Origin of the sequence: Foliimonas ilicis, from assembly GCF_039939195.1 — a bacterium.
Lineage (GTDB): Bacteria > Pseudomonadota > Alphaproteobacteria > Rhizobiales > Rhizobiaceae > Foliimonas > Foliimonas ilicis.
The window spans coordinates 57,672-113,388 of record NZ_JBDUUH010000010.1; the positions used below are offsets into that span (position 1 = coordinate 57,672).

The window sequence follows — 55,717 nt, forward strand, 5'->3', positions numbered from 1 at the left end:
GCTTTCAACCGAACGCCATTCCGGTCAGCTTGGCAACGTGATTTCTGACCAATAAATTCGCCCCAAGCGACTCTGCTCCTAACTTTTTCGTCATTAACGCTCGTGCTTTCTTGGAATTCGACAGGAAGCTTCCTATCTGGAGATGATAACGCATCATCTCTCAAGAGAGCATATCGAGAAAGCTGTTTCATAACTGGAGGAGACACCATGCTATCAGGCACTGAGCCGACGCTCGATGACTTATTGAACGAGCCCATCATCCGCCAGGTCATGGCCAGCGATGGCCACACCTCTGAAGAAATCCGCACTTTGTTTAAAACAGTCCGCCAACGCAATTTGTCGACCGTTTCCATCAGCAAGCAGGAAGGCGACATGGTAACGCCGCCCGCTCACATGTGCGAAGCCGCCTTGCGTGCAGCCAAGGCCTGCTGCCTTAGATAAGCAATATGCCGCTACAGGCGTTCAGCGCTCGGTCTTTGCCTGCCATGCGGCATAGTCATTCTGCGCCTTCTCGGTCGTGGCCGGATAAAGCCCGATAATCGCAGATCCGGCCTGAACCTGTTCGAGAACGAAATCCTCAAACGTCTCCATACTGGCGCATTCAACGGCGATCTCGTCGGCGAGATGTGCCGGGATCACCATCACGCCATCACCGTCGCCCACAAGCACATCGCCGGGAAAGACCGGCGCGTCTCCGCAGGAGATCGGCACGTTGATGTCGAGCGCCTCGTGTAAGGTCAGATTGGTCGGAGCGGAGGGGCGCTGGTGATAAGCTGGCATGTCGAGCTTGCCGATGCCTTCCGCATCCCTAAACCCTCCGTCGGAGACGACGCCCGCGCAATTGCGCATCGCCAGGCGGGTGACAAGTATCGAACCTGCCGACGCAGCGCGCGCATCCTTGCGGCTGTCCATGACCAGCACGAAGCCCGGCGGGCAGGTATCGACCGCAACACGCTGCGGGTGATCGGCATTGCGGAAGACGGTGATCGGATTGCGATCCTCACGCGCGGGAATATAGCGCAAGGTGAATGCCTGGCCGACCATGTTGCGGCCCTTCCAGTTCACCGGCGTCACGCCCTGAATGAACTGGTTGCGCAGTCCTCTTTTATAGAGCGCAGTTGCCACCGAAGCGGTGGAAACCTTCATTAGCTTGGCTCGGATTTCGTCAGACAAAATGTAATCGGTCATTTGGGTCTCACATAAGCTGGAGGTGACAGCGCGGGGCAGCCTTAGTGGATGGCGGGTTCCTCGACCGGCCGGCCGAATTCCGCACGCAGGAAGTCGAAGTCACAGCCCTTGTCGGCCTGCTCGATATGTTTGGTGAATATGTATCCATAACCGCGCTCATACCGGGGCTGCGGAGCAATCCAAGCCGCACGGCGTTGCGCCAGCTCATCCTCACCGACAAGCATGTCGAGGCGGCGCGCCGGAATGTCGAGTTCGACAATATCGCCGGTGCGCAAAAGCGCTAGCGGTCCCCCGACATAAGCCTCCGGTGCTGCATGAAGCACGCATGCGCCAAAAGACGTGCCCGACATGCGCGCATCGGAGATGCGAACCATATCGCGCAGCCCAAGCTTGAGCAGGGCCTTCGGCATCGGAATCATGCCCCATTCGGGCATTCCCGGTCCGCCCTGCGGCCCGGCATTGCGCAGCACCAGCACGGTATCCGGCGTCATCGGATAATCGGGATCGTCGATGATCTTCTTCAGTTCCGGGTAGCTGTCGGCAACAAGTGCGGGGCCTGTGTGGCGATGGAATTTCGGATCGCAGGCCGCGGGCTTGATCACAGCCCCATCCGGACAGAGATTGCCCTTGAGAACGGCAAGCGAGCCCTCGTGGTAGACGGGGTTGGACAGAGGACGAATAACGTCGTCGTTCCAGATTTTCACCCGATCGAGGCCGTCCGTCAGCGGTCGACCGGTAATTGTGATAGCCGACGAATCGAGCTTGTCGCCAAGCTGTTTCATCAGCGCCAGAAGGCCGCCTGCATAAAAGAAATCCTCCATGAGATAGGTCGTGCCGGAAGGACGAATATTGGCGATGACCGGCGTGGTGCGCCCGATACGGTCAAGATCGTCGAGTTCCAGCGGGACGCCTGCGCGTCGCGCCATTGCAATCAGGTGGATGATCGCGTTGGTCGAGCAGCCGGTCGCCATCGCGACCGTGACGGCATTCTGGACGGCTATCGGCGTGATGATTTTTTCCGGCGTCAAATCTTCCCAGACCATATCGACGATGCGTCGTCCGCACTGGGTCGACATCCGCTGGTGGCCTGCATCTGCGGCAGGAATAGAGGTGGCCCCGGGCAGCGTAACACCCATCGCTTCGGCGATTGCCGTCATGGTGCTTGCCGTGCCCATCGTCATGCAATGACCGTAGGAACGGGCGATACCGCCCTCGATGCCTTGCCATTCTTCCTTGGAAATGGTCCCGGCGCGGCGCTCATCCCAATATTTGAACCCGTCCGTGCCGGAGCCCAGATGCTTGCCTGCATAATTGCCGCGCAGCATCGGCCCGGCAGGCAGAAAGATGAAGGGCAAGCCCATCGTGGTCGCGCCCATGATCAAGCCGGGCGTGGTCTTGTCGCAGCCACCCATAAGCACCGCGCCATCGATCGGATGACTGCGCAGAAGCTCCTCCGTTTCCAGCGCCAGCAGGTTGCGATAGAGCATCGTCGTCGGCTTGACGAAATTCTCAGACAGCGAAAGTGCGGGGAGTTCCATAGGGAACCCGCCAGCCTGAAGAATTCCGCGCTTCACCCACTCGACACGGTCCTTGAAATGCATGTGGCAAGGCTGCGCATCGGACCACGTATTGATGATCGCGATGATCGGCTTGCCCTCCCAATCGACCGCATCGTAACCCATCTGCATGCTGCGCGAGCGATGGCCGAAGGATCGCTGGTCGTCGGGCACCATCCAACGCGCCGAGCGGAGCTGATCGTAAGTCTTGCGGGTCATGGCGATACCTCAAAGTTTGAATGCTGCATGGCGCGCAGCGTCATCGACCCTGCAAGCGCCTGACCGGGTTCGAGAATGTCCATACCCGCACCGAGTTGGCTACGGTTGATCGCGTCGGGCGCATGACTGACGGGTTCTGCACAAACGACGTCACGATCATTCGGCACGTAGACATGGAGATGACGCATTGCGCCGTCGGCTTCGATGGAAAGTGCCGCCCCTAGTTCGGGCCAGGTGAGTTGCGCGCGACGCTCGCGCCAGCCCGTGAAGCAACCGTCGAACCACGGAAGATCGCCGAGCGCAGCCGGGCCGGCCGGATCGAAAGCGGAAACGTTGTGAATTGGAAGGGTCGGCAGACCGCGCGCGTCGCGCTCGAAAGTACCGTCAGCTTTGAACGTCAATGTGCACATTCGCGTCTTCACGAACCACGGATGAAGACCCATGCCGAAGGGCATTGCCGTCGAACCATCGTTGCGGATCGACAGGTCGATGCGGATGCCGTCTTCCGACAGGCTCAACTTCTGCTGTGCGGCATAGCGATAGGGATTGCCGTCCCGTTCGAATTCCTGCGCCAGAATAAGCCCGTCCGCTTCTTCACTCACCACCGCCCACGGATTGTCGCGCGAGAACCCGTGGATCGCCATCTCCTCGGCGGGCAGATTGATGGGAAGTGCGAATTCCTGATTGCCGAAGGTGAAGCAACCTTTATCGATCCGGTTGGCGAAGGGCAGCATCGCAAAGCACCCCGCCTTGAAATCATTCGCGGACTCATCGAGCGGCGCAAGCAACCGAACAACTGAGCCGTCCGGTCGCGTCCACTCCATAGACAGGATCGCCCCGCCATGTGCCGGATCGACCCGAACGCGGTAACCGCCGCCAGTCAGCTCAACAGTCATTGGCCGCTATCGTCCCGGCTATAGCCGTCCGCAGCGAATGTGCCGCCTTGAAAGCGGCGCGTGACGGCATCGCCCGTCTCAGGCAGCGGCGCAAATCGACTGGCATCATCCCGTGCCGCATAGCCAATTCGCTCGGCATCGTCATTCTTCCACCAGGACCCGCCGTTTGCCGAGACACCCCAGACGACAGCATGTCCCGTCTCCGGCGCTTCGATCGCCGCGATCACCAAGCGTTCGAGATCATCATGCGACAGCCAAGTGGCAAGATGGCGTTCCTCCGTTGGCACAGGCAGGCACGAGCCAATTCGCATATGCACGCTTTCGAGCCCATGCTTGTCGAACATCATCCTGCCGAGAAGTTCGCCATAGGCTTTGGACAGGCCGTAATAGCCATCGGGCCGCATGGGATCGCGCGGGTCGATAAGCTCGCCGCGCTTGTAGTAGCCAATGGCGTGATTTGAGCTGGCGAAAACGATGCGCTGCCTGCTTTCGCGGGCTGCTTCGAACAGATGCGTCAATCCAAGAATATTGGCGTCGATGATCGTGCGAAAAGGTTGCTCGTTGCTAATTCCACCAAGATGCACGATCGCATCGGTTCCTGCGACCAACGCCCTGACCGCGGGCTCGTCGACGAGGTCAGCCTGAACGAAATGCGCGCCTTCCGGAACGGCATCGGGAAAGGGCTGGATGTCGGAAAGCCTGACCTCATACCCTGCCTTCACGAGACGCGGCGCAAGAAGGCGTCCAAGCGTGCCGGAAGCACCCGTGAGAAGAATGAGGCGTGCCATCGTCAGATACCCCGCATACGGTGGACCGGCACACCGCGAACCGGCGCCTCAGCCAGAAAGACACCGCCTGACTGCCCGGTATCATCGGAAGCGTTCATACGATGGGATGTGACGGCAAGCAGCCGCAAATCCGGACCGCAAAAACACGGCATGGTGGGCGCAGGCACCGGAAACACATGCTTTTCACGAAGCTCGCCATTGGCAGCAAAGCGATTAAGCACACCAGCCGAGACGCCAGCGCTCCAATAGTCGCCAGTCATGTCGCAGGCTCCCCCATCAGGACGCCCGGTCTTCTCGTCAAGATCGCGCATGCGGCTACGGTTCGAGATCGCTCCTGAAGCCGCAGCGAAATCATAGCGGTCGATCCATGGCCCGCGTGAATCCGAATGGTACATGACTGTTCCATCGGGCGACCAGGCGAGACCATTGGATATGGCAAAGCCTTCGGAAACGGTCATCGCGCCGCCATCCGCGTCAACTCTGTACAAGCGGCTGATCGGCTGGCGCTCGGCGCGCCCATCCATGCTGCCGACCCAGAAGGCACCGTCCGGCCCGACCTTGCCGTCGTTGAGACGCGACGTGTCCGGCTCGTCATAGCCAGTCCACAAATCCCGCTTTTCATCCGTCTCCGGGTCAAAAACGATCACTTTGCGGGCCAAAGCGACAACCAGCGCACCGCTTTCGCCAAGTCCGAGCGCCGTCACCTCCGTTCCGAACGACCAGCGCCGGCGAACGCCATCGGCAAGGTTGATCTCGATCACTTCGCCGCCTGGAATGTCGCAAACAAAAAGCGTGCCGCGCCGCTCGTCCCAGAGCGGGCTTTCCAGAAGGCCAGCGCGCAGATCAGCGATGCAGCGGAATGGACCCATCAGGATATTCCTGTCGTCCGGCGGATCACATCGGGATGGTCGAGTACGAAGTCGGAAAGTTCGAGGCCGAGACCGGCACCTTCGAATGGATAAATCTCGCCTTTTTCGATGCGCGGCATAACGGTGACGAGATCGCGATACCAGGAGGTGTAGTAAGCGCGCACCGACTCCTGGAACACGGCATTCGGAAGGTTGAGCGAGAGATGGATCGAGGCCGCGAATACGACGGGACCGGTACAATCATGCGGCGCAACCGGGCGCTGGAACGTTTCCGCCATCGTGGCAATCTTCTTTGCCTCCGACAGTCCACCGCACCAGGAGATGTCGAGCATGACATAATCCGTCGCATCGGCCTTGAGAACGTCGAGAAACTGCGAGCGTGTCGCCAGCGTCTCGCTGGCACAGACTGGAATTCCCGCCTGGCGCGCATAGATGGCAAGGGATTGCGGGTTCACCATCTTGATCGGGTCTTCCGCCCAGAACGGGTTGAATTCGCGCAACGCCCTGGCAATCGATAGCGCGGAGGTCAGATCCCACATGGAGTGGAGTTCGACCATAACCTCCATCTGATTGCCCACGGCATCACGGATCTGGCGGAACGGTATCAGCGCCTTGTCGAGATCGCGCGCATGAATGAAATTGCCGCCGCTTGCCACGGCGAAGGGATCGAAAGGCCAGATTTTCATGGCCGTGATGCCTTCGGACAAAAGGCTTTCTGCGAGCGCCCCGGCATCGCGATGAAAGGCCAATTGATCCTCGTAAGGACCTTCTTTCCCTTCATCGGCGTCGCCGATGTAACGGCGCGTCCCGGACTTGTTATACGTGTAGCCAGCACAAGTGTTGTAGGTGCGGATCGACGGGCGCGACAGGCCGCCCAGAAGCTGGTGGATCGGCTGGTTCACGACCTTGCCGAAGATGTCCCAAAGCGCCACGTCAATGGCCGATGCAGCGCGAATTTCTACACCCGACGAGCGGAAGCCCACATAGGGGGAAAGCAGCAGGCTGGAGATACGATCGATCTCCAGCGGGTTCTTGCCAACGATCTGAGGAGCAATGTCGCTGTGAATATATGCAGCGACAGCGTTCGCACCGCGAAAAGTCTCGCCCAAACCGACAATCCCCTCGTCGGTATGCACCCGCACCCAAAGTATATTGTTGAGGTGCGGGAGTTGGATCGTCTCGATTGCTTCGATTTTCATGCAATTTTCCGTGCGAAGAGTGGTGGCAGATTCCACCGAGTTCAGTGAGCCGAGGCCGGACGGCCGCGTGCAACGATCTGCGTTGGATTGACGAAGCGCAGCGCGATCAGCAGCCACACCAGAGACGTGATCATGTAGATGACGGCCATCGCATCGATGGACTGGACCGAGCGCACTCCGGCAGCGAACACCGAATAATAGAGCGCGACGACAAGCGTCTGGCTGGTCGGCCCCGCCGTCAGGAATGTCAGCTCGAACATGGCAACGGTACGCACCAGAACCAGAAGCATCGCGGCAAGCACACCGGGCAGGAGCATGGGCAGCAGAACGTGGCGGAAGAGCTGGAACGTACCCGCACCGAAGACGCGCGCCGCAGCCTCCACCTTCGGATCGATTTGCTCGATGAAGGGGATCATGACGAGGATCACGAAGGGAATTGTGGGCACCAGATTGGCGAGCACCACCCCCCAGAAAGTGCCACCTACGCCAGCCATATAGAGAACCGTGGCAAGCGGAATGCCGAATGTGATCGGCGGCACGAGAAGCGGCAGAAGAAAGATAAGAAGTACGAACTTCTTGCCCGGAAAATCACGCCGCGCCATGGCGTAGGCTGCAGTCACGCCAAGAATGCCGGAAAGCAGTACCACCGTAAACACAATCTGGAAGGTGACGAGCAGCACTTGATCCAACTGGAATTCGCGCCACGCGGCAGCATACCATCGCGTCGTGAACGCGATGGGAAGCCAGGTTCCAAGCCAACGCGTGCCGAAGGACGATACGACCACGGCTGCGATAACCGCGACAACGTTGAGGATAAAAAAGCCGGTGATCACCCAGACGGCGGTGATCCAAAGCTTGGAGAGTGCGGACGTGTCCCGGATCATCTTTCAGCCTTTCCCGCCGGCCGTCGAACCGCGGTAGAAGAGAGAGCGTACACCAAGGAGCGAGCCCACGACGATAAGCTGCACGGCAGCCATGATCATCGCGATGGCTGAGGCCATGGAGTAGTCATATTGTTCGAATGCCGCCTGTGCGGCTGCGATCGAAATCACGCGGGTCGGTCCCGATGGCGCGCCCAGCAGCACCGCTGAAGGAAAGACCGCGAAAGCCTGCACGAAGGTAAGACAGGCCGCGACCACAAGGCCGGGGACGAGAAGCGGCAGCATCACATAACGGAAGCGCTGCCAGCTATTCGCCCCATGCGTGGCCGCCGCCCGCTCAAGTGCAGGGTCGATGCCCGTGACATAGGAGAGCGTCAGCAAGAATGTGAAGGGGAAGACCGTGATCACCAACGACACGAAGACGCCCCAGTAATTGTTGACGAGCCGCAATGGGGCGTCGATCAGCCCAATTGTGATCAGGGTGCGGTTGAACCAGCCTTGCGGTCCCAGATAATTGAGGAGGCCTTCAGCCACCAGAACCGTACCGAGCGTGACCGGCAGCACGAGAATGGTCGTGAGCAGTCGCTGCCGCTCCATCAGCCGCACGCGCATGGCAATCGGCACTGCCAGCAGCGCGCTGATAATCGTGACTGGCACTGCGAGCCACAACGTCGCGCCGATCGTCCGGTAGAGATATGGATCGGAGAAGAAGCGGGTATAGTTCGCCAGCGCACCGCCCCCGTCGAGCGGATTGAACGACAGGACCAGCCCGTAGAAGAACGGGTAAACGAACACGCACAGCACGAAGAGAAGCGCTGGCAAGATCATCAGCGTCACGCCGTCGAGCCCTCGATTGGCAAGCCGTTGACGCAAACCCGGCGTGACGGGTATACTCTTAACGTCGCGCCTTGTTTCGATTGCTTCGGCGGCCATGATCAGCTCTGCCCTGCGAAAACAAGCGCACGTTCAGCCTCGATTTCGAGGGTGACGCGGCTGCCGAGTTCCGCATTGCGCGGTCCGTGAAACACAAGCTCCATACCGGTATCGGTAAGCGCGGTGCCCACATATTCGCGACCGCGATATTCGATTGTTTCGACATTGGCCTGAATCGCGTTTTTTCCAGATATGCCCTCGATGACATCATCTCCGCGAGCCGCAAGCACCGCATCGTCACCGACCTTGAGTGCGTCCATCGCGCGGCCAGTCAGTTCTGTGCCGGCGACGACAATAGTGGCGATGTCTCCGGAAATGCGAACGACCTTGCCGACCAATTTGTTGCGGAAGCCCATGAACTCCGCAATATCGAGATAGAGCGGGCTTTCGTAGAGTTCGCGCGGCGTGCCGACCTGCCGTATCGAGCCGTCGCGCAGAACCACGATCCGGTCGGCGAGCGACAGTGCTTCGTCCTGATCATGCGTCACGTAAATAGTTGTCGCCCCAAGCTGATTGTGAATGCGCCGGATTTCGGCGCGCATTTCCAGACGTAGTTTGGCGTCGAGATTGGAGAGCGGCTCATCCATCAAAACGAGCGGCGGCTCGATGACGATAGCGCGCGCAATAGCAACGCGCTGTTGCTGCCCGCCTGAAAGCTGACCGGGAAGCTTGTCCGCCTGCCCCTGCAGACGCACCAGCGCGAGTGCAGCCTGTGCGCGGCTTTCAATTTCAGCTCGCGGCAGGCCGCGCATACGCAGACCGAAGCCGACATTCTGAAGCACCGTCATATGCGGAAACAGCGCATAATTCTGGAAAACCATGCCGAAGCCGCGATCTTCCGGCTTGAGCTGGTCGATGCGCTCACCATCCATATAGATGCCGCCGCCGGTTGTTCCGAGAAGCCCGGCAATACAATTGAGCGCCGTGGACTTGCCACAGCCGGAAGGTCCCAGAAGCGCAACGAATTCGCCCTTGCGAATTGCGAGATCGATCTGATTCAGCGCGTTGAAGCTGCCGAAGGCGCGGCTTACGGCGTCGAGCCGAAGTTCATTGAACGATCTTGAGGCGAGCGGCATGCCGAAGTTCCACCTGGAGCTTGAACGCTGGGATTTGTCGCTGCGGGCCGATAAGACCCGCAGCATGAAAATATGGGAAGGACGGCCGGGGTCAGGCCCCCGCGACTTCCTCGTCCCACCGCCGGAACGCGACAACCAGCGCTTCAGGCTCCAGCGGAAGCTCGATGGGATTGTTCGCAATCCAGTCTTCATATTCGGGACGGCCATATTCGGCGATGATATCCTGGCTCTCCTGCGGCGCCATCTCCAGCGTTACGTCTTTGACCGCCGGGCCGGGATAGAAGTAGCCTGCATCATAAGAATAGGCCTGCTGCGCGGGCTGAAGCGCGAACTTGATGAGCTCCATCATTACCGCGATCTTCTCTTCCGAAACGCCTTTTGGAATTGCGAAGTAGTGAGCATCGCAAACCCAATGGAAGCCTTCCAGCTTGCCTACGGCAGCTTCGGCCGGCACGACGCCGAGCGCGCGCGGGTTGATATCCCACCCGGTCGTCGTCACCGTAATGTCGCGCGTGCCTTCGCCGAATTCCTTCATCAACGCGCCGGTGCCTGCCGGGTAGTATTCGATGTTCTTGTGGAGCTCTTTCAGGTACTCCCAGGTCTTCTCCCAGCCACCGGTCGGATCCTTCGGATCGGAGTCGCCAAGCAGATAAGGCAGGCCCATCAGGAAGGTGCGGCCGGGGCCGGAGTTGGCCGGACGTGCGTAGATGAACTTGTTCTGGTTCTGGCGCGTCCAGTCCAGCAGTTCCTCGGCTGTCTTCGGCACGTTCGGAACACGCTCCGGCATGTATTCAAGCAGCGGGCCGGATGGATAATAGGAGACGACGACGCCCTTGCCCTGTCCCTGCTCCTGCATGCGCCAGGCCGGGTCGAGATAGATGTCCTGCAGATTGGGCAGGCCGTTTTCAGGCAGCGCGATGATGTCTGTCCAGATGTCGTCGGCCAGCCCCGCCGAAAGCGCGTCAGGCCCGATAATAACCATGTCGATATCGACGCGGTTGGCGCGCTGCTGAGCGCGGATCTTGCCCGGCAGTTCAGGTGCCGGTGCCTTGTTGAAGGTAAAGCGCGAAACGAGATTGCTATGTTCGGATGCGAAATTGTCGAAGATCGGCTGCGTTAGCGCTAGGTTACCAGCGGCATCGATGACATTCAGTGTGACAGGCGATGACGGAAGCTTTGCAGCCTGGGCAAATGCCCCACGCGGCAGAACTAACCCGGCTCCGGCAGCGAGACTCGCCCCGGCAAGAAAACGGCGACGTGAAATATCGTAAGTCATGACTTTTCCTCCCGTTGTTATCATGATCGCCGACGCCCTCTCCTCAGGGTGGCCGGCGACAGTTATTAGGCCGTCACGGCCTCCTTCCAATCGTTGAGCACTGCGCCCAGCGCTCGCCGGTCGGCTTCGTCAAGCTCCGGCAAGCCCGGCAGACGCACTGCGCCCACCTCCGCACCGCGCAGCCGCAACGCTTCCTTCACGACGGTAACATTTGCCCCGTTGCGATATTTTGTACGCATGATCTCGAAGGGCGCGATGCGGTCAACATAGGCGCGCGCGGTCACATAATCGCCGGCCTCAAGAGCGCGCCATACCGCCAGCGAAAGTTCCGGCGCAACATTCACGAGCCCGGATGTGAAGCCCTTGCCACCCAGCGCGTAAAATGGCGGAGCCCAGCTTTCCGCAAGGCCGCAAATCCACGTTGCGTCCGAGCCCTTGGTCGCACGAACACAATCGGCAAACAGCATCGTGTTCGTCGATGCGAACTTGACCCCTGCCACAGCCGGATGGGTCGCCAGTCGAACCATCTCGTCGATCGGGATAAGGTCCGAACGCACATAGGCAACCAGCGGCAAATCCACCGCTTCGGCAATTGCCAGGAAGTAATCGACCTGCGAATGCGGCGCGGCAAACGGGTCGAGAGGATGATGAACCATGACGCCATCCGCACCTTCGGCCTTGGCGGCGCGGGTAACGGCGATTGCTTCGCGAACGGAACGCCCGGCGGCAGCCGTAACCGCTGCCCGGCCATCGACGGCAGCGATCGCAATTGCCTGAAGCCGCATCACCTCGTCGGCGGTCATGCTGTAGAACTCGCCGGTATTGCCGCCCGACACGACATTATGGACACCTGCCCCAGCGATGTCCGAAACGATCTGCCCGGTCAGTTTCGGTTCGATTTCGCCCCGGTCATCGTACGCGGTGACGTGCACGCCCGAAATGCCATGCAGAACGCGGCGATATTCCTCGAATTCCATCATTTTTCTCCCTGGAGCTGGCTAGAAAACCAACTCGATATGCGTCTTGCCCGCGTCAGACTGGCACTGCACAGCAGCCGATTTATAAATCATATGAACAATATCCCGGCCAACAGTCAAGCAAAGATGAAAAGATAATTGACAACTTGAAAAGGCGTGGCTAGCCTCGATTTGCTACCAGGGAGGATCGTGTGGCATGAAAATTGTTAGATTGCGCAGCTTTATGACGCGCGATGCCAACCGGCCGCGCGTCGTCGTCGCGATCGACACGGATGCCGGAATTACAGGTTGGGGCGAGTGCTACAATCACGGTCCCGACAGGGGACTGATCCCGATCCTCGACTATTTCTTCGAGCAGATTAAAGGCGAAGACCCCCGCCGCATCGAATATCTGATGCTGAAGCTTCAGCAACAGGCTCGGTTCCCCGGCGGCGCGATGCATCTTTCCGCCTTTTCGGCCATCGACCATTGCCTGTGGGACATTTCCGCCAAGGCGCTCGATGTGCCGGTCTACCGGCTTTTAGGCGGCGAAGTGCGCGACCGTGTTCGCGTCTATCTTGGCGTCTACACAGCGCCAGACCCGGCAATAGCGATCGATACTGTCCAGGCTCAGAACGAGAAATACGGCCTGACCGCTTTCAAGCTCAGCCCTTACCGCGTTGATTTTCATGCCGAGCGCTGGGGCGAAGTGGTACGCACCAGCGCCGACTATTTTCGCCGACTGCGCGAAATGGCGCCAACGAATTTCGAGTTTGCCTTCGACGCACATGCCAAGCTTTTTGAGCCCTGGCAGGCGATTCAGCTCGGCGATGCGCTGGCCCCCTACGATCCGCTGTTTTTCGAAGAGCCTATCAGGCCGGAGAATTTCGAGGCTTGGGGCGCAATCCGTTCAAAGATCCAATGTCCGCTCGCCACCGGCGAAAGCCTCTACAGCCGCTACGAGTTCCTCAAGCTGTTTCAGGCGCGCGGCTGTGACATTGCGCAGCCGGACATCTGCGTCGTCGGCGGTCTGCTCGAAATGAGGAAAATCGCCGCAATCGCCGAGGCTCATTTTGTGCCGATCGCCCCTCACAACCCGATGGGACCGCTGGCCACCGCGGTCAACCTGCACTTTGCTGCAGCGACATCGAACTTCAAGATTCTCGAGTACCGGCTGCCGACTGAGGTGGCCTATGTGAAGGACCCGTATCTGCCAAAGGACGGCCATCTCGAACTGCGGCCGGACCGCGCCGGATGGGGTGTCGAGATCGATGAAAAATATCTCGAGAAAGACCACTACGTTCACTGGCAGCGGACGCTGCCCGTGAAACCGGACGGTTCGTTCGGCTATCCATGAAAATTTTCAGCGATTTAGCCGGTTCGTAATCTCGGACCGGACCTAATGGGAGGAAGATGCACGATGAGACATATGATAGCCGCCGCGCTTCTTGCGTCAGTCGCAGTTTTTGCAAGCGCCGACGCATTCGCCAAATCACCTCCGAACATGCTGGTGATTGGCACCAATATCGGCGGCATCCGCACACTGGACCCGGCGGCCAACAATGCCCGCACAGTCTCCGAGTTGATGTCCAACGCCTATGACAATCTCGTGCAGACGAAGCCTTCAAGCATCGACAAGCTTGAGCCAATGCTTGCAACAGAGTGGTCCGTATCCGACGACAAGAAGACGATCACCATGAAGTTGCGTGAGGACGCAACCTTCTCCAGCGGAAACCCGCTGACCGCCGAGGACGCCGCCTGGTCCATCCAACGCATTATCAAGATGGGGCAGGTAGGGTCCACCGATCTGGCGCTGTGGGGCTTCACGAAGGATAATGTCGACCAACTGGTTCGCGTGCAGGATGCGCATACGCTCATCATCGAATTGCCGACAGAAGTGAACACCGATCTGGTGCTCGCCTCGCTGGCCGGTTCCTCCGTCGGCATCATCGACAAGAAGACGGCGCTTGAGCATGAGGCGAATGGTGACTTCGGTTCCGGCTGGCTTGCCGCCAACACCGCTGGCAGCGGGCCATTCGTGCTGAGCCGCCTTCGCCCGAACAACCTCGCCATGTTCGACGCACGCGAGGATTATTGGGGCGGAGCGCCCGCGATGAAGCGCGTTGCCGTCATGCACATTCCCGAATCCGGCAATCTGCGCCTGCAGATGGAGAAGGGTGACGTTGACGTCGGGCATTACATGTCCAGCGGCGACCTCGAGGCAATGTCCAACAATCCGGATATGGTAATCGACAAGGTACCGGGGCTCGGCTTCTACTACATTGCCCTGAACACGAATGACCCGGATCTCAAAAAGCCGGAAGTGCGCCGCGCCTTCCAGCACGCCTTCGATTGGAAGGCGATACAGGACAATATCATGAGGTATCTGGGCACGCCCTGGCAGTCGATGGTGCCGAAGGGCATGATAGGTGCGCCTGCGGACCCGCTTGACCGTAACACCTATGACCCGGAACTGGCCAAGAAGCTGCTGGCAGATGCAGGTTATCCCAACGGATTGAAGAAGACGCTCAACCCGTCCAGCGACGCGGTTCGTCCGATCACCGAGGCACTGCAGGCCAGCGCTCGCAAAGCGGGCATCGACCTCAACCTCGTTCCCGGCGAGTTCACCCCGGCCTTTCGCGAACGCAAATTCGAGGTGCTGGTCGGCAATTCCGGCGCGCGCCTGCCCGATCCGTTCGCGGTCGCTACCCAATACGCCTACAATCCCGACAACCGCGACGAAGCTCGGCTTGGCAGCTATTATCTGTGGCGCGTCGGCCAGCAGAACGAAGAGCTCAACAAACTGGTGGACGAGTCGATGCGCGAAGGCGATGCCGCCAAGCGGGCCGACATCTTCAAGCAGATGGACGACATCTACAGCAAGATGGATCCGGGCCTGGTGATCTTCTTCCAGCGCAGCGACCCTTACGTGATGCGCGCGAACGTCGAGGGCTATGCCGGTCATACGACCTGGTCGACCCGCTGGCATGACGTAACCAAAAAATGATCGCCACCAGCACAGACCAGCGGGACGCGCCGCTGAACATCGACGACGATTTCGAAGGCACAGAGCCGTCGCGCGGGTCTCAATTGGCGCGCCGGTTTGCCGGCCGCGCCATCGCCATTGCAACGACCCTGCTTGGTCTTTTGGGGCTGACATTTGCAATGGGCCGCCTGCTGCCCAATGACCCGGTGATCGCCATTACCGGGCCAGAGGTGAGCCGGGAAGTCTACGATCGGGTATTTGTGGAACTCGGTCTGGACCGCCCTGTCTGGGAGCAATTTCTGACCTATGTCGGCAAGGCGCTGCGCGGCGACCTCGGCGTATCGACCACCACCGGCCAAAAAGTCGTCACCGACCTTTTGATGGTCTTTCCGGCAACATTCGAACTTGCAGTCGTGGCGCTTCTGGTCGGAGTTGGCCTCGGCGTGCCGCTCGGCATAATCGCGGCGGTCAAGCGCGGGACCGTAATTGACCTTCTCGCGCGCCTTATTGGTCTGGCTGGACATTCGATACCGAGCTTCTGGCTGGCATTGATGGCGCTGCTTTTCTTCTACGCCAAGCTTGACTGGTTCGCCGCATCCGGTCGTGTCGACGTCTTCTATGAAGGCCTCGTTACACCGGTGACTGGCTTCCTGCTCATCGACGCCGCACTCAGCCGCGACTGGGACGTCTTCTGGAATGCGCTCAACCATATCGTCCTGCCCGGAACGATCCTCGGCTATTATTCGGTCGCCTATATCAGCCGAATGACCCGCAGCTTCATGCTGGAACAGCTTTCGCAGGAATACATCATTACGGCCCAAGCCAAGGGCCTGCTGCCGAGACAGGTGATCTGGCGCCACGCATTCAAGAATATCCGCGTGCAGTTGCTCACCATCATCGCGCTCACCTTCGGCGGATTGCTCGACGGGGCCGTCCTCATCGAAACCGTCTTCGCCTGGCCGGGAGTGGGCCAGTATCTCACACGCGGTATCCAGATGAACGACATCAATATCGTGATGGGCTCGGTTTTGATGATTGGCGTGCTCTTTTTGATCATCAATCTGGCCTCCGATGCGCTCTATCGCATCCTCGACCCAAGAACACGGTAAGGTCATGAACGAACAGGTTTTGGAACGACAGACCGGCATGCGCGGATGGCTCTTGCAGCCCAACCCCCGCGGCCGAACCCAGGCTACCGCTCAGCAACTCTATGTGAGTTGGCAGCGCTTTTGCGAACATCCGCTTGGACTGGTCGGCCTCGCCGTCATCGTCCTGCTGATCGTCGTCGCCATTTGTGCGCCGCTTCTGACCGGCTACGATCCGATCGTGCAGAACATGGCGAACCGCCTTACCCCACCCTCTTGGGAACATCTTCTGGGTACCGACGAATTCGGACGCGACGTCTATTCACGCATCGTCTACGGCGCGCGCACTACGCTCTACATCATCATATTGGTCGCCGTAATCGTGGCGCCCATCGGTTTGCTGATCGGTACCTGCGCCGGTTATTTCGGCGGCTGGGTGGACGAGGTTTTGATGCGTATCACCGATGTCTTCCTGTCGTTCCCCGGACTGGTGCTGGCACTTGGCTTTGCCGCAGCACTTGGGCCCGGCATCACCAATGCGATTATCGCCATTTCACTGACTGCGTGGCCGCCGATCGCGCGTCTGGCCCGCGCCGAAACGCTTAGTCTGCGCAAGGCGGACTTCATTGCCGCCATCCGGCTGCAGGGCGCGTCGGCATGGTCCATCATCTTGCGGCATATCCTGCCGATGTGCGTGCCTTCGGTGATCGTGCGCGTCACACTCAACATGGCGAGCGTCATCCTGACCGCGGCCGGTCTCGGCTTCCTCGGCCTGGGTGCTGTTCCACCGTCGCCTGAATGGGGCGCGATGGCATCCAGCGGCCGCGAGTTCATGATCGAAAGCCCGTGGGTCATTGCCGCCCCCGGCATTGCCATCGCTCTCGTCAGCCTCGCTTTCAACCTGTTCGGCGACGCCCTTCGTGATGTGCTCGATGCGCGAGGTGGCGAATGACCGCGCCCCTGATTGAGGCCGCCAACCTCGAAGTAGGCTTCGGCGGCGGCAAGATAAAAGCCGTTCGCGGCGTAAGCTTCACGCTCGGTCGTGAAAAGCTTGGCATCGTCGGTGAATCCGGTTCGGGCAAATCGACGGTCGGGCGCGCCATCATGCGCCTGCTGCCGCCGACCGCGCGCGTCGTTGCAGACCGCTTGCGTTTTCAGGAAATCGATCTGTTGAGCGCCAGCAACAAGGACATGGTGCATGTGCGCGGCCGCCGCATTGGCCTGATCCTGCAAGATCCGAAATATTCGCTCAATCCCGTCATGCACGTCGGCGAACAGATCGCCGAAACTTACCTCCAGCATTATCCTGGCGCAGGCGGCAAGGCTGCAGCGCGGGCGCGGGTTCTGGAAATGCTCAACGCCGTCAAGATCCGCGACCCCGAACGCGTCGCCGGGCTCTATCCGCACGAAATCTCCGGCGGCATGGGTCAGCGCATCATGATCGCGATGATGCTGATTGCCGAGCCCGAAGTCATGATCGCCGACGAGCCTACCTCCGCCCTCGACGTGACCGTTCGCCTCGAGGTGCTGAGCCTGCTGGACGAGCTGGTGACGCGCCGCAATCTCGGCCTGATCCTGATCAGTCACGACCTCAATCTGGTCCGCCGTTTCTGCGACCGTGTCATCATCATGTATGCCGGGCGCATCGTCGAGACCCTGGCGGCATCGCAACTTGGCGAGGCCAAACACCCCTACACGCAAGGGCTGTTGGCGTCCCTGCCTTCCATCGACCGTAAGGTGTCGCGCCTGCCGACACTGAAGCGGGATCCCTCCTGGACAGAAGCGGCGGAGACGACGTCATGATCGATCTCCGCGATGTTGTTGTCCGCCTCGGCTCGCCACCGCAAACGGTGGTTAAACGCATAAGCTTTTCGGTCAAGGCGGGCATGAGCTACGGCTTGGTCGGCGAGTCCGGGTGCGGCAAATCCACAGTCCTGCGCGCCATCTCCGGCCTCAACCCGGACTACCGCGGTGAAATCGAGATCGACGGCAAGCTCTTGAGCCCCGTCCGCCCCAAGGAATTCTACCGTTTGGTACAGATGGTGTTCCAGGATCCTTATGGATCGCTGCATCCGCGCAAGACAATCGGCGCGCAATTGCTCGAACCCTTGCGCAATCAGGGTCTGCCGCGTTCGCGTGAAGCGGTTTTCGAGGCGTTGACATCGGTCGGCCTCAATCCCGAATTGCGTTACCGTTTCCCTCATCAGCTCTCCGGCGGCCAGCGCCAGCGCGTCGCCATTGCGCGGGCGCTCATTCTGGAACCGCAAGTGCTGTTGCTCGACGAACCGACATCGGCCCTCGACGTTTCGGTTCAGGCGGAAATCCTCAACCTGCTCAACGAACTGCGCGAAAAGCGGGGACTGACCTATCTGCTGGTCAGTCATGACCTCGCGGTGATCGCGCATATGTGCGACCGCGTGGGCGTGATGCAGGCAGGCCGGATCGTCGAAGAGGTCGAAACCGACAGGCTGCGCGCCGGTACGCTTGAGCACCCCTATTCCAAATTGCTTCTTGCAGCGAGCCAGCAATATGGAGACTCGACGGATGAACCGCGCATGATGGATGGAGCCGCTTAAATGAAAATCACAGCCATCGAGACCTACCTTATGCAGGTTGGCGGGCCGGGCGAGGCCAAAAGCAAGGCATCGACCGGACAGTACGAGGGCGGAAATTTCGGCGGTTCGCGCAACTGGCTGTTCGTGCGCATACTCACCGATGAGGGCATCCACGGCGTAGGCGAATGCTCCGGCTGGCCGCGCGTCATCGAGACGGCTATCAAGGACCTGGCACCGATGCTCATCGGCGAAGACCCGGCGCATATCGACCGCCTCTGGCACAAGCTGCTGGCTTCCATGATGGGGCACGGCATGCTGGGAACGGTCGGCGGCGGCGCACTCACCGGCATCGAGATGGCGCTCTGGGACATCAAGGGCAAGGCGCTTGGACAGCCGGTCTGGAACCTGCTCGGCGGCAAGTTCCGCGACCGTATTCGCGTCTATGGCCACGCCCACGACACGGCCAAGGCGGATCGCTTGCTGGCACTCGGCTACACCGGCATCAAGGTCGGCTTCACCGGCATGGTCGATCTGGACCTCGTCGCTTCCATCCGCGACCACATCGGGCCAAAAGTCGATCTGATGGTCGATGCGCATGGCCCCTCCTGGATGACGACGCAGGATGCGATTGCCGTCGGGCGCGAACTGGAGAGCCTCGATCTCCTGTTCTATGAGGATCCTGTGGCGCCGGAGGATCTCGATGCGCTGGCCCGCGTCAGGGACGCCGTCAACGTTCCGCTTGCGGCTGGCGAACGCGTCAGCACCGTCTGGGGCATTCAGCCCTACATTGAGCGCGGTCTCGTCGATGTTATCCAGCCCGACACCGGCCGCGCTGGCGGTATTACCCAGATGCGCAAAATGGCGGCGATGGCCGAAGGCCACTACATCACACTCGCCCCCCATTCGGGATCGCTAGGACCGGTCGCGGAGTTTGCAGCGCTCCATGTGATGGCCACGATCCCCAATGCGTTGATGCTTGAGCGCCTGGAGTTCGACTGGGAAGGCCGCAACGATGTCATCACACCCGTACCGCAAGTCGTGGACGGGCATATGAAGGTACCCGACGCGCCGGGACTTGGCGTCGATATCATCGTCGACGAAATTCTCAAATATCCCAGCCGACGCAATGTGCGCGAGATCAGCTCTGACGACGGTAAGGCCTACGCCCTTGGCACCGCGCATGAGTTGCCATACTTCCAGACCCGCTTCGAACGCCGGCTGAATCTGCGGATCAATCGCTAGAGTAGGGTTATGCTGCTTGGTTCAATGATATGCATGATAGTAGATTAGGCGAGACGCCAACTTAGAGATGATTCCGATGGTTTTCGAGACAAGGCCGTCAAGTTTCGCCGATCAGGTCTATGGGCGGATTCTGGACGAAATTCTGAGTGGCGCGTTTGCTCCAAACAGCCGCCTGCCCGGCGAAAACGACCTGAGTGAACTCTTTGGCGTATCGCGCCCAGTGGTGCGCCAGGCGCTGGCGCGGCTTCGCGTCGATGGCCTGGTGGAAGCACGCCGAGGCAGCGGCACCTATGTTTTGAGCCGCCCGTCGGACAATCTGACCGATGTCACGAGCCTGACAGATGTATCGCGCTTTCTCCGCTATCAGGAATTGCGGCTGTCCATCGAAGGCGAGGCTGCCGCGCTGGCTGCCGAGCGCCGAACCGAAAAGAATCTGTCCGATATTGCGCGTGCGCATGAACGGTTCGCGCAGCAGATCGGGCATGGCACTTTCGACCCGGAAAGCGACCGGGCCTTCCACCTCGCCATACTCGACGCCACCGGAAACGAGTTCTTTCGTGGCGCACTGGAGGGCAATGGCGTCGTCCTCAGCGACTTCATGGGAATTTCCCTATCGATCACCCGCTCGGGATCGACCGATCGCGCGCGTAAGGTCATCTCCGAACACACCGACATCGTTGAGGCGATCCGCAAGCGTGATGCAGTATGGGCAAGAGCCGCAATGGAGCTGCATATCATTCACGCACGGCGGCGCCTGACGGACAGAACCCTCGATCCGTAGTCACCACGCCTGTTAAGGAAAACTCAGGCGCATTTGCGTCCCCAGCGCTCGGCTATCGCGATGCAAGAACGCCAGTTCTCCACGCCGTCCGTCGTTCCCGCCGTGCGCAGCGAGCAAGCCGCGGCGGCATGGCCGAGCCAAAGTCCGTCTTCCAGCGGCCAGTCTTCATGCAGGCCATACAGAAAACCGGCAGCGAACGCGTCGCCTGCTCCGTTAGGCCCGACGATTGCATCCGGCGGCACCTTGACCGAGGGAACGAAGGTCGTTGTTCCATCACGGGTCATCGCGAATGCGCCGTCCGGGAAATGCACCGCAACCAGCCACATCGATCCGCGCAATAGCACTTCGCGCGCTGCTCGCCTCGCCTGCTCCAGATCGGTACGCCCGCCGCTTACGGTCTTCATTTCCGCCAGCGCACCGATTTCACTGTCGTTCACGATCAGCGTGTCGAGATGCGGGAGGCAGGGCGTGATAAGTTCGCGAAGACGCTGCGGCGAAAGCGTGCAGAGTTCGAGATTGGTTTTCATGCCCGCAGCACGCGCTTTTTTCAGCACCGTCACCCAGCCATTCGGATCGTCATCCCAAGGCACATCCATCTTAGGGTGAATGCCAGGCAGGCCGAGATGCAGGTAACGCCCGCTCGTCGCCTCCAGATCGAAATGGTCTGGGGTCAGCAGCGCGCTCGAACCGAACTCGGAAATATGCGTTCGCAGGCCGCTCGCTTGTGAAATGAACGCGTCAGTGACATGGGTCGGTGCATCCCGCGTCACCTGCATCTGGGTATAATCGAGCCCCGCTTCCTTCGCCTCGCCGATCAAGTGACGGCCTGCCTGATCGTCACCCACCAGCGTAATCGTTTCCACCGGGACGGACGGATCGAGCTTGCGCATATCGATGCCGAGATTGCAGGCTGAACCGCCGCCGCGTTCTTCCAGGCCCCACGTTATCCCGACGCTGTCTTCGGCTGGCCATGCGTCGATCTTGCGATTGCGGTCGAGACACCATGTCCCGGCCGTGACGAAGCCGCGCTTTCGCTTTGCCATGTCTTACCTCCCGAACGGATGGATGCTTCAAGCGGTTTTGAGCACGCTTTCGGTGATCATCGAATCGTCGGCAAGCAAACGCAGCGGCTTCTGGCCGAGCTTCTGCAACTCACCATGATAGGCCTTCACGGCTTCCTCAGGTCTGATGTCGCCATCGGCAACAGCGCGCATCAGCCTGACCATAGCGCGCGGGTCTTCTGCGAGGTTGATCTTGCGCCCGAACAAAGCGAGCCGTGCGCCGTATTTTTCTGCCTGATAGAGCAGCTCGAACGTATCGCGCGCAGTGCCCGCGCCACCGCCCAGAACGCCGACGACGATGCCCGGATCGTAGGAGGCGAGTTCTTCAAGCGCCTTCGGCCCATTGTAAGCGATCTTCAGGAACTGCGGGCGTTGCGCGCGCGTCAGACCAGCAATGCTGCGGATGATGCAGTCATTGATGTAATGCGGCAGCACATCCGGCGCTATTCCGGTTTCGACATTGGGATTGAACACTTCGAGGAAGTACTTGAAGCCCTCGTCGTCCGCATCGTCAACGAAATCGAGGAAGGCCGAGAGTGAATCATGATCGGCGTCGAGATCATTATTGAAGGTCATGGAATAGAGGCCGAGATCGGTATGTCTGCGTGTTACCCGCAGCGAGGCAGTGCGATGCGGCCGCGACGGCTTTTTTGAATAAGTTGCCCCGCGCCCGACCCAAATGTCGGTCGTGTCATTGGCGCGGATCGCCGGTTTCACCTGGCTTCGCGCGAACACGCCCTCTTCGACCAGCACCTCCAGATTGGACGCCGATACGAGCATGATGTCGACGATGTCCTGATCGACGACATCCTTGATCTGGTCGAGGAATTCGCGTCGCGTACGAAAGCGCGTGAAGGAGCAATCCTTTTCGAGCTTCGGACCAGCAGACGGAATGCTCGGCCCCATATCGCCATCCTTCGCGTCGGCGATCATGAAGTCGGAACGCTTGTAGGCGCCCGAACGAATGTTTGAAAGTTTGGCGTCGAAACGGGTCATGCTTTGGTCCTTGAGTAAATTGCAGTTGCGTCAGGCAACCATAAAGCCGCCATCCACCGGCATCGAAAGCCCATTGAGCATTGCGGCTTTGTCTGAAAGAAGGAAAAGGATCACTTCCCCTATATCTTTTGGGTCAGCGAAGCGCCCGGCAGGAATGCGCGCGAGCATATTGGCGGCCTTTTCCGGGTCGCTCCATGCTTTCACGGCCATCGGCGTCAGCGTGACGGTCGGGTTTATGCAATTGACTCGAATACCCACGCGTCCGAGTTCGTTGGCCATCACCCGCGACATGGCGTCAAGCGCGCCCTTCGATGCGCAATAGGCTGCATGGTCGGGAAACCCGATAAAGGCCGAAAGGCTGGAGACATTGACGATCGCGCCGCCTTCCCCATGCTTTACCCGGTCGCGCGCATATTCCTGCGCCATAATCATCGGCGCACGGGCATTGACTGCATAAAGCAGGTCGAAATTCTCGACCGTCAGGTCAAGAAACGATTCAAGCTCGGTAGTGCCTGCACAATTGATCAGGAAATCGGCCGGAAAAACCTTTAGCGCCGCCGCGCGCGTTGACTCTGCATCTGCCAGATCGACCGCCACTGTTTCGCAGCCGATCTCGCTTGCAAGCGCTTCCAGATCACTGGCGGATCGCGAAACTGCGGTCACGCGTGCGCCGCGCTCGGACAGCATCAAAGCGGTCGCCCGGCCAATTCCTTTTCCTGCACCGGTTATGACGACGTGTTTGCCGGAAAGCTCCATAGCGTCGCCCTACCAACAGGTGAAGCCGGCATCGGCTTTCACGGTTGCGCCAGTGATGAGGCTCGATGCATCGCAAGCCAGAAAATGCACGACAGACGCGATCTCATGCGGCTGTCCCATGCGACCCATCGGCGTATCGCGCAACCAGGTTTCGACGACGCTCTTGTCGAGATTCACCGCCTTGGTCATCTCGCTTTCGATATAGGTCGGCGCTACCGCGTTGACGCGAACACCGCGGTCCGCCCACTCGGCGGCAAGCGAAGCGGTCAGATGATGCACAGCAGCTTTCGAGGCGTTGTAATAGGTCTGCTTCTGCGGACGGTTCACGATGTAACCCGACATGGAGCCGATATTTACGATCGCGCCGCTGCCGTTCTTCAGCATGTGCCGCCCGAAGGCGCGATTGCACCAGAACACGCCATTGTAGTTGACGTCGTTGACGTTCAGCCAAAGCTCGTCGGGTGTGTCCTCCGCTGCCGTACCGGTGCGCGCGATGCCGGCATTTGCGACTAGCACATCGACGCTTCCATGTTGTTCTACGATTTTGTCGGCGGCCTCCGTTACCGCTTTCGGGTCGGTCACATCGACCACGAAATCCTCGACTGCGTACCTTTTCGCCTTCAGCGCTGCGCGCCCGGATGCCAACAGTTCCGCATCGCGATCGATGATGATCAATTTCGCGCCCGCCTCGCCAAGCGCTTCCGCGCAAGCCAGACCGATACCGCGCCCGCCGCCAGTGATGACGGCGACCTTGCCGTCGAGCCTGAATTTTTCGAAAAACATCTCTCCTGCCCTTTCAGATATTCAGAGGCGTTGGCCGCCTGCCCTGTCGAATATGTGCGCTCTGGCTTCGTTGATCTTCAGCGGAACGCTGTCGCCAGGCCGCTGATCGATCCGGTCTTTCACGATGGCGTTGATTGGATCGTCGCCGATGCGCGCGAAAATCTGGCTCTCCGAGCCGGTCGGCTCAAGGACCGAAATGATTGCCTGCTGGCCACCAGCGGCGATTTCGATATGCTCAGGACGTATCCCATACGTCACCTGCTGGCCCTCTTTCGCCGACGAAACAGGTGCCGAAAACACGCCCCCTTTGTCGCTGACGAAGACCTGTTTTCCCTCGCGCGTCTCGATGCGCCCGTCGATGAAATTCATCGATGGAGAGCCGATAAACCCGGCAACGAATGTGTTGGCCGGATGGTCGTAAAGCTCCAGCGGTCGCCCTACCTGCTCGACGCGGCCATCGCGCATGACGACGATCTTGTCGGCCATCGTCATCGCCTCGATCTGGTCGTGCGTCACATAAATGGTCGTCGTCTGAAGCCGCTGATGCAGTTCCTTGATCTCGACGCGCATCGCCACGCGAAGCTTCGCGTCGAGATTGGACAGCGGCTCGTCAAACAGGAACACCTGCGGATCGCGAACGATGGCGCGGCCCATCGCGACGCGCTGGCGCTGGCCGCCGGAAAGCTGTTTGGGAAACCGGTCGAGTAGTTTGCCAAGGTCGAGAATTTCGGCGGCCTCGCGCACTTTTCGTTCGATTTCCTCCTTCGGCCTGCCCTTCAGCCGCAGCGAAAAGCTCATATTGTCCCTAACCTTCATATGCGGGTAGAGCGCGTAGTTCTGGAACACCATTGCGATGTCGCGGTCTTTCGGCGGCTTCTTATTGACCACTTTTCCGCCGATCATCACCTCGCCGCCTGAAATCTCCTCCAGCCCCGCCACCATGCGCAGCAATGTCGATTTTCCGCAGCCGGAAGGGCCTACCAGCACCACGAACTCGCCATCGGATATGTCCACATCGACGCCGTGTATGATCTGCAGCGCACCGTATTTCTTGATGACCTTGCTTATTCTGACATCGGCCATTGCGCTCTCCTAATCCGGCATCGCGATTTGCATCTTCACCTGACCGCTGGGCGACGTCGCCGCGATCTCGAATGCCTCGACGCTGTCGTCGAAGTCGAATGTCCGCGTGATCAGCGGGTCGACATTGATCGCGCCTGACGAAAGCATCGCGACGCAGCGCGGGAAGACATGCGCGTAGCGAAACACATGCTCGACACGTGCTTCGCGCACCATCGCCTTGCCGAGACTGTAGGGTATGACGTCGCCCGATGCGCCGATATAGACGACGCAGCCGCCGGGGCAGAGCGCGTCGAAAATCCCCGATGCCGCCTTCTCGTTGCCCGAACATTCGAAGATGCAATCGGCACCCCAACCATCGGTTTCTGCCATCACCGCTTCCACGAGATTTTTCGACCTCACATTGACGGGCGTGATCGCGCCGAGACTGGCTGCAATGTTCAGCTTGGTGTCGTCGACATCTGCGATGATGACCCGCGCGCAACCGCCACCCAGTGCGGCAAGTGCTGTCACAAGACCTATCGGTCCCGCTCCGATGACGAGCCCGACATCACCCGGTTTGATACGCGCCTTGGTCGCGCCATGAACGCCAACCGCCAACGGCTCGACCATTGCGGCGGCAGCGAAGGACACATTGTCGGGCAGTTTGAAGGTGAAAGATTCCGGGTGCACGACCGTTGGCCGCAAAATGCCGTGGATCGGCGGTGTCGCCCAGAAGCGCACGGCCGGATCGACATTATACATGCCGAGCCGTGTCGCCTTGCTGTTGGGGTCTGGAATGCCGGGCTCCATGCACACGCGGTCGCCGACTTTCAGGCTTGTCACATCAGAACCTGTTTCGATGACGGTTCCCGACGCCTCATGGCCAAGGATCATCGGCGCCTTGACCTGAAATATGCCGCTTCCGCCATGCGTGTAATAATGAACGTCGGAGCCGCATATGCCGACCGTGTGCAGCTTGATGCGCACATCGAGACTGCCGAGATTTTCCTCTATCGGAAAATCACGCAGCGACAGCCGCTCTTTTTCTTCCAGTACCAACGCTTTCACTTGTTTGCTCCTTCGATGATTTTCAGCCGCGCGCGACGATGAATACGGCGAGCAGCAGCGAGAGTACCGTGGCGCACACCAGCGGCAGCCATTGTTCCAGAAACCGAAGCCAGAAGAGGTGGATCGCGATGAACAGAACCACGCCGATGAATCCACGGTCGAAACCGTTCGTGTGGATCGGCAGAAAGCCCACGCGCTCCGGCTTTATCGCCTGCGCTTCCTCGTCCGATGCTTCGAGATCGATCAAAGGTGCCATCTTCGCTACTCCTTCACCGCGCCGAAGGTGAGACCGGCGACGATGTGGCGCTGAACGACGCCAAGCACGATCAGCGCCGGCAGAAGCGTCAGGATTGAGGTCGCGGCCAATTGTCCCCAATTGGTGCCCGTCACCGTCACGAACTCGGCCAGAACGGTGGTGATCGTGCGTGCGTGAATACTGGTCAGCGTGGCGGCGAACAGATATTCGTTCCACGCGAAAATCCACGTCAGAATGAACGTCACCGCCAGCCCCGGACTAGCTAAAGGCAAGATCACTTTGGTGATCACCTGAAATGTGCTGGCCCCATCGACGGATGCCGCATCGTCCAGCTCGATCGGTATCGCATCGATGATCGAGCGCAGCGTCCAGATCGCGAATGGCAGGTTGAAAACGCAATACAGCAGGATCAGCCCGATACGCGTATCGAACATGCGCCAGCCGCCGAAGGCAAAGACCTGCGTGTAGAGCAAAAACAGCGGCAGGAGGAAAACCGCAGGCGGGGCCATGCGGTTGGTGATCGTCCAGAAGAAGACGTTTTCCTTCCCCACCAGCTTGTAACGCGACAGCGCATATGTCGCCAGAAAGCCCAGCGTCGTCACGATAAAAGCGTTCGAAGACGCGATGATGATCGAGTTCATCATGAACTTCTGGAAACTCGGATTGGAAAGCGAGTTCGTGTAGTTCTGCGAATAGAAAGAGTTGATCAGAAGGCTCGGTACACTGAACAATTCAGCCCGGCTTTTGGCCGAAATCAGAAACATCCAGTAGATGGGAAACAGCGTTATCACACTGGCTCCCAGCCAGAAAAGAACGCTGAGGAACGGGCGTTGCCTGTACATTATTCGGGCCTCCGAAGATCGCGTCTTGCAACCAGACCGGCGTAAAGCAGCCAGCACATGACGATGGTGAGGTAGAGCACGATCACCGACATCGCGCCGCCATAGCCGTAATCCGTCTTGGGAAAGACGACCCTCCATATGTGCAGGCCGATATAGCGCGTGGCCGCGCCCGGCCCGCCGCCGGTCAGCATCCAGACTTCGTCAACGGTGCGTAGCGCGTCCATCAGACGAATGAAGACGGTCGCCAGGATTGCAGGTTTCAGCATCGGCAAAGTGACGTGCCAGAACACCTGGAATTTGTTCGCGCCGTCGATCTGTGCTTGCTCGAACGGCTCTTTCGGCAGCGACGAAAGTGCCGCCAGCATCGTCAGCGTGACCAGCGGCGTCCAGTGCCATATGTCCATGACGACGGTTGTGTAGAATGCATGATCGGCATAACGGCCGATATTGAAATCGATGCCGAACCAGTTTCGCAGAAGATAGGGAAGCGGGCCAAGACCGGGCGTCACCAGCAGACGCCATGTCGCGCCGACGGCGATCGGTGCGACGACCAGCGGCAGCGTGTGTATCGTGCGGAAAAGACCTTTTCCCGGAAAATCACGCATGAAAAGCTGCGCCAGGAAATAGCCGAGGATAATCTGGCTCGTTACCGCGAAGACCGCGAATTTCAGCGTTACCCAGAGGGACTTCAGAAACTGCGCGTCGAATACGAGGCGGCGGAAATTCTCCACGCCGTTGAACTGCATGGTCGGATCGGCGGCAAAGCTGTTCCACTGAGTAAACGCGACGACCATCACATAGATGAATGGCAGAACGCCGAAGACGAACAATATGAAAAGGGTCGGCGCCAAAAGCAGCCAGCCTATTGTCGAAGATCGCATTGCCACTCCTCCACCATGCGTATTCCTTCGGGACCTTCCCGCCGCCGCGCGTGGGTCGCGCGGCGGCGGTCGGCATCAAGCGTCTTGGGAGACTACTTGCGGTATCCGAGGGTTTTCAGCTCCGCATCGGTCGCGGCGGCTGCCTGGTCGAGTGCATCTTCAGGTGTGATTTCACCCATGATCGCCTGATAGATGAAGGGTGCTGCGACTTCGCGAACCTGATTGTGGAACGGGAATGGCGGGGCGCCACGGAACAGTTTGCCCTGATCCTTCATCAGCGTGTAATAGCCGCTGACCTTGGCATCCTGCTCCTTCACTTTCGGGTCGTCATAGGTCGCCGTGTGGGTAATACGAGCACCCGCCACAGCCCAATCGGCCTGCACGTCTTCCTGCGCAATATATTGCAGGAACAGGATCGCGGCATCCTGGTTCGTGGACGAAGTCGGAATGCCGAAGGCACCGCCATCGTAATATCCGATGTAGCCTTCGCCCTTTTCCGCTGCTTCCATCACACCGTCTTCGACGGGCGGCAGGGCAACGCCCACCTTGCCGACGATGGCGGATTTTTCAGGATCGGTCGCAATCCAGGCGGCATTCTCACCATAGACAAGACCTTGCGCGGCGCGTCCTGCGGCAAAGCTTGCGGCGACTTCATCCCATGTGCTGCTCGTTGCTTCCGGTGGCGCGTATGCGAGATTGTCGATCCACCACTTCAGCGCAGTTTTGGATTCCGGGCTGTTCATCTTGCCGCCGTTTTCAACGGAAGCGCCATAACCGTCCAGATTGATGCCCCAATTGTAAATGCCGAATGTGGGCGCTACGGATTCCACGAATTCGTAGAACGAGGATGGGTGGCCGGTATTGGCCTGCACCGTCGTTCCCCAAAGCTCCATGCCCTTTTCCTTGCCGTATTCTGTGAAAAACTCGGCAATGTCGCGATATTGCTGATGGTTGGTCGCTGGCGCGAGGTCGTAATTATACTTCGCTTTGAACGCTTCCTTGTTGGCCGGATCGTCGAACAGATCCTTCCGGTAAAGGTAAATCTTGACGAAGGCTTCCATCGGCACGCCGAAAATGTCGCCATCGGCATTCTTGAAATTGTCGACGAAGTTGGTGAATTGCGACGGATCGAAAGTCGGCGATTTCAAATTCGCCTTTTCGTTCAGCGTCTTGGTTATATCGACGAGGAAGTTGCGGGCGAGATAGCTGTAGATGATATCCTGCTCGATATAGACGAAATCATAGACGCCCGTATTGGCCTCCATGTCCTTGATCGCCTTGTCGTACATCTGGTCCCACGAAGTCGCTTCGAATTCGACCGTGATGCCGGTCGCTTTCGAGAAGGCAGGTGCCAGCACGTCGCGAACATAGGCCGATGGCGGCGTGCTTTCCGAAATTCCGCGGATCGTAGCGCCTTTGAGATTGGCTCCAGCGTCCGACCAGAAGTCCGCCTTGGCAGACATGACGCTGGCCATAAGGCCAAGTGTCAGCGCTGCAAGTCCTAAACTGCTTTTCCTGAACATGCTTTCCTCCCTGGATTAACATCAGTCCACGGCGGATGCCTGCGGACCTCCCTGCTGCTTCCGATTGCGACAGACATGGAAAATTCCAAGGCGCGGCTCCTCCCGACCTTCGGATTTTCCTTTATTTGCCGATATTTAGCGTTTCAGCAGCCAGTGACTTTGCCCTGGCTGGTTCATGAAGCTTATGCGCGGGTTTTCGGTCCCGCTACGCGCGTATGAAAGGCGATCTATACTTTTTCGCCGGTTACCCTAAGCGCGCATGCCCGATGCGAATGCCCTGATCTCGCGGAACGGATCGGCGCGCGCTTCAGTGCCGACCTTATGGGCGCTACGCCTGTAGTCCGAAGGCGTGCGATGGCAGATCTTGAAGAACTGACGGTTGAAGTTCGCGATGTTGTTGAAACCGACTTCGAAGCAGATGTCCGTGATTGGCCGGTAAGTCTGCGTCAGCAGAGAGCAGGCCGCATAGATACGTGCAAGGATCACATAGCGCGCAAATGTATGGCCGGTATGCCTCTTAAAGAATCTGGAAAACGCCTGCGGTTCCAGTCCGCAAAGATTTGCCACCTGATGCAGGTCGATTTCCTCGCTGTAATTCTCCAGAACATATTTCATAGCGACATCGAGTTCGGCCGGCAGCGATGCCGGTTCGCGCTTCGGCGCAAGTCTGGAAAGGCGACGCCGCTCGGAAGGATCACTGGCCAGTGCGATCATCAGTTGCAGGAAAAGCACGATGCGTTCCGCACCGCTCACTTCGCCCATCTGCGCCAGAAGCCTGCGTCCGTTCACCGCCGTCTCACCAGAAAATTCCACGCCGTAGACGGCATCTTCGAAAAGCGGGTTGATCGAACCGAGTTCGGAACAAAGTCCCGTTACGCGCTCGGCCCATTCGGTCGTGAACTGGATAAGCATGTCGCGATTGCGGATCAGCTTTCCCGGCGCAATGTCGCTCACCCAATTGTGCGGAACGTTCGGACCCGTCAACACGAGACAGCCGGGTTTGAACTCACCGATATAGTCGCCGACCATCATGACGCCGGTCGTCGAGCGCGTGAGGTGCAGTTCGTATTCCGGGTGATAGTGCCATTTGGCGCCGAAAAAAGGATAATCGTGCACGTTCCAGCGGAAAGATTCCGCCGGCGGGCAGACGATCATTTCGAAGTCGGGGACAATCTTCAAATCGGCTTTCATAACTAAACCTCCCTCTTCGTGTCGGCGGGTATTTCGCCCGCTTGGCCTTCCATTCTCCATTTCGTGTCGCGTTGCCGCGCTTAAATTAAAGCGATACCTCTTCAAGATGGCGAGGTTCCAGTCGCTCCTTGCCAACAATAAAATCCACAGCCCTGCTCGCCAGCGCCATGACCGGCGCATTCGTATTGCCGGAAGGAATGAAGGGCATTGCCGAACAATCGAGGACCCGAAGCCCATTGATGCCATGCACCTGAAGCCGCGAATTCAGCACCGACATGCCGTCGCCTTCCGGCCCCATACGCGCCGTTCCAACCGGATGATAATTCGTCTTCACCGTCTTTCCGCAATAGGCTGACAATTCATCCTCGGACTGCACCGAAAAACCCGGCAGCAATTCCTTCGCGATCTTGTCTGACAAAGGCCGCGAAGCCAGAATTTGCCGCGCAACCCTGATCGAGGCCTTGGTGATGCGCAAATCCTCCTCGTCGCCGAAGAAATTCGCATCAACCAATGGCTGCGCTGCCGGATCGCCGGAGCGCAGACGCACGCTTCCCCGCGCCTTGGGCCGCAGCAGGCAGGATGTCAGTGTCACACCATAGGACGGAGCGGCATCCGAAACATCCCGATCCAGATAGACGATCGGCGCGCAGTAAAGCTGGACGGTCGGGCGCTCGCCCCCATCCGGGTCGTAGAAAAGACAGGATTCAATGCCGGTCGTCGTTATCAGACCGGAGGCGAACAGCAGATATTGAAGCCCGTTTCGCAGCATCTTCCATCCGCGATCCTGCCCGAAATAGCCGCTCGGTCCCTTGGTCGTCGCAATCACCGGAACCTCGTGGTGATCCTGCAATCCGGAGCCTACCCCCGGCAGATCGGCCGCAACTTCAATCCCGTGTTCTCGCAGATGATCCGCCGGTCCAAGCCCCGAAAGCATCATCAGCTTTGCGGTGTTATAGGTTCCTGCCGCCAGCAGAACTTCCCGCTCCGCGCGAACAGAAAAATCCTTACCCGCCTTGCAGTATTGCACACCGACCGCGCGCCCATTTTCAATCAGAATACGATCCACCCGCGCATCGGTGATGATCGTCAACCGCTTATCGTTCATCAATTCCGCAAGGAACGCCGTCACAGCATCGCAGCGTTCCATGCGCCGCCCGCGTTTGCCCATCGTATGCTGCATGATGCCGACGCCATATTGGCGCGCGCCGTTGAAATCGGGGTTGAGTGGAAACCCCATTCCCTGCGCCGTCAGCAGATAATCTTCAGTCGTGTCGCAAAGCACGCCGGGGTCCGAAACGAGCAACCCGCCATTGATGCCGTGATATCTGTCGTTGAATTTCGTGTTCTTTTCGAGCGCGCGAAAATGCGGCAGCAGATCATCGTAGGACCAGCCGGAACCACGTCCGAGAAAATTATCCCAGCCATCGTAATCTTCGCGCTGGCCGCGCATATAGACCATGGCGTTGACGGCGCTGCCGCCGCCCAGAACCTTGGCCTGCGGCACAATCGGCGCTCTTCCGCCAAGGCGCGGCTGTGCTACCGTCTTGTGCATTTCGAGGTAATCGTCGCGGGCGAGGAATTTCATGTAGCCGGCGGGCATGCGCAGGATAGGCGATTTCCGCGCCGGGCCGCGCTCGATCATCAGCACACGCGCATCGAAGTCGCGCACGAGCCGCATCGCCGCCACGCAGGCAGCGCTTCCTCCTCCGGCAATCACATAATCGAATTCCGCCATCGAACGCAGCCTCCCACCGCGATCCGTCACCGATCTTCGAATAATTCAGGCAAACTGATTTTTTAGCAAGAAGCTTCGAGCTATGGCAAAATCACAGCCCGTAAATGCGAAAACTCGTGCGCCCGGAAAGCTCGCGCACCGCGTCGAATTCCGTCAGGCGTTCGAACAGCCTGCGCGTGGCGAAGCGCGAGAGCTTGGGTGTTGTCAAAGAACCGGAAACCGCATCGTCATTGAGCAACAGGCGTATGGCCTCGCTCGCCCCTTTGGCGCGCAGCTTGGGTGTCACCTCTGCCAGCCTGTCAGCGCGGCGCGCGATTTCCGCTGCCATCCGGCACGCTTCCGCTGCGCCATGCGCCAGTGCGAGACACACCGCTTTGTCAAAGCCCTCATCGCCGGGACGCAGTTTCCCGCGTCCGCCGTCGATTCGAAAGGCGGTCCCATGCGCCTGCGCCATAAACAGCGGCACCACATGCCGCCACCGCATCAGGCGCGCCAGCATGATATCTGCCAAAAGCCAGCCGAGCGGTGCTGCGTCTGGCCGCGTCTCATGCAGCTTTGATAGAAGTGCCGAAGTGGCAAAGGGCACAGACCTGCCTTCTGCGGTGATTTCATCGGCAACGGCCGGCAATTCCGCCAGCGCCTCGTCGACGTGAAATCCCAGAAGCTCAGCAAAACTCGCTATGCATTCGGCATCGATAATCGGCGCACGCGACGCCGCGCGCTTCCATGCCGCGAGAATGTTTCCCGCTGGCCCCGGCTCATCGCCCGGTTTGCGTAGAACCCAGGCGTCGCGAAGCGCTGCCTCATCTTCGACACGCCCGAAACTGCGCATCGCCGACACTGCACATGTTAGCGCCAGACGTTGCCGCCAGACTCCCGCCCAGACGCGCTCGCTGCGAACCAGCCCATCCAGCGTATTCAGAGCGGAACCCGCCATGAACGCCGCATCGGCCTCAGCCGCCACGAAACTACGGGGCACTGCCCACGAAGGGACGGTTGCTATCTGTGTTCTGATCGAAATGCGCGAATCCATACGCGCAAACTATCATGCAGGTGCGCTTGTCACGACCATATTGGCGCGAACCGCACAGGCTTTGTTTAGAAGATCAGGCTCGCCAGAAACCGTGCGCATACGAACAGCAGGAAAATACCGAAAGCGACTTCCAGTTTTCGTTTCGAGAGTCGGTGCGCAAAGCGCGCGCCGATTGGGGCCATGACCGTGCTCGTCGGAATAAATAGCAGAAAGCCGATCAGCGAGACATAGCCGAGCGCCAGCGGATATTGCATTGCCACGACATCGGGATATTCGGCAGCCTTCGGCCAGCCTGCATAGATATAGCCGAGCGCGCCGGGCACTGAAACGAGCACACCGAGGCCCGAAGACGTTGCAACGGCTTGATGGATCGGCCTGCTGTAAAAGGTCATGAACAGGCTGGAGAGCTGCCCGCCGCCAATCCCCATCAAGGCCGAGAGCAGGCCGATGATCCAACCATAGACAACCATCAGGAATTTCCCCGGCATGTCGAGGCCGAGCCGCCAGCTATCCTTGCCGAACAGAAGCCGTATTGCCGAAAGTCCCGCGACAACGACAAACACGGTCTTGAACAGGTCGGCGGGCGCATAACGCGCAATCACGCTGCCTGCGATGACGCCTATGACCGCTGGTATCGCCCATATTCGCAAGATCGACATATCCACCGCGCCTTTTCGATAATGCGTGATGAAGGAGGTGATCGAGGTCGGGATGATGATGGCCAGCGACGTGCCGACGCAAAGCGGCATCCGCACTTCTTCGGGGACACCGACGAAGCGGAAAAGCTCGTAGAGGATCGGTACCGCCACCGCGCCGCCGCCAACGCCGAATATGCCCGCAAGCGCTCCCGTCAGCGCGCCCGCCGCAAGCAGCGCGATCAAAAGCCAGGACAGGTCGAAAAGCGAAATACCGAGCATTGCGTCACCGGGATGCGTGAAACCAAAAAGATGGCGTGAGCTTTAATTGCTTCACGCCGAAGGTGGGATAAAAAGCTGTTGGTCCAGCTAAAAAAGAAAGTCGCGACGTCATCCCGCCGCGACTTCAATATATCGTCTCAGACGACGGTGACTTCGATCGAACCAATGCCGTCGACATGGCCCTTGAGAACGTCGCCTTTGCTGACCGCGCCGACGCCGGCAGGCGTTCCGGTCATGATGATGTCGCCCGGCTGAAGCTCGAACAGACCGGAAAGGTACGAAATCATTTCCGGTACTTTCCAGATCAACTGGTTGAGATCGCCGCTCTGGCGAACTTCGCCATTGACGGTCAGTTCGACCGCACCTGCGTCCGGGTGGCCGGTCTCGCTGACTGGCACCAGATGCGAGCAGGGAGCGGACGCCTCGAAAGCCTTGCCGACTTCCCATGGACGGCCGAGTTTCTTGGCTTCGCCTTGAAGGTCGCGGCGCGTCATGTCGAGACCGACGCCATAGCCGTAGACATGGTCCAGCGCTTTTTCGGCCGGAATGTCAGTGCCGCCCTTGTGCAGCGCAACGATCATTTCGAATTCGAAATGCACGTCGGAGGAAGCCGAAGGGTAAGGAAATTTGCCGTCGAGAACGATGTTGTCCGGGTTCTTCTGGAAGAAGAAAGGCGGTTCTTTGGAAGGGTCGTGACCCATCTCGATTGCGTGGTCGGCGTAGTTGCGGCCAACGCAATAAATGCGGTGCACCGGAAACAGTTTAGAGCTTCCCTTGATAGGCAAGGCCGGTTGCGCGGGCGGCTGGATTGCGTAGTCCGCGATGGTCAGAGGGGCATTCATTTATCTCACTCCTGCGTAAAATTCGACTTTCTTTTCGAAGTATTCAACGAGCGCCGACATCAGCATCGCCGCGGCGAAGAGAATGACGGTCAGCGCCCAGAAGTTTTCCATGTCGAAGCTGCGCGAATACAATTCGAACAGTTCGCCATAGCCGATGATCGACACCAGCAACTGGCCGATCACCACACCTTTCACACCGCGCACCAGACCCAGCCGGATGCCGGCGAGGATTTCCGGCAGTGCGGCCAGAAGGATGATTTTCGAGTAGAGCGCAAAGCTCGATGCGCCGTAGCTGCGTCCCATCTCGACCAGCGAGTTGGGCACATGCTGGATGCCGGCGCGCGTGTCCAGCACGATGATCCAGACTGCGAACAGGAAGACCGTCACGATAACCGTCGTCTCGCCCATCCCGAACAGGATCATCAGCACCGGCACGAGTGCCGAAAGCGGCGCGCTGACGAAGATATTGACCCATATGCCGAACAGATCGTCGACGGCCTTGAAGCGTCCCATCAACACGCCGAGCACGATGCCGGTAACGATTGCCAGCGCCATGCCCACGGCAAATCCGTGCAGCGTAATCAATGCCGCATTCTGCCAGCTTCCGGTCTGCACCAGCTTGAATGCTGCGAGCATTACGCTGGAGAACGGCGGTATAAGAAACATCAAATCGAGCTGGCCGACCACTTCCCAGATCAGGCACCACACAATCAGCGATGCCATCATCGGCACCCGATATCCGAACATCATCATGGCGCGCTCCTCAATCCGTGTACTGCTTGAGGCCCTGCCAGATGTCCTCGATCGTATCGAGATACCCCTGGTCGCGGCGAATGGCGTCTGGTGTGGCAGAGCGATCGATCTTCGGTTCGATGATCTGCGATACCCGGCCCGGGCGCCTCGAAAGCAGAATAATCCGGTCGGAAACGTAAACCGCCTCCTCGATGCTGTGCGTCACGAAGATAAAGGTCTTCTTTTCCTTTTCGACCAGACGCAGCAAATCCTCCTGGAACTTGCGGCGGTTCTGTTCGTCGACTGCCGAGAACGGTTCGTCCAGAAGAAGCACGTCCGCATTCACCGCAAAGGCCCGTGCCAGACCGACGCGCTGGCGCATGCCGCCCGACAATTCGTGCGGATACTTTTCCTCGAAGCCGGTCAGCCCGACCTCATTGATGTAGTGGCGCGCGACCTTCAGGCGGTCTGCCTTGCCAACACCGCGCAGTTCGAGACCGAAGCCAACATTGCGGATCACGGTCGCCCAGGGCATCAATGCGAAATCTTGGAAGACAAATGCGCGCTCCGGTCCGGGGCCTGTCACGACCTTGTCGTTGACGCGCACTTCACCTGACGTTGCCGGAACCAGACCGGCAATGATCTTGAGCAGCGTGGTCTTTCCGCAACCCGAAGGTCCGAGCAGCGTCGTCAGCTTGCCGCGATGGAAATCGAGATCGACATTTCGCAGCGCTTCCACGTCGCCATAAAGTTTGCGAATGCCGCGCACCTGAACGACGCTGTCGTCTGCGGTGTCTGGAAGTTCTTGTTTCAGAGCAGCGTTGGTGTTCATTTCGTCCTCCTCTTGTCCGGACGCAGCACCCGTGTCTCGAAGCGTTCCAGCAGCGACAGTGTCACGGTGGAGACGAGAATGATGGAGGCCACGGCCGCATACATTTCTGCATAGTTGGCAACTGAGCGGTGATAGGTGATCAGATCACCGATGCCGGTCGGCGTAATCAGAAGCTCGGCCAGAATGACGCCGATGAAACCGGCGGCGAGGCCCAGCCGAAGACCGGCAAAGATCACCGGGCTTGCATCCGGAATGATGATTTTGGTGATCTGCTGCATGCGCGTGCCCTGAAAGGATTTGCACATCGCCACCAGTGAGGGGTTGGCATTGCGCACCGCCTTGTAGCCGTTCAGCACGATAACGGGCAGCGCCAGCATGATCACCGCAAGCGTCTTGGCAACGAGGCCAATGCCGTAGACGAAGGTGATCAGCGGAATGAGTGCCGCCATCGGCGCGGATTGCAGCACGATAAACATCGGTGCCGCAAACCATTCCGCGCCGCGCGACAGGCCCATCAGGATACCCAGCGATATTCCGATGGCCGCCGATATGGCGATGCCGATGATCAGGGGCTGAAGCGTCACGGCATAGGCGCCGATCATGCTGCCATCTGCGATCATCGCCACGAAGGCGACGACGGTCGCACTGAATGTCGGAAACGCGTAGCTGATAGGCACGTTTCCGGCGATTTCCCACGCGGCGAAGAAGATCGCTACCGACACGATCCGCGAAATGACCGGATAGTCGGAAAGGATTTCCCTGAAACCGCGCACCTCCTCTTTGGGAAGGTGCGCGGCCTTGGACCGATCGATCGGCAAGGACGTCGACATCTGCAACTCCTTACTTGGTTCCGAGCTTGGCAAGAACGCGGTCAAGCGAGCGGACGTCCCAGAAATCTTCGACCTTCAGCGTTGCCGGGTCGCCGGTAAGCTGGCCGGAAAGCGTGTAGAAGGTGAAATCTTCCTTGGCTGCATCCGCGCCGCCGCCATTCAACGGCAGTGCCTCGTCCTTCGCCATTTCCTCGAAGTATGGCTTGATCTCTGCAACCTGACCTTCAGGCAGATCGGCAAGCAGCTTGTACTTGTCGCGAAGTGCTACGATCTGGTCCGGGTCGGCTGCCAGTTCGCGCCACGTCTCGACGATCGATTCCACGATCTTGTCGACATCCTCGGCATTGGCTTCGAGGAATTCGGTCGTCGCGAACAATGCTTCGTCGGTCGCGTCCACGCCGTCGAGCGGCAGAAAGGTGAACTTGCCCGGTGCTTCCGTCTCCAACAGGCGGCGTCCGGACGAGTCGACGATGGTCGCCTTCACATTGCCCTGCAACAGAGCCCCGGTGCGAACTTCGGAACCGGGAATGTAGCTGATCTTCGAGAATTTGATGCCCTCCTCCATCTCGACCAGCTTCACCAGAGCCTCGGTGCCGGAGCCGCGCGAGTGAACGGCGATTTCCTGACCGTCGAGATCCTTCCAGGTCTTGTAAAGCGAAGCGTCCGCTGCCGGATAGAAGCGAAGCGTGGAAAGCTGCATGAACATGCGAACCGGCACTTTCACCTTCTGCATCAGAGCGTAAGGCCCGCCGATACCAATATCGGCCTGTCCGCTGACAACCGCCTGTGCCGCGATGTCTTCCGATTTCAGATAGGTGATCTGCATCTCGACGCCCTTTTCCTTGGCGCGCTCAAGCGCTGCCAGAAGGTGAAGAGATTCGACGCTGGCGATGTCACCGAATGCAATGCGCACCTCGGCATTCGCAGCATTTGAGAAGAATACGGCAGTGCTGAGCGCAAACGCCGCAGCACCTGCTTTCAGAAAACGTGACCACTTGAACATTTCCTTTTCCTCCGATCTCGCGGTTTTTTCCGCTTGTTATGAACCATTGCCCGATCATTACCGACCAATATGCTAATGGTTACATTTGGTTTCGGATGAGAGTCAAGCGTTTTGGCTTGACGCAACGGTTTTTAGCATTCATATGTCAAACCAATCACGAATTGGTTTAGAAGAAAGAGACGGCGTGGTAGAGAAAACTTCAAACGGAAACGCGGCGGTAAGCCTTTTGCGGGCGCATCTTGCGAGCTCCGAACTGGAAGAGGCTGGCCGCCTGCCGCCCGAGCGTGAATTGTCGGAAGAGCTTGGCCTATCGCGCGCCGAATTGCGCAAGGCGTTAAGCGTTCTGGAATCCGAAGGCCAGATCTGGCGTCACGTCGGCAAGGGCACCTTCCTTGGCCGCCGCCCCATCGACAGCATTTCGGATGTCACGGCACTGGCGCGCAAAACCAGCCCCGCCGAAATGATGCGCGCCCGCCTCGTCATCGAGCCGGAGATCGCGCGCGCCGCCGCCCTCACCGCCACCGGCGTACATCTCGCCGAGATGCGACTTTGTCATCAGCGGTCGCGCGAAGCGGCTACATGGCGCCAATATGAAAGCCTCGACACACGCCTGCATCGCACCATCGCCGAGGCGACACAGAACGCGCCGCTGCTTGGTATCTTCGATACGCTGAATGCACTTCGCCGCGCCGTCACCTGGGGCAGGCTTCGCTCGAGCCCTCTCAAGCCCGAGCCCGACCATCACAGCTTCACCGATCATGAGACAATCATCGAGGCGATCGCTAATCGCGACATGAGCGGTGCCGCCGCCGCAATGCGCGCCCATCTGCAAAAGGTGGAACGCAATCTTCTGGCCCGTCAGGGTGAGTCATGACCGACCTTGCCGAAATCTACCGTGGCTACATCGACTGCCTGAACAGCCAGAACTGGCCCAATCTTGGAAAATTCGTCCACGAGGACGCTCACTACAACAGCAAGCGGATCGGATTGTCAGGTTACCGCGAAATGCTCGAAGGAGATTTCCGCGCCATTCCCGATCTCTATTTCGACATCGATTTTCTGGTAATCGAGCCACCGCGCGTCGCAAGCCGCCTGCGCTTCGACTGCACGCCGACAGGCGAGTTGTTCGGCTTGTCCGTTAATGGCCGGAAAGTCCAGTTCACCGAGAATGTCTTCTACGAGTTTCTGGACGGGCGGATCGTGAACGTCTGGTCAGTCATCGACAAGGCCGCCATCGAAGCTCAACTGTAATGCCTGGCCCCCGACTAGATCGAACCGTTCTTTCCAGTTCAACCGGGAAGCCACGTCGAGATCGAGGGGAAGAAGATCATTAGAATGACCAGCAACAGAGTAGAGATAATATAAGGCAACGAGGCCCAGGCGACGCTCATCACCGGAACGCGCGCAATCGAGGCAGCGACAAACAGGCATATCCCGACCGGCGGCGTAACGAGGCCGACTGCAAGGCCGATGATCGTTACAATGCCGAATTGAATCGGGTCAATGCCAAGCGCTACCGTCACCGGATAAAGGATCGGCACGAGGATGATGATATTTGCCGTCAGGTCGAGAATCGCGCCCATCGCCAGATAAATCAGGAGAATCAACAGCAGAACCAGATATGGATCCTGAGTCAGGCTGGTAACGGCTGCAGCTATCTCCTGTGGCACTTGAGCGCGGGTGAGGATCAGGCCATAGAGAGAGGCCGCAGCGATCATCATCATGACGACACCGGTAGTCGAGGCGGAGAGGAGCGCTATCGGCTTCAGGTCGCGATAGCTGAGGTTCTTGTACCAGTAGCGTCCGAGAAACCATGAGTAGATTGCCGCGACGACCGAAGCCTCCGTGGGGGTGGCTATGCCGAAGCGGATAGATCCCAGGATCACCACCGGCAACGTCATGGCAGGGAGAGACTTGACGAAGGACCACCAGATTTCGCGGCCGGATGACTTCCGGCCAAGAGGCAGGTTTTCGCGACCGGCCACCACCGCTATGGCGATCATCATGCCAAGGGCAACAAGCAGCCCAGGGATGATACCGGCGATGAAAAGCTTCGTGACCGAGGCGCCGGTGACGACACAAAAGACAATCATCGGCACAGAGGGCGGCAGCACGACCGCGATGATCGATGAACAGGCAGTGATTGCCGCCGAGAAAGCCGGCGAGTATCCGCGCTTGACCATGGCCGGGATCATCGCGGTTCCGCTGGAAGCGGTATCGGCGACGGCCGAACCAGTCATCCCACCCATCAGCACGTTTTGGGCCACATTGGCATGCCCGATGCCTCCGCGAAACCGGCCGACGACGCTCTCGGCAAAACCAACGATATCGTGCGCGATGCCGGTGCGGTCCATCAGATGGCCAGTCAGCAGAAAAAAGGGAATGGCGAGCAGCACGAAACTATCGATCGAGGCGACCATCTTCTGGACAACCAGCGCAAGAGGAATCCCCTCCCAGAAAAGCGCGGCGAGCGAAGACAGGCCAAGCGCGACGAAAACAGGCGCGCCCATCACGACAAAGATGACAAAACCAATGACAAGGACAGTGATCAATTGACGCCTTCGGGGAGTTTTTCGGGGGCAGGATGGAGCCAGTTGTGAAGCCAGCCGAGCAATATTTCCGCAGTTATCAGCGTCATGGCGACGTAATAAGAGACATAAATCCAGAACATCGGCACTCTCAACACCGCAGACGGCTGTCGAACCGAGATCTGTAGAATACGCTGACCGTAGATCATGCTGGCCACGGCGAAGATCAGGACCGCAACTTCGATAAGCCACAGCAGGACGCGCCTCATATGCGGTGGGAGCATCTGAGGGACAGCGTCAATCCCTAGATGCTCACGCCGTATCCACGCGTACCAGGTTCCAAGGAACGAGAGCCAGATGAAGAGATAGCGCGAAAGCTCTTCGGACCATGTAAAAGGCGAGTTGAAGACGTAACGCGCAACAACCTGCAATATGGCGGATACAATCATGCCGGTGAAAAGCAGCATGATGGCAATCTCGCCGATGCGGCGCACGACCATCCATGGGCCAAAAGTATCCATTCAGATCGTGCCCCGAACGCGTAATGCTATCAATCGGCGACCGAGCGGATCGCCTCGATCTGCGCCGGATCGAAGTCAAAATCCGAATAGATTCCTTGAGCGATCTCACGGAAAGGTGCCGTATCCACCTCGGTGATGGTCACGCCTTGCTCTTTAAGCTTCTCTTTCTGCTCAGTTTCCAGGCGAGCGCTCTCGGCGCGCTGGAACGCGGTCACTTCGGGCAGAGCCTCCAGAATTGCAGAGCGGACTTCTTCAGGCCAGCTCTCCCATACCGACTTGGAAGCAAGGAAGACATGCGGGCCGTAGACATGGCCGGTCAGCGTTATATCACTCTGCACTTCCGACAGTGAGTTGGTGTAAAAGATGGTGATCGGATTTTCCTGCCCGTCGATGACGCCCTGGCCAAGGCTGGTAAACACCTCGCCCCATGCCATGGGGACCGGCGAGGCGCCAAGCGCCTCAAAGGCGCGGATATGCACAGGGTTCTGCATGGTGCGCAGCTTGAGTCCGGCAAGGTCGGCTGGTGCATTGACCGCCTTCTTGGCCGAGAGGTGACGCCAACCGTTCTCCCATACTGCGAGGCCAACCATGTCGACACCGTCAAATTTCTTCAGAAGATTCTGGCCGACCTCGCCGTCAAATACTTTATAGGCATGGGCCGAATTCTCGAAAAGGAAAGGCAGGTCCAGAACGCCGATTTCAGGCAGGAAGTTCACGAGCGGACCGGTAGAAACCACCGTCATCTCGACGCTACCGAGCTGCAAACCCTCGACCATCTCCCGTTCCTCGCCGAGCTGGCGATCGGGATAGATCTTGATAGTGATTTCACCCGCGGACCGTTCGTTGACGATCTCAGCAAGCTTTAGAAGCCCGATATGGGTCGGATGACCCGTCTGCACGCCATGGCCGATATTTACGATGGTCTCGGCCGATGCGGTCGCAAAACCAGATGTAAGCAATGCCATCGCGCTTGCAGCAATCAAACTCTTAAATTTCATAACTTCTCCCCCACTTTTTAAAATCAGCCTGCGCCGGATCACTGCCCTCGCGGGCAGAGATTCAACCTGGCTTCTATTCTGAGAATCTGCTGTTTCCGAGCGATTCGACAAAAATGGCAGGATGTCTCCCCCCCGGCCACTTCAGGTTCGCGTCATATTACTGGTATACTCATATACGTCAATACTCATTATACCAGTTAGCATACTCGTGTTCGGCTTGCGCAACAACTTCTCCGGTTGATCTCGCACCCCTCCCTCCCCAGATAGGTCACTCGTGCATTTTCGGGCCATCCTCCCCTCGCCCGTATTTTATCATTTTTGCCGAACAAGGATTTCACCATGACCACTCAGCCCAGCGTTAAATTCAACGACGGAAAATCGATCCCGCAGGTCGGCCTCGGTGTTTGGCAGACCCCCAACGACACCGCCGTCACTGCCGTACGCGCCGCACTTGATGCTGGCTATCGCCACATCGACACCGCCGCTATTTACGAAAACGAGGAAGGCGTCGGCAAAGGCCTGCGCGATTCCGATGTCGCCCGCGAGGACATCTTCGTCACGACCAAGCTCTGGAATAGCGAGCAGGGTTTCGACACGACGCTCAAAGCCTTCGACGCCAGCCTGAAGCGGCTCGGCCTCGACTATATCGATCTCTACCTCATCCATTGGCCGGCACCGAAGAAGGAACTCTACCTCGACACGTGGCGTGCTTTCATCAAATTGCATGAAGAGGGCCGCGTCCGCTCCATCGGCGTTTCGAACTTTCAGGTCGAGCATCTCGACCGCCTGATTGCCGAGACCGGCGTGACGCCCGTGCTCAACCAGATCGAGCTTCACCCACGCTTTCAGCAGACGGCGCTGCGCGAAGCACATAAGGAACGCGGCATCGCCACGCAGTCCTGGAGCCCACTCGGACAGGGCAAGCTTTTGAGCGACCCCGCAATTGAAGCCATCGCAACCAAGCACGGCCGCACGCCCGCGCAGACCATCATACGCTGGCATCTCGACAATGGTCTGATCGCCATTCCAAAATCCGTCACACCAAGCCGCATCGAGGAAAACTTCGACGTCTTCGGCTTCAAACTGGACGCCGACGATCTCGCTTCAATCGCAAAGCTGGACGACCGTGACGGGCGCCTTGGCCCCAATCCGATGACAGCCGAATTCTAAATTGCTTATGTCAATGCGCGGCGGCTACCAAAGCCGCCGCGCATTATTGGCCTTTCAGGCGAATTTTTTGGCCAGAGCAACGAAAACGACCACCAAAAGTGCAGCCGCGATCATCGTCCACGCCACGTGTTCCCCAAGAAGCAAACCAGCAAGCAAGAGCCCGAGGAAAGGCTGGAGCAGTTGCAACTGACCGACGGTGGCAGTGCCCCCGATCGCCAGGCCTCGATACCAGAAGACAAACCCGACGAGCATGCTGAACACCGAAACATAGGCCAGCCCGATCCAAGCCGGGACGGTAATATCCCCCCAAGTGCTTGGAAGGGTCACGATGGCCAATGGCAGCATAAATGGCAAACCAAGCAAAAGAGCCCAGCAAATGACCTGCCATCCGCCGTACCGGCGCGAAAGAACGGCGCCTTCTGCATAACCCCAGCCGCAAAGAATAACGGCTGCAATCATCAGAAGATCGCCCGTCAACGAGGCTCCGTCACTGTTCGATAAAGCGAAGCCGATCACCGTGGCGCTGCCAAGTATCGAGAACGTCCAGAACAACGGTTTTGGACGCTCACCGCCACGCAAGACCCCGAAAACGGCAGTTGCCAGTGGCAATATGCCGATAAAAACGATCGATCGGGCCGATGTTATGTATTGCAGAGCCAGTGCCGTCAGCAACGGAAAACCGATAACGACCCCCAGCATGACAATCGACAAAGCCGTTATGTCGTGACGCGCTGGCCTGACCTGACGAAGCATCACCAAAAGCACAGCCGCAAGCAGCGCCGCGATCACTGCTCGCGCCGAAGTCAGAAATAATGGAGAGAAATCGGCGACAGCCACGCGGGTTGCCGGCAATGAGCCGCTGAAAATAATCACACCCAGCAGCCCGCTGCCCCATCCCTCGATCGTAGATTTTTGATCGACGTCGATCGTTGTTCTCGTGTCGGTCATGTTGCCGCTTTCGATTGCGAACGTGCCAAACTGTATTGCCTACAATCTGGAGTCTTCGTCGATCCACGCCGCATGAACCGTATGCGCCAATTGGCAAGATGACCGGAAGGCCGAACCCTGCATGGAAATTTGCCGCGCCGCTCTGTAAGAGTGCCACGAACAACTGATCATTCTGGAATAGCGAGGATCTCTTGAAATGAAAGCCATGATCTTCGAAGCCTTCGGTCAGCGTCCAGAGGTTCGAGACGTTCCTGATCCCTCGCCTTCCGCGGGAGGCGTTGTCATCGAGGTCAAGGCATCGGGCCTCTGCCGAAGCGACTGGCACGGCTGGGTGGGACATGACAGCGATGTCCGGCTGCCTCATGTTCCCGGACACGAATTTGCTGGCGTGGTCTCGGCTGTGGGCCGCAATGTCCAACGGTTCCGGGTGGGCGACCGCGTGACAGTGCCCTTCGTATCGGGCTGCGGCCATTGCCGCGAATGCCACTCAGGCAATCAGCAGGTCTGCGAAGATCAGTTTCAGCCCGGATTCACGCATTGGGGTTCTTTCGCCGAATATGTCGCCATCGACTACGCCGACAACAATCTGGTTCTGTTGCCTGAGGATATGGATTACGCGACAGCAGCCAGTCTTGGATGCCGCTTTGCGACCTCGTTCCGTGCGGTGGTCGATCAAGGTCGCGTACGCGGCGGAGAATGGGTCGCGGTGCATGGCAGTGGCGGAGTAGGCTTGTCAGCGATCATGATCGCCACGGGAATGGGCGCACAGGTCGTCGCAGTCGATATCGCAGACGACAAGCTGGAACTTGCCCGCAAACTCGGCGCAGTCGCCATCGTCAACAGCCGTAAGGTGCCGGACGTCGTCGAAGCCATACGCGACATCACGGGTGGCGGTGCACATCTGTCCATCGATGCGCTCGGTCACCCTGAGACATGCTTCAACTCGATCAAAAACCTCCGCCGGCGCGGAAGGCATGTTCAAATCGGGCTGATGCTCGGTGAAAATACGACCCCAAAGATACCCATGGCGCAAATTATCGCGCATGAGCTGGAAATCTATGGCAGCCACGGCATGCAGGCTTGGCGATACGATGCAATGCTGGACATGATCCGAACGGGCAAGCTGATGCCCCAAAAGCTGATCGCACGGTCCATGACGCTTCACGAAGCGATCCCGGCCCTGATGAAGATGGACAGCACCAACGAAACGGGGATCGGCATCATCAATCATTTCTCATAATGCCGAATGGCAGTGGCTCAAGCGTTAGGTTCATCAGAAATCTTTTGTCCGACCGGCAAGGTAATCCGCGCAGATAGTCCGCCATCGGCCTTGTTTACCAGCGAAAGTCGGGCGCCGATCTGCTTGAGTGCGAGTTCGACGATGCTCAGGCCCAAACCGCTTCCGACTGGCGCTTTAAAGCGCCCACGGAAAAATCGCTCCGTCACAAGTGCCAGTTCCTCTTGCGGTATGCCTGGACCCTGATCTTCGATGCGCAGTTCGATCGAATCCTGGCTGCGAGACATGAAGCATCTCACCACTCCGTTCGAGGGCGTATGGTGCAAAGCATTTTCCATGAGGTTGCGGGTAGCGAGCCGTAGAAGATCGGGATCGGTATGGACAATCGTGCCGAACAGCGCATCGTCAATCTTCACATCGACAGCAGGCGCGACGTGGCTGAGCAGTTCGCTGCGCAGGCGTTTCAGCGCATCCCCTAGATCGACCGGCACCGCTTTGGATTCGGGTTCCGCTGCCTCGATCGAGGCAATATCCAGCAACTGCTTTACCAGACGTCCGGTCCGGTCAACTCCAAGAACGATCTGGGAGAGCGCCTTGTCGCGTATTGCGTCGTCCTTGCTGGCCAACGCCACCTGAGCCTGTGTTTTCAGCCCCGCCAATGGTGTCCGCAACTCGTGGGCAGCGAAGGCCGTAAAGTTCCGTTCGCGATCCCGCGCGCTGGCTACGCGCGCAAAAAGCCCATTCAACGAGCGTACAACCGGAACGATTTCCTTGGCGAGCGACGTGTTGGCGATGGGTTCCAAATCGGTTGCGTTGCGTGTCGAAAGATTGGTCGCAATGTTCTTCAGCGGCGACAATCCACGTCCGATGCTCAGCCATATCAATCCTGCCAAGATAGGCATTATGAGCAGGCCGGGAAGCAGAAGCCCTTTCAGCATGTTGTTTACGAGCTGTTCGCGAAAGTGGATTCTGTCGCCCACCATGACACGAAGATTCGTCTCCGGATTGACGACCGAATATACGCGCCATGCTTCACCCTGCACGACAGTTTCCGAAAAGCCCTCCTCATCGTAACCGAGCTTTTCCGTGGGCGCGCCTTCCGATTTGCTGATCAAGGCGCCGTCGAGGGTCCATATCTGGCACGACAATTGGCGATCATAGACTGGAGAGTAAAGTTCGGCCTGTTCTGAAGGAGAACGGCTGCCATCGAGATCCTCACGTACGACCAGAGAACTGACCATACGGGCCGCCTCGCGCAATCTTGCATCCAGCACGTTTTGCAATTCCGCCCCGGTGCTGAAGAAAATCCATGCCATAGCTGAGAGCCAGACAAGACCGGTCGTTATCAGCAATATGCCAAAGAGGCGGGCGCGCATCGAAATCATCCGCATGCCTCTCCCAAACGGTAGCCAACACCCCTCACGGTTTCGATGATGCCGGGGCCGAGCTTGTTGCGCAGATGATGAACATGGACTTCGACCGTGTTGCTTTCCACGCCTTCCTGCCAGCCGTACAGGGTTTCCTCAAGCCTTCCTTTCGACAAGACGCGTCCCGCATTCGCCATCAATGCATGGAGGACCGAGAACTCCCGACGAGAGAGGTGAATTGGTTCACCTGACTTCTCAACGGTCAATCGCGAGGGATCGAGCTCTATCCCGTTGAATGCGAGCACCGCGTTGGATTGCCCTGAAGACCGGCGAATGAGCGCACGAAGCCGAGCCGCGACTTCATCGAGATCGAACGGCTTTCCCAGATAGTCGTCCGCCCCGCTGTCGAGACCGGCAATCCTGTCCGAAACGCTGTCGCGTGCGGTCAGCAGGAGCACCGGTGTATGGCGGTCACTGCTGCGAAGATCTTTCAGTATATCGAGGCCGGATCCGTCGGGCAGCATCAGGTCGAGTATGACGGCATCGAAATAGTGAAGCTCGACGGCGGCATTTGCATCCTGGCAGGTGGCCACGCAATCCACGGTAAAGCCGTTGAGGGAAAGCCCGACCTGCAGACCATCCTTCAGCATCTCATCGTCTTCCACCACAAGAATTCGCATCGACTTCTCCCGTCGTCCGAGTGATGGAAAATATCGGCCTCCTTAAGGCGGGCTTAAGGTTGGGAAACTCCTTGGTCGTCATCGCAACGAACGAGTAGAGTAATGCCCAGCAGCGTGAGTTCTCAAAATAGGCCATCGGGCCAGACAAGCAAAGTTAGCCGACGCGCCTTTCTCGTCGGGTCATCCGCCATTGTCCTGGCAGGCTGTTCAACCACCCAAGCCCCTCCTCCCCCTCCCACACCGAAAGCTGCACCGGTTGCCGAAACGCCGCCGATGTATTTTGCCATGCCGCAGGAGCGTTTTCCGATCCCTGAGGTCAATGTTTCGCAAATCGATCAGAAATTCTGGCGCACGGAAGTCGATTATTCATCCGATGAACGACCGGGCACGCTGATCGTCGATACGCCTAATAAATATCTGTATCACGTTCTGCCCGGCGGCCGGGCAACGCGATATGGCATCGGCGTTGGAAGAGACGGGTTTGCTTGGTCGGGAAGAGCCGTCGTTGCGTATAAGCGCGAATGGCCGCGATGGAACCCGCCGGATACGATGGTTGCGCGTCAACCCGAGCTTGAGCCCTACAGCATCGCGAATGGCGGCTGGCCGCCCGGCTTGGACAATGCCCTCGGTTCCCGCGCGCTCTACATCCACCAGAATGGAAGGGATACGCTCTACAGATTGCATGGAACCACGCAGGAATGGTCCATTGGGAAGTCCGTATCGTCGGGCTGCATTCGACTGCTCAATCAGGACGTGATCCATCTTCACGACAATGTTCGGGACGGGGGCGCAATCGTAGTCATTCCCGACCCAACCATGGGCCATCTGGCATCTGCCTGATGAAGGTCGACGACGGCAGGCTGCCGCAAACGCGGCAGCCAATAGGCTTTACTCAACACTAAGCCGCATCGTCCCCTTTGGCTGGATCACTCTTATGCTGCATGACGAGTTCCATGCGGTCGGCCAGGAACTTCGTCCGGATCACCTGGATTGGCCGCTCGTCGAGATCAACGTCGATTGCCTTGCTTACCAGAACGATCGCATCTGAGCCGCAATTCAGAAGCTCGGCATCCTTGGCTGAAACCCGCTCTGCCGTGAGCCGGGTTTCGCGCCGCCGATAGTCCGCAATGCCTTCGCGCTTCAAGGCTTCAGTGATGGAGCCGGTCTCGGCATAGGCGATGACGATCCCGGGAAACCGCTCTACCGGGAAATAGGATGTCGATCGCGACATCGGCACGCCGTCCGCCACGGACAGGCTTTCGAGACGGTGCAGCGACGCGCCGACACGGCACTCCAGCAAGGACGCAATTGCTGCATCCGCTGCCACACTCTCAGACCGGATGAGCCTGCCGGAAGGCTCGATCGACTGCTTCAGCATGTTCTCGGAGAAGCGCGTTCTGGCTCCCACCGGATATTGTATGCGCCGCGGAATTTCATTCACGAACGTTCCGCGTCCCCTTTCGGCACGTAAAATGCCTTCTGACGCAAGGGACGCTATGGCCCTGCGCACGGTATGACGGTTTACGCCATATCGCGCCGCCAGCTCGGTTTCCGGCGGCAATGCAGTCTCTACGGTGCCGCTTGTGATCGCGGAGCGGATTTCATCTGCGACCCTGCGCCACCGGGAAATTCCGTCATCAATGAGGATCAATTTTTTCGCTCCGGGTCGCGTGGGTTGTCATGAAGCCGTCATGCTCTGTCGGGTAAAACCATACATAGGATTAGTTATCTATACAAATAGACAAATTAGGTTTCAGACAAAATGTCTTCCGCGAATTTGGCCCGAAAACGCACACTTGATGTGCTGGCAGCTTGCGATGCGGCTGCGCTGTACGAACGCTACGCCGCCCTCGAAGTCGAAATGCCAGCACCGTCACCCGTTCGCGGGCCGGAAATCGGCATGGTCATGTTGCGTGGCCGGGCAGGCGGAGGCGGCGCATTGTTCAATTTGGGCGAAGCCACAGTCAGCCGGGCAAGCGTCCGTATCGACAGCGGAGAAGTCGGCCATTCGGTCATACTGGGCCGCGACACGTCAAAGGCACAGATGATCGCCCATCTCGATGCACTGGCCCAGCGTGCTGACTGGGCCGACCGGATCGAGCGCGAGTTCGTGATCCCGGCGCTCGAAACGCAAAATGATGAGGCGGCCCGACAAGCCGCCGAGACCGAAGCCACGCGGGTCGATTTCTTCACTCTGGTTCGAGGCGAAGACTAATGGGCGAACTGCACGACAATGCCGCGTTCGAAGGCGGTTTCGCCGATCCGGTCTTCGGATCCCAAGCTGTCTTTCGTGAAGTCATGGAGGCGATGGCGAATCCAGGGCGGATCGTGGATGCTGGTGATGTAACTCGCGCTCCCACCCCCCTTTCTTCAGCCGCATCGGCGTTCCTCGCCACGTTTGCCGATCACGATACGCCGGCCTGGTTCGAGGATGCTGACTGCGCCGCGGCCAAGGCCTGGCTCAGCTTTCAAACCGGTGCACCTGAGGCTGGTACGCCCAGTGTGGCGGCTTTCGCTGTTCTCGCGATGCCGAGCGCTATCGAGAACTGGTCACATTTTTCGATCGGCAACTCGTCCTATCCCGATCGCTCTGCAACGCTGCTTCTGCCGGTCGAAGCCTTGCATGGGGGTAGCCCCCTAAAGCTCACCGGTCCCGGCATCGAGACAAGCGCGATGATCTCGCCCATCGGGCTGCCAGCCGGCTTCCGGGATGCGATGGCGCGAAACGCAACGCTGTTTCCATTGGGCTTCGACCTCATCCTGCATTGCGGCACTGCACTTCTTGCGCTGCCGCGCACGACGCAAATCACGGAGGTCTGAGCCATGTATGTTGCCGTTAAGGGTGGCGAGGCCGCGATTGCCAACGCACACAGGCTGATGGCGGATCGCCGCCGCGGCGAGCGGGACGTGCCCGCGCTTTCACTTTCTCAAATCGCCGGTCAGCTCTCGCTGGCGGTCGACCGGGTCATGGCGGAAGGTTCGCTCTACGATCCTGAGCTTGCGGCTATGGCGGTACGTCAGGCACGTGGCGACCTGATCGAAGCGATCTTTCTGATGCGCGCCTATCGCACGACGCTCACCCGGTTCGGTCACGCACGGCCGATAGACACGGGCGTCATGCGCATCGAGCGCCGTGTCTCGGCGACTTTCAAGGATATTCCCGGCGGACAATTGCTCGGCCCGACATTCGACTACACACATCGTCTGATCGACCCCGCAATGGCGGGCGACGAACCGGTGGATGAGCCAATTCGCCGGTCGCCGATAGCGCAGGAAAGCTGCCCGCGCGTTATGGATATGCTCGGCTCGGAAGGTTTGATCGAGGCGGATGGGTCGGGCGATGACGAGCCTTCCGACCTTACCCGCGAGGCGACGAGCTATCCCGTCTCGCGTGATCTCAGATTGCAGGCCCTGGCGCGCGGCGATGAAGGTTTTCTGCTGGCGCTCGGCTATTCGACGCAGCGCGGCTACGGGCGCACCCACCCCTTTGTCGGTGAAATACGCATTGGGCTGGTCGATATCGAAATAGACATGCCGGAACTCGGTTTTCCCGTTCGGGTCGGCAGCATCCGCGTGACCGAATGTCAGATGGTGTCTCAATTCAAGGAAATGGCTGACGGCGAGCCACGCTTTACCCGTGGATACGGCCTTGTTTTCGGCCAATCCGAACGCAAGGCCATGGCCATGAGTCTGGTCGATCGAGCGCTGCGGGCTGACGAGTTTGACGAGCAGCGACTGGCGCTAGCGCAGGACGAGGAGTTCGTCCTCGAACATTGCGACAATGTCCAGGCAACAGGCTTCGTCGAACATCTGAAGCTTCCCCACTACGTCGATTTCCAGGCTGAACTGGAACTCCTGCGCCGTCTGCGTGGCGAAACCGCACAAGCCGATGAAGCAGCAACATCGATCAGCGAGGCCGCAGAATGACCATCGCGCACGCCCTTCCAGCTTACAATTTCGCTTATCTCGACGAGCAGACCAAGCGAATGATCCGCCGCTCAATCTTAAAAGCGATAGCGATTCCCGGTTATCAAGTCCCCTTCGCGTCCCGGGAGATGCCCATGCCCTATGGTTGGGGCACTGGCGGGGTACAGGTGACGGCTGCGATCCTCGGTCCAGACGACGTGCTGAAGGTCATCGATCAAGGCGCCGATGACACCACCAACGCCGTATCGATCCGCGCTTTTTTCGCCAAGGTCGCGAATGTCGCGACGACCACAAGGACCGTCGAGGCAACAATCGTCCAGACACGGCATCGCATCCCGGAAACGCCGCTGAACGCCGGTCAGATCATCGTTTACCAGGTGCCGATACCCGAACCCTTGCGATTTCTCGAGCCGCGAGAAACGGAAACCCGCATCATGCACGGGCTGGAGGAATACGGGCTCATCCACGTCAAGCTTTACGAAGACATCGCCCAGCACGGTCATATCGCCACGACCTACGCCTATCCGGTCAAGATCGAGGGCCGCTATGTGATGGACCCCTCGCCCATCCCGAAATTCGACAATCCGAAAATGCATCTCTCTCCGGCGCTTCAGCTTTTCGGAGCGGGCCGCGAAAAGCGCATCTATGCATTGCCGCCGTTCACCAAGGTCGTGAGCCTGGACTTCGAGGACCACCCGTTCTCGGTGCAGCGTTTCGAGGCTCATTGCGCATTGTGCGACGCTCAGGACGTCTATCTCGACGAGGTCGTCACCGATGACCGTGGCGGGCGAATGTTCGTCTGCTCCGACACGGACAATTGCGAGACGCGCCGGTCGGAAGGCCACCATGGGTCCGGCATGCCGCTCGACGGTGGAAATCGGTCCGAACGGGAGGCGGCGGAATGAGCGCTGAACCAATCATGTCCGTCCGCAATCTTGAACGCCGATACGGCGCATTCATAGGCTGCACCGGAGTTTCTCTGGACGTCTGGCCAGGAGAAGTCCTTGCCATCGTTGGCGAATCCGGTTCCGGCAAGACCACACTCCTCAATTGCATATCCAGCCGCCTCGATCGCAGCGCCGGCGAAATACGCTACCGGATGCGCGATGGGCGTTTCCCGGACCTCGCCGATCTGGGCGAAGCCGAACGGCGTTTCCTGATGCGCACCGATTGGGGTTTCGTGCATCAAAACCCTGCAGACGGTTTGCGAATGCATGTCTCGGCGGGAGCCAATGTCGGTGAACGCCTGATGGCGGTCGGCCAGAGGCATTATGGTTCAATCCGGCAAACGGCATCCGACTGGCTGGAGCGGGTCGAGATCGCCGGTATACGCATCGATGACAAGCCGGTCACCTTTTCGGGCGGCATGCGCCAGCGGCTTCAGATCGCCCGCAATCTGGTCACGCATCCGCGACTGATCTTCATGGACGAGCCGACGGGTGGTCTCGACGTTTCCGTGCAAGCCCGCGTGCTCGATCTGCTGCGCATGCTTGTCTCCGATCTCGGGCTGGCCGTGGTGATCGTCACGCATGATCTGGCGGTCGCACGGCTTCTGTCGCAGCGCATGATCGTGATGAAGAACGGACGCATCGTCGAGCAGGGGCTGACAGATCGCGTGCTTGACGATCCATGCCATCCCTACACCCAGCTTCTCGTCGCCTCAATTCCGGAGTCATGAGGATGTTAAACGACACCGCTCCGCTACTCGCCGTCAGCAAAGTAGCCAAATCCTTCGTCATGCATCTGCGAGACGGCATTCGATTGCCCGTCGTCTCCAATGTCGAGTTCGTCGTTCACCCCGGCGAATGCGTCGTCTTGGGCGGGCCTTCCGGCGCTGGCAAATCGTCCATTCTGCGGATGGTCTACGGCAATTACGCTGTCGATGAAGGCGAAATTCTGGTGCGCGATAGCGAGACCGGAAACATGACCGATCTTGCTTCGGGGGGTGCACGGCTCGTGCTCGACCTGCGTCGGAACAGCATCGGTTATGTCAGCCAGTTCCTGCGCGCCGTACCTCGCGTCTCTGCACTCGACGTCGTTGCCGAACCCCTCATCACGCGCGGTGTTGACCGCGAGGTGGCCGTCCGCCGGGCCGCATCGCTGCTGGAACGGCTGAATTTACCGGCCGCACTTTTTGGCCTCCCACCCGCGACGTTTTCCGGCGGCGAAAAGCAGCGCGTCAACATTGCGCGGGGTTTCATCACGGATCATCCGATCCTGTTACTCGATGAACCGACGGCCTCGCTGGATGCGGCCAATCGCGACATCGTCGTGGCGATGATCCGCGAAAAGCTGCAGCACGGCACGGCCATCCTCGGCATCTTCCATGATGTCCCGGTACGCGAAGCGGTTGCCACGCGCATCATCGATGTTTCCGCCTTTTCCGCACACGAGGCCGCTTGATGCCAACCGGCACTCAATCTTCACAGAACTGTCACCAATCCATCGTCTGCCGGTAATCCGGCATCGTTAAAATTGCCAAAACGAGGATTAAACATGACTGCGATCAGTGTCTCCAATCTCTCGAAGCACTACGGGAAAACCAGAGCTCTCCACAATGTCTCGCTCGAACTCAAGCGCGGCGAGATGGTCGCCCTTATCGGTGCGTCCGGTTCGGGCAAGAGTACGCTTATTCGTCATCTTGCCGGGCTGGAGACAGGCGAAGGCAACACCAGCCGTGTCGAAGTGCTCGGACAAGTAACGCAGTCCGGCGGACGGCTGGCGCGTACCGTTCGCCGCGGTGTCGTCTCCGTAATCTTCCAGCAGTTCAATCTGATCGGCCGGCTCTCGGTCCTGACCAATGTTCTGGTCGGCAATCTGGGTCGCGTACCGCGCTGGCGCGGCACACTCGGTATTTTCAAGCAGGATGAGAAGGAAAAAGCGCGCAAGGCGCTTGCCCGCGTGGGCATCCCGCAGGTTGCCGCGCAGCGCTCATCTACGCTTTCAGGGGGTCAGCAGCAGCGCGCTGCGATCGCACGCACGCTCGTTCAGGAGGCGGAAATTCTCATCGCCGACGAACCGATCTCGGCGCTCGATCCTTCCGCGGCACGGCGGGTGATGGATGTCCTCGCAAACATCAACGTCCAGGACAAGATCACCGTGCTCGTGTCGCTTCATCAGGTCGAGTATGCGCGGCGCTACTGCAAACGCACCGTGGCCATGCGTGATGGACGCATCGTCTATGACGGGCCATCGACAGCGCTCTCAAACGCATTCCTTGCGGAGCTTTACGGCGCCGCCTCGGAAGAACTGGTCCTGCCGGACATGCCGGCAGAACATGTAACGCCCGCCTTCATGGCAGGCTCGAATGGCCATCAGCCGGTCCGCATGACCGCCTGATCTTTCCAACCACCGGAGTCTAAAATGAACACCACACTGAAAAGAATGGCGGCGGCTTCGTTCGCCTGCCTGTTATCCTCGGCCGCGTTCGCGCAGGACGTCATCAACTTTGGCATCATTTCGACCGAGTCCCAGCAAAACCTCAAAACCACCTGGGAACCGTTGCTTGAAGA

The 55,717-nt window shown here is 58.9% G+C and carries 59 protein-coding genes (1 of these 59 running past the window's edge); 22 read left to right on the forward strand and 37 right to left on the reverse strand.

Going from position 1 to position 55,717, the window contains the following annotated elements:
* Positions 1-207: 207 nt before the first annotated feature.
* The gene (locus ABFT80_RS19865) at positions 208-441 is read left to right on the forward strand and encodes a hypothetical protein (RefSeq protein WP_347973683.1); all 234 of its coding nucleotides are present in this window, start codon (positions 208-210) and stop codon (positions 439-441) included.
* Between the two features lie 21 nt (positions 442-462).
* Here the strand turns inward: ABFT80_RS19865 and ABFT80_RS19870 are convergent, their stop codons facing one another.
* From ABFT80_RS19870 to ABFT80_RS19920, 11 genes are all read right to left on the reverse strand, one after another.
* A complete protein-coding gene (locus tag ABFT80_RS19870; RefSeq protein WP_347973684.1) occupies positions 463-1,188 on the reverse strand; it encodes a ribonuclease activity regulator RraA in 726 nt (241 codons plus the stop codon).
* Positions 1,189-1,229: 41 nt separating this feature from the next.
* Positions 1,230-2,963, reverse strand: a complete 1,734-nt coding sequence (gene araD / locus ABFT80_RS19875; protein WP_347973685.1) for an L-arabinonate dehydratase — start codon at positions 2,961-2,963, stop codon at positions 1,230-1,232.
* Positions 2,960-3,859 (reverse strand): aldose 1-epimerase, encoded by a 900-nt coding sequence (locus tag ABFT80_RS19880; protein WP_347973686.1) that lies wholly within the window; start codon positions 3,857-3,859, stop codon positions 2,960-2,962. The genes araD and ABFT80_RS19880 overlap by 4 nt, the downstream gene beginning before the upstream one ends.
* Positions 3,856-4,647, reverse strand: a complete 792-nt coding sequence (locus tag ABFT80_RS19885) for an NAD-dependent epimerase/dehydratase family protein (protein WP_347973687.1) — start codon at positions 4,645-4,647, stop codon at positions 3,856-3,858. The genes ABFT80_RS19880 and ABFT80_RS19885 overlap by 4 nt, the downstream gene beginning before the upstream one ends.
* Before the next feature lie 2 nt (positions 4,648-4,649).
* Entirely contained in the window at positions 4,650-5,516 is an 867-nt protein-coding gene (locus ABFT80_RS19890) for an SMP-30/gluconolactonase/LRE family protein (protein ID WP_347973688.1), read from the reverse strand.
* Positions 5,516-6,715, reverse strand: coding sequence for a mandelate racemase/muconate lactonizing enzyme family protein (locus ABFT80_RS19895; RefSeq protein ID WP_347973689.1), 1,200 nt, complete (start codon positions 6,713-6,715; stop codon positions 5,516-5,518). Before ABFT80_RS19895 ends, ABFT80_RS19890 begins: the two co-directional genes overlap by 1 nt.
* Before the next feature lie 41 nt (positions 6,716-6,756).
* The gene (locus tag ABFT80_RS19900; RefSeq protein ID WP_347973690.1) at positions 6,757-7,599 is read right to left on the reverse strand and encodes an ABC transporter permease; all 843 of its coding nucleotides are present in this window, start codon (positions 7,597-7,599) and stop codon (positions 6,757-6,759) included.
* A 3-nt stretch (positions 7,600-7,602) separates the two neighbouring features.
* Entirely contained in the window at positions 7,603-8,424 is an 822-nt protein-coding gene (locus ABFT80_RS19905; protein ID WP_347973858.1) for an ABC transporter permease, read from the reverse strand.
* Positions 8,425-8,531: 107 nt separating this feature from the next.
* Positions 8,532-9,605, reverse strand: a complete 1,074-nt coding sequence (locus ABFT80_RS19910) for an ABC transporter ATP-binding protein (RefSeq protein ID WP_347973691.1) — start codon at positions 9,603-9,605, stop codon at positions 8,532-8,534.
* 91 nt (positions 9,606-9,696) lie between these two features.
* Positions 9,697-10,881 carry an extracellular solute-binding protein gene (locus ABFT80_RS19915; RefSeq protein ID WP_347973692.1) on the reverse strand — a complete coding sequence of 395 codons (1,185 nt, stop codon included), beginning with the start codon at positions 10,879-10,881 and terminating at the stop codon, positions 9,697-9,699.
* A gap of 65 nt (positions 10,882-10,946) precedes the next feature.
* Positions 10,947-11,858 (reverse strand): dihydrodipicolinate synthase family protein, encoded by a 912-nt coding sequence (locus ABFT80_RS19920; protein ID WP_347973859.1) that lies wholly within the window; start codon positions 11,856-11,858, stop codon positions 10,947-10,949.
* 196 nt (positions 11,859-12,054) lie between these two features.
* Here ABFT80_RS19920 and ABFT80_RS19925 point away from each other — a divergent pair, with 196 nt between their 5' ends.
* The 8 genes from ABFT80_RS19925 (at position 12,055) to ABFT80_RS19960 (ending at position 20,486) form a co-directional block, all read left to right on the forward strand.
* Positions 12,055-13,194, forward strand: a complete 1,140-nt coding sequence (locus tag ABFT80_RS19925; protein WP_347973693.1) for a mandelate racemase/muconate lactonizing enzyme family protein — start codon at positions 12,055-12,057, stop codon at positions 13,192-13,194.
* Positions 13,195-13,266: 72 nt separating this feature from the next.
* Positions 13,267-14,844, forward strand: coding sequence for an ABC transporter substrate-binding protein (locus tag ABFT80_RS19930; RefSeq protein WP_455189975.1), 1,578 nt, complete (start codon positions 13,267-13,269; stop codon positions 14,842-14,844).
* The gene (locus ABFT80_RS19935; RefSeq protein ID WP_347973695.1) at positions 14,841-15,932 is read left to right on the forward strand and encodes an ABC transporter permease; all 1,092 of its coding nucleotides are present in this window, start codon (positions 14,841-14,843) and stop codon (positions 15,930-15,932) included. Before ABFT80_RS19930 ends, ABFT80_RS19935 begins: the two co-directional genes overlap by 4 nt.
* 4 nt (positions 15,933-15,936) lie before the next feature.
* A complete protein-coding gene (nikC, locus tag ABFT80_RS19940) occupies positions 15,937-16,860 on the forward strand; it encodes a nickel transporter permease (protein WP_347973696.1) in 924 nt (307 codons plus the stop codon).
* On the forward strand, positions 16,857-17,711 hold the full coding sequence (locus tag ABFT80_RS19945) for an ABC transporter ATP-binding protein (protein ID WP_347973697.1): 855 nt from the start codon (positions 16,857-16,859) through the stop codon (positions 17,709-17,711). The genes nikC and ABFT80_RS19945 overlap by 4 nt, the downstream gene beginning before the upstream one ends.
* Positions 17,708-18,484, forward strand: a complete 777-nt coding sequence (locus ABFT80_RS19950) for an ABC transporter ATP-binding protein (RefSeq protein WP_347973698.1) — start codon at positions 17,708-17,710, stop codon at positions 18,482-18,484. Before ABFT80_RS19945 ends, ABFT80_RS19950 begins: the two co-directional genes overlap by 4 nt.
* Entirely contained in the window at positions 18,485-19,705 is a 1,221-nt protein-coding gene (locus ABFT80_RS19955) for a mandelate racemase/muconate lactonizing enzyme family protein (protein ID WP_347973699.1), read from the forward strand.
* Between the two features lie 76 nt (positions 19,706-19,781).
* Positions 19,782-20,486, forward strand: a complete 705-nt coding sequence (locus tag ABFT80_RS19960) for a FadR/GntR family transcriptional regulator (RefSeq protein WP_347973700.1) — start codon at positions 19,782-19,784, stop codon at positions 20,484-20,486.
* Positions 20,487-20,509: 23 nt separating this feature from the next.
* Here the strand turns inward: ABFT80_RS19960 and ABFT80_RS19965 are convergent, their stop codons facing one another.
* The 19 genes from ABFT80_RS19965 to ABFT80_RS20055 all read right to left on the reverse strand — a co-directional run bounded on the left by ABFT80_RS19965 (position 20,510) and on the right by ABFT80_RS20055 (position 38,829).
* Entirely contained in the window at positions 20,510-21,529 is a 1,020-nt protein-coding gene (locus tag ABFT80_RS19965) for a carbohydrate kinase family protein (protein ID WP_347973701.1), read from the reverse strand.
* Positions 21,530-21,556: 27 nt separating this feature from the next.
* Entirely contained in the window at positions 21,557-22,543 is a 987-nt protein-coding gene (locus ABFT80_RS19970; RefSeq protein ID WP_347973702.1) for a beta/alpha barrel domain-containing protein, read from the reverse strand.
* Positions 22,544-22,573: 30 nt separating this feature from the next.
* Entirely contained in the window at positions 22,574-23,299 is a 726-nt protein-coding gene (locus tag ABFT80_RS19975) for an SDR family oxidoreductase (protein WP_347973703.1), read from the reverse strand.
* Between the two features lie 9 nt (positions 23,300-23,308).
* Positions 23,309-24,082 (reverse strand): SDR family NAD(P)-dependent oxidoreductase, encoded by a 774-nt coding sequence (locus ABFT80_RS19980; RefSeq protein ID WP_347973704.1) that lies wholly within the window; start codon positions 24,080-24,082, stop codon positions 23,309-23,311.
* Positions 24,083-24,103: 21 nt separating this feature from the next.
* Positions 24,104-25,165: an ABC transporter ATP-binding protein gene (locus ABFT80_RS19985; RefSeq protein WP_347973705.1), complete on the reverse strand. Its 1,062-nt coding sequence runs from the start codon at positions 25,163-25,165 to the stop codon at positions 24,104-24,106.
* Positions 25,166-25,174: 9 nt separating this feature from the next.
* Positions 25,175-26,212 (reverse strand): NAD(P)-dependent alcohol dehydrogenase, encoded by a 1,038-nt coding sequence (locus ABFT80_RS19990; RefSeq protein ID WP_347973706.1) that lies wholly within the window; start codon positions 26,210-26,212, stop codon positions 25,175-25,177.
* Between the two features lie 22 nt (positions 26,213-26,234).
* On the reverse strand, positions 26,235-26,468 hold the full coding sequence (locus ABFT80_RS19995; RefSeq protein ID WP_347973707.1) for a DUF2160 family membrane protein: 234 nt from the start codon (positions 26,466-26,468) through the stop codon (positions 26,235-26,237).
* 5 nt (positions 26,469-26,473) lie between these two features.
* Entirely contained in the window at positions 26,474-27,310 is an 837-nt protein-coding gene (locus ABFT80_RS20000) for a carbohydrate ABC transporter permease (protein ID WP_347973708.1), read from the reverse strand.
* Complete coding sequence (locus tag ABFT80_RS20005; RefSeq protein ID WP_347973709.1) at positions 27,310-28,191, reverse strand: carbohydrate ABC transporter permease; 882 nt, start codon at positions 28,189-28,191, stop codon at positions 27,310-27,312. Before ABFT80_RS20005 ends, ABFT80_RS20000 begins: the two co-directional genes overlap by 1 nt.
* Before the next feature lie 92 nt (positions 28,192-28,283).
* Complete coding sequence (locus ABFT80_RS20010) at positions 28,284-29,714, reverse strand: extracellular solute-binding protein (protein ID WP_347973710.1); 1,431 nt, start codon at positions 29,712-29,714, stop codon at positions 28,284-28,286.
* A 249-nt stretch (positions 29,715-29,963) separates the two neighbouring features.
* On the reverse strand, positions 29,964-30,905 hold the full coding sequence (locus ABFT80_RS20015) for an AraC family transcriptional regulator (protein ID WP_347973711.1): 942 nt from the start codon (positions 30,903-30,905) through the stop codon (positions 29,964-29,966).
* An 85-nt stretch (positions 30,906-30,990) separates the two neighbouring features.
* Complete coding sequence (locus ABFT80_RS20020) at positions 30,991-32,640, reverse strand: GMC family oxidoreductase (protein ID WP_347973712.1); 1,650 nt, start codon at positions 32,638-32,640, stop codon at positions 30,991-30,993.
* A 91-nt stretch (positions 32,641-32,731) separates the two neighbouring features.
* Entirely contained in the window at positions 32,732-33,673 is a 942-nt protein-coding gene (locus ABFT80_RS20025) for a DUF1403 family protein (protein ID WP_347973713.1), read from the reverse strand.
* A gap of 65 nt (positions 33,674-33,738) precedes the next feature.
* Positions 33,739-34,590 carry a sulfite exporter TauE/SafE family protein gene (locus tag ABFT80_RS20030; protein ID WP_347973714.1) on the reverse strand — a complete coding sequence of 284 codons (852 nt, stop codon included), beginning with the start codon at positions 34,588-34,590 and terminating at the stop codon, positions 33,739-33,741.
* Between the two features lie 137 nt (positions 34,591-34,727).
* A complete protein-coding gene (locus tag ABFT80_RS20035; protein ID WP_347973715.1) occupies positions 34,728-35,432 on the reverse strand; it encodes a fumarylacetoacetate hydrolase family protein in 705 nt (234 codons plus the stop codon).
* A complete protein-coding gene (locus ABFT80_RS20040) occupies positions 35,433-36,185 on the reverse strand; it encodes an ABC transporter permease (RefSeq protein WP_347973716.1) in 753 nt (250 codons plus the stop codon). It abuts the gene before it with no gap.
* Between the two features lie 10 nt (positions 36,186-36,195).
* Positions 36,196-36,996: an ABC transporter ATP-binding protein gene (locus tag ABFT80_RS20045; protein ID WP_347973717.1), complete on the reverse strand. Its 801-nt coding sequence runs from the start codon at positions 36,994-36,996 to the stop codon at positions 36,196-36,198.
* A complete protein-coding gene (locus tag ABFT80_RS20050) occupies positions 36,993-37,826 on the reverse strand; it encodes an ABC transporter permease (protein WP_347973718.1) in 834 nt (277 codons plus the stop codon). The genes ABFT80_RS20045 and ABFT80_RS20050 overlap by 4 nt, the downstream gene beginning before the upstream one ends.
* A 10-nt stretch (positions 37,827-37,836) precedes the next feature.
* Positions 37,837-38,829: an ABC transporter substrate-binding protein gene (locus tag ABFT80_RS20055; protein WP_347973719.1), complete on the reverse strand. Its 993-nt coding sequence runs from the start codon at positions 38,827-38,829 to the stop codon at positions 37,837-37,839.
* Between the two features lie 184 nt (positions 38,830-39,013).
* Here ABFT80_RS20055 and ABFT80_RS20060 point away from each other — a divergent pair, with 184 nt between their 5' ends.
* Positions 39,014-39,703, forward strand: a complete 690-nt coding sequence (locus ABFT80_RS20060; protein ID WP_347973720.1) for a FadR/GntR family transcriptional regulator — start codon at positions 39,014-39,016, stop codon at positions 39,701-39,703.
* A complete protein-coding gene (locus tag ABFT80_RS20065; protein ID WP_347973721.1) occupies positions 39,700-40,080 on the forward strand; it encodes an ester cyclase in 381 nt (126 codons plus the stop codon). The genes ABFT80_RS20060 and ABFT80_RS20065 overlap by 4 nt, the downstream gene beginning before the upstream one ends.
* A gap of 38 nt (positions 40,081-40,118) precedes the next feature.
* On the opposite strand, the gene ABFT80_RS20070 is transcribed toward ABFT80_RS20065, so the two are convergent.
* From ABFT80_RS20070 to ABFT80_RS20080, 3 genes are read right to left on the reverse strand one after another with little or no spacing between them, the layout of a single operon-like run.
* On the reverse strand, positions 40,119-41,381 hold the full coding sequence (locus ABFT80_RS20070; protein ID WP_347973722.1) for a TRAP transporter large permease: 1,263 nt from the start codon (positions 41,379-41,381) through the stop codon (positions 40,119-40,121).
* Positions 41,378-41,878 (reverse strand): TRAP transporter small permease, encoded by a 501-nt coding sequence (locus tag ABFT80_RS20075; protein ID WP_347973723.1) that lies wholly within the window; start codon positions 41,876-41,878, stop codon positions 41,378-41,380. The genes ABFT80_RS20070 and ABFT80_RS20075 overlap by 4 nt, the downstream gene beginning before the upstream one ends.
* Positions 41,879-41,907: 29 nt before the next feature.
* On the reverse strand, positions 41,908-42,987 hold the full coding sequence (locus tag ABFT80_RS20080; RefSeq protein ID WP_347973724.1) for a TRAP transporter substrate-binding protein: 1,080 nt from the start codon (positions 42,985-42,987) through the stop codon (positions 41,908-41,910).
* A gap of 228 nt (positions 42,988-43,215) precedes the next feature.
* On the opposite strand from ABFT80_RS20080, the gene ABFT80_RS20085 reads away from it, so the two are divergent.
* On the forward strand, positions 43,216-44,046 hold the full coding sequence (locus tag ABFT80_RS20085) for an aldo/keto reductase (RefSeq protein WP_347973725.1): 831 nt from the start codon (positions 43,216-43,218) through the stop codon (positions 44,044-44,046).
* A 54-nt stretch (positions 44,047-44,100) separates the two neighbouring features.
* Here ABFT80_RS20085 and ABFT80_RS20090 read toward each other — a convergent pair whose 3' ends face one another.
* The gene (locus ABFT80_RS20090; protein ID WP_347973726.1) at positions 44,101-44,994 is read right to left on the reverse strand and encodes a DMT family transporter; all 894 of its coding nucleotides are present in this window, start codon (positions 44,992-44,994) and stop codon (positions 44,101-44,103) included.
* Positions 44,995-45,190: 196 nt separating this feature from the next.
* Here ABFT80_RS20090 and ABFT80_RS20095 point away from each other — a divergent pair, with 196 nt between their 5' ends.
* Positions 45,191-46,234, forward strand: a complete 1,044-nt coding sequence (locus tag ABFT80_RS20095) for a zinc-dependent alcohol dehydrogenase family protein (RefSeq protein WP_347973727.1) — start codon at positions 45,191-45,193, stop codon at positions 46,232-46,234.
* Positions 46,235-46,251: 17 nt separating this feature from the next.
* Here ABFT80_RS20095 and ABFT80_RS20100 read toward each other — a convergent pair whose 3' ends face one another.
* The gene (locus ABFT80_RS20100; protein ID WP_347973728.1) at positions 46,252-47,607 is read right to left on the reverse strand and encodes an ATP-binding protein; all 1,356 of its coding nucleotides are present in this window, start codon (positions 47,605-47,607) and stop codon (positions 46,252-46,254) included.
* Positions 47,608-47,612: 5 nt separating this feature from the next.
* A complete protein-coding gene (locus ABFT80_RS20105; RefSeq protein WP_347973729.1) occupies positions 47,613-48,278 on the reverse strand; it encodes a response regulator transcription factor in 666 nt (221 codons plus the stop codon).
* A gap of 102 nt (positions 48,279-48,380) precedes the next feature.
* On the opposite strand from ABFT80_RS20105, the gene ABFT80_RS20110 reads away from it, so the two are divergent.
* Positions 48,381-49,118 (forward strand): L,D-transpeptidase, encoded by a 738-nt coding sequence (locus ABFT80_RS20110; protein ID WP_347973730.1) that lies wholly within the window; start codon positions 48,381-48,383, stop codon positions 49,116-49,118.
* Positions 49,119-49,176: 58 nt separating this feature from the next.
* Here the strand turns inward: ABFT80_RS20110 and phnF are convergent, their stop codons facing one another.
* Positions 49,177-49,929, reverse strand: a complete 753-nt coding sequence (phnF, locus tag ABFT80_RS20115; protein WP_347973731.1) for a phosphonate metabolism transcriptional regulator PhnF — start codon at positions 49,927-49,929, stop codon at positions 49,177-49,179.
* A gap of 111 nt (positions 49,930-50,040) precedes the next feature.
* Between phnF and phnG the strand changes: the two genes are divergently transcribed.
* From phnG to phnD, 8 genes are all read left to right on the forward strand, one after another.
* Positions 50,041-50,493 (forward strand): phosphonate C-P lyase system protein PhnG, encoded by a 453-nt coding sequence (gene phnG, locus ABFT80_RS20120; RefSeq protein WP_347973732.1) that lies wholly within the window; start codon positions 50,041-50,043, stop codon positions 50,491-50,493.
* Complete coding sequence (gene phnH, locus ABFT80_RS20125) at positions 50,493-51,098, forward strand: phosphonate C-P lyase system protein PhnH (RefSeq protein WP_347973733.1); 606 nt, start codon at positions 50,493-50,495, stop codon at positions 51,096-51,098. The genes phnG and phnH overlap by 1 nt, the downstream gene beginning before the upstream one ends.
* A gap of 3 nt (positions 51,099-51,101) precedes the next feature.
* Positions 51,102-52,205, forward strand: coding sequence for a carbon-phosphorus lyase complex subunit PhnI (locus ABFT80_RS20130; protein ID WP_347973734.1), 1,104 nt, complete (start codon positions 51,102-51,104; stop codon positions 52,203-52,205).
* Positions 52,202-53,110 carry an alpha-D-ribose 1-methylphosphonate 5-phosphate C-P-lyase PhnJ gene (locus ABFT80_RS20135; RefSeq protein WP_347973735.1) on the forward strand — a complete coding sequence of 303 codons (909 nt, stop codon included), beginning with the start codon at positions 52,202-52,204 and terminating at the stop codon, positions 53,108-53,110. The genes ABFT80_RS20130 and ABFT80_RS20135 overlap by 4 nt, the downstream gene beginning before the upstream one ends.
* The gene (gene phnK / locus ABFT80_RS20140; protein WP_347973736.1) at positions 53,107-53,883 is read left to right on the forward strand and encodes a phosphonate C-P lyase system protein PhnK; all 777 of its coding nucleotides are present in this window, start codon (positions 53,107-53,109) and stop codon (positions 53,881-53,883) included. Before ABFT80_RS20135 ends, phnK begins: the two co-directional genes overlap by 4 nt.
* Positions 53,884-53,885: 2 nt before the next feature.
* Positions 53,886-54,608, forward strand: coding sequence for a phosphonate C-P lyase system protein PhnL (gene phnL, locus ABFT80_RS20145; RefSeq protein WP_347973737.1), 723 nt, complete (start codon positions 53,886-53,888; stop codon positions 54,606-54,608).
* 93 nt (positions 54,609-54,701) lie between these two features.
* Positions 54,702-55,544 carry a phosphonate ABC transporter ATP-binding protein gene (gene phnC, locus ABFT80_RS20150; RefSeq protein ID WP_347973738.1) on the forward strand — a complete coding sequence of 281 codons (843 nt, stop codon included), beginning with the start codon at positions 54,702-54,704 and terminating at the stop codon, positions 55,542-55,544.
* Between the two features lie 24 nt (positions 55,545-55,568).
* Positions 55,569-55,717, forward strand: partial view of a phosphonate ABC transporter substrate-binding protein gene (gene phnD / locus ABFT80_RS20155; RefSeq protein WP_347973739.1) — the beginning only. 841 nt of this gene lie beyond the right edge of the window; the window shows 149 of its 990 coding nt (coding positions 1-149); it begins with the start codon at positions 55,569-55,571; its stop codon lies off the right edge, out of view.

Excerpts from the sequence above, each read along its gene's own strand:
- ABFT80_RS19865 (WP_347973683.1), top strand. The coding sequence starts at position 208 with ATGCTATCAGGCACTGAGCCGACGCTCGATGACTTATTGAACGAGCCC.
- ABFT80_RS19870 (WP_347973684.1), bottom strand. The coding sequence starts at position 1,188 with ATGACCGATTACATTTTGTCTGACGAAATCCGAGCCAAGCTAATGAAG.
- araD (WP_347973685.1), bottom strand. The coding sequence starts at position 2,963 with ATGACCCGCAAGACTTACGATCAGCTCCGCTCGGCGCGTTGGATGGTG.
- ABFT80_RS19880 (WP_347973686.1), bottom strand. The coding sequence starts at position 3,859 with ATGACTGTTGAGCTGACTGGCGGCGGTTACCGCGTTCGGGTCGATCCG.
- ABFT80_RS19885 (WP_347973687.1), bottom strand. The coding sequence starts at position 4,647 with ATGGCACGCCTCATTCTTCTCACGGGTGCTTCCGGCACGCTTGGACGC.
- ABFT80_RS19890 (WP_347973688.1), bottom strand. The coding sequence starts at position 5,516 with ATGGGTCCATTCCGCTGCATCGCTGATCTGCGCGCTGGCCTTCTGGAA.
- ABFT80_RS19895 (WP_347973689.1), bottom strand. The coding sequence starts at position 6,715 with ATGAAAATCGAAGCAATCGAGACGATCCAACTCCCGCACCTCAACAAT.
- ABFT80_RS19900 (WP_347973690.1), bottom strand. The coding sequence starts at position 7,599 with ATGATCCGGGACACGTCCGCACTCTCCAAGCTTTGGATCACCGCCGTC.
- ABFT80_RS19905 (WP_347973858.1), bottom strand. The coding sequence starts at position 8,424 with ATGATCTTGCCAGCGCTTCTCTTCGTGCTGTGCGTGTTCGTTTACCCG.
- ABFT80_RS19910 (WP_347973691.1), bottom strand. The coding sequence starts at position 9,605 with ATGCCGCTCGCCTCAAGATCGTTCAATGAACTTCGGCTCGACGCCGTA.
- ABFT80_RS19915 (WP_347973692.1), bottom strand. The coding sequence starts at position 10,881 with ATGACTTACGATATTTCACGTCGCCGTTTTCTTGCCGGGGCGAGTCTC.
- ABFT80_RS19920 (WP_347973859.1), bottom strand. The coding sequence starts at position 11,858 with ATGGAATTCGAGGAATATCGCCGCGTTCTGCATGGCATTTCGGGCGTG.
- ABFT80_RS19925 (WP_347973693.1), top strand. The coding sequence starts at position 12,055 with ATGAAAATTGTTAGATTGCGCAGCTTTATGACGCGCGATGCCAACCGG.
- ABFT80_RS19930 (WP_455189975.1), top strand. The coding sequence starts at position 13,267 with ATGATAGCCGCCGCGCTTCTTGCGTCAGTCGCAGTTTTTGCAAGCGCC.
- ABFT80_RS19935 (WP_347973695.1), top strand. The coding sequence starts at position 14,841 with ATGATCGCCACCAGCACAGACCAGCGGGACGCGCCGCTGAACATCGAC.
- nikC (WP_347973696.1), top strand. The coding sequence starts at position 15,937 with ATGAACGAACAGGTTTTGGAACGACAGACCGGCATGCGCGGATGGCTC.
- ABFT80_RS19945 (WP_347973697.1), top strand. The coding sequence starts at position 16,857 with ATGACCGCGCCCCTGATTGAGGCCGCCAACCTCGAAGTAGGCTTCGGC.
- ABFT80_RS19950 (WP_347973698.1), top strand. The coding sequence starts at position 17,708 with ATGATCGATCTCCGCGATGTTGTTGTCCGCCTCGGCTCGCCACCGCAA.
- ABFT80_RS19955 (WP_347973699.1), top strand. The coding sequence starts at position 18,485 with ATGAAAATCACAGCCATCGAGACCTACCTTATGCAGGTTGGCGGGCCG.
- ABFT80_RS19960 (WP_347973700.1), top strand. The coding sequence starts at position 19,782 with ATGGTTTTCGAGACAAGGCCGTCAAGTTTCGCCGATCAGGTCTATGGG.
- ABFT80_RS19965 (WP_347973701.1), bottom strand. The coding sequence starts at position 21,529 with ATGGCAAAGCGAAAGCGCGGCTTCGTCACGGCCGGGACATGGTGTCTC.
- ABFT80_RS19970 (WP_347973702.1), bottom strand. The coding sequence starts at position 22,543 with ATGACCCGTTTCGACGCCAAACTTTCAAACATTCGTTCGGGCGCCTAC.
- ABFT80_RS19975 (WP_347973703.1), bottom strand. The coding sequence starts at position 23,299 with ATGGAGCTTTCCGGCAAACACGTCGTCATAACCGGTGCAGGAAAAGGA.
- ABFT80_RS19980 (WP_347973704.1), bottom strand. The coding sequence starts at position 24,082 with ATGTTTTTCGAAAAATTCAGGCTCGACGGCAAGGTCGCCGTCATCACT.
- ABFT80_RS19985 (WP_347973705.1), bottom strand. The coding sequence starts at position 25,165 with ATGGCCGATGTCAGAATAAGCAAGGTCATCAAGAAATACGGTGCGCTG.
- ABFT80_RS19995 (WP_347973707.1), bottom strand. The coding sequence starts at position 26,468 with ATGGCACCTTTGATCGATCTCGAAGCATCGGACGAGGAAGCGCAGGCG.
- ABFT80_RS20000 (WP_347973708.1), bottom strand. The coding sequence starts at position 27,310 with ATGTACAGGCAACGCCCGTTCCTCAGCGTTCTTTTCTGGCTGGGAGCC.
- ABFT80_RS20005 (WP_347973709.1), bottom strand. The coding sequence starts at position 28,191 with ATGCGATCTTCGACAATAGGCTGGCTGCTTTTGGCGCCGACCCTTTTC.
- ABFT80_RS20010 (WP_347973710.1), bottom strand. The coding sequence starts at position 29,714 with ATGTTCAGGAAAAGCAGTTTAGGACTTGCAGCGCTGACACTTGGCCTT.
- ABFT80_RS20015 (WP_347973711.1), bottom strand. The coding sequence starts at position 30,905 with ATGAAAGCCGATTTGAAGATTGTCCCCGACTTCGAAATGATCGTCTGC.
- ABFT80_RS20020 (WP_347973712.1), bottom strand. The coding sequence starts at position 32,640 with ATGGCGGAATTCGATTATGTGATTGCCGGAGGAGGAAGCGCTGCCTGC.
- ABFT80_RS20025 (WP_347973713.1), bottom strand. The coding sequence starts at position 33,673 with ATGGATTCGCGCATTTCGATCAGAACACAGATAGCAACCGTCCCTTCG.
- ABFT80_RS20030 (WP_347973714.1), bottom strand. The coding sequence starts at position 34,590 with ATGCTCGGTATTTCGCTTTTCGACCTGTCCTGGCTTTTGATCGCGCTG.
- ABFT80_RS20035 (WP_347973715.1), bottom strand. The coding sequence starts at position 35,432 with ATGAATGCCCCTCTGACCATCGCGGACTACGCAATCCAGCCGCCCGCG.
- ABFT80_RS20040 (WP_347973716.1), bottom strand. The coding sequence starts at position 36,185 with ATGATGATGTTCGGATATCGGGTGCCGATGATGGCATCGCTGATTGTG.
- ABFT80_RS20045 (WP_347973717.1), bottom strand. The coding sequence starts at position 36,996 with ATGAACACCAACGCTGCTCTGAAACAAGAACTTCCAGACACCGCAGAC.
- ABFT80_RS20050 (WP_347973718.1), bottom strand. The coding sequence starts at position 37,826 with ATGTCGACGTCCTTGCCGATCGATCGGTCCAAGGCCGCGCACCTTCCC.
- ABFT80_RS20055 (WP_347973719.1), bottom strand. The coding sequence starts at position 38,829 with ATGTTCAAGTGGTCACGTTTTCTGAAAGCAGGTGCTGCGGCGTTTGCG.
- ABFT80_RS20065 (WP_347973721.1), top strand. The coding sequence starts at position 39,700 with ATGACCGACCTTGCCGAAATCTACCGTGGCTACATCGACTGCCTGAAC.
- ABFT80_RS20075 (WP_347973723.1), bottom strand. The coding sequence starts at position 41,878 with ATGGATACTTTTGGCCCATGGATGGTCGTGCGCCGCATCGGCGAGATT.
- ABFT80_RS20085 (WP_347973725.1), top strand. The coding sequence starts at position 43,216 with ATGACCACTCAGCCCAGCGTTAAATTCAACGACGGAAAATCGATCCCG.
- ABFT80_RS20090 (WP_347973726.1), bottom strand. The coding sequence starts at position 44,994 with ATGACCGACACGAGAACAACGATCGACGTCGATCAAAAATCTACGATC.
- ABFT80_RS20095 (WP_347973727.1), top strand. The coding sequence starts at position 45,191 with ATGAAAGCCATGATCTTCGAAGCCTTCGGTCAGCGTCCAGAGGTTCGA.
- ABFT80_RS20100 (WP_347973728.1), bottom strand. The coding sequence starts at position 47,607 with ATGCGCGCCCGCCTCTTTGGCATATTGCTGATAACGACCGGTCTTGTC.
- ABFT80_RS20105 (WP_347973729.1), bottom strand. The coding sequence starts at position 48,278 with ATGCGAATTCTTGTGGTGGAAGACGATGAGATGCTGAAGGATGGTCTG.
- ABFT80_RS20110 (WP_347973730.1), top strand. The coding sequence starts at position 48,381 with ATGCCCAGCAGCGTGAGTTCTCAAAATAGGCCATCGGGCCAGACAAGC.
- phnG (WP_347973732.1), top strand. The coding sequence starts at position 50,041 with ATGTCTTCCGCGAATTTGGCCCGAAAACGCACACTTGATGTGCTGGCA.
- phnH (WP_347973733.1), top strand. The coding sequence starts at position 50,493 with ATGGGCGAACTGCACGACAATGCCGCGTTCGAAGGCGGTTTCGCCGAT.
- ABFT80_RS20130 (WP_347973734.1), top strand. The coding sequence starts at position 51,102 with ATGTATGTTGCCGTTAAGGGTGGCGAGGCCGCGATTGCCAACGCACAC.
- ABFT80_RS20135 (WP_347973735.1), top strand. The coding sequence starts at position 52,202 with ATGACCATCGCGCACGCCCTTCCAGCTTACAATTTCGCTTATCTCGAC.
- phnK (WP_347973736.1), top strand. The coding sequence starts at position 53,107 with ATGAGCGCTGAACCAATCATGTCCGTCCGCAATCTTGAACGCCGATAC.
- phnL (WP_347973737.1), top strand. The coding sequence starts at position 53,886 with ATGTTAAACGACACCGCTCCGCTACTCGCCGTCAGCAAAGTAGCCAAA.
- phnC (WP_347973738.1), top strand. The coding sequence starts at position 54,702 with ATGACTGCGATCAGTGTCTCCAATCTCTCGAAGCACTACGGGAAAACC.